Source organism: Streptomyces sp. NPDC006012, from assembly GCF_042871185.1.
Classification (GTDB): Bacteria; Actinomycetota; Actinomycetes; order Streptomycetales; family Streptomycetaceae; genus Streptomyces.
In genome coordinates, this window is sequence record NZ_JBIAIE010000001.1 from 224,924 (window position 1) to 267,436 (window position 42,513).

The following is a 42,513-nucleotide window of genomic DNA, read 5'->3' on the forward strand; positions in this document are numbered from 1 at the left end:
CACCGCCTGGTCCGGTACGTAGCCGGTGCCGAGCGAGTTGAGGGCGACCTGCACGGTGGGGTTCTGCTGGGTCAGGGCGATGATCGGCCACAGGAAGTCGTTCCAGGCGAACACGAAGGTCAGCAGGCCGAGCACGGCCATCGCCGGCCGCGCCGCCGGGAACACCACGTGCCACAGGATCCGCAGACTGCCCGCCCCGTCCACCCGGGCCGCCTCGACCAGTTCGGTCGGCAGCGCCTGCACCAGGTACTGCCGCATGAAGAACGTGCCGAACGCGGTCACCAGGCTCGGCAGGATCACCGTCTGCAACTGGTTCGACCAGCCGAGATCCGACATCCACAGGTACAGCGGTACGACCGCCAGCTGCGGCGGGATCATCATCGTGCCGATCGTCAGCAGCAGCAGGAGACCGGAGAACCGGAACCGCAGCTTGGCGAAGGCGAACCCGGCCATGGTCGCGAACAGCACCGTACTGATCGTGATGGTGCCCGCCACGATCACGGAGTTGACCATGGCGCTGCCCAGCCCGGCCTCGTCCCAGGCGGACTGCAGGTTCTTGAACAGGTTGCCGCCGAACCACAGCGGCGGCGGGGTCTCGGCCAGCCGCCGGTCGGTGCGGGAGGCCGCGATCGCCGTCCACACCAGCGGCGCCAGGGAGACCAGCGCGAAGACGGCCAGCACGACATAGGCGACCGGGCCCGCGTGCAGCTGCTTGCCCGCGCCCATCACCCGGCGTCGTCCGCGTCCGCGCCGCTCGGTGCCCGTCCCGCGCGGGAGGCTGAGTTCACTGGTGGTCATTGGGACTTCCTCAGGCGTCGGACGAACAGCATGTTGATCAGCGCGATGATCACCAGGAGGAGGAACATCGACCAGGCGATCGCCGATGCCTTGCCCAGGTTGCCGATGATCCAGCCCTGGTCGTACATGTACAGACCGAGCGTCTGGTACTGGTGCTCGGCCCCGCCCTTCGAACCGCTGACACCGCCGAACAGCAGCGGCTCACCGAACAGCTGGGTCGCCCCGATGGTGGACACGACCACCGTGAACAGGATCGTCGGCCGCAGCTGGGGGATCGTCACATGCCGGAACTGCTGCCAGCGGCTGGCCCCGTCGATCGCCGCCGACTCGTACAGGTCGGTCGGGATGGCCTGCATCGCCGCCAGGTAGATCAGCGCGTTGTAGCCGGTCCACCGCCAGATCACGATGGACGACACCGCGAACTGCGAACCCCAGTCCGACTCACGCCAGTTGACCGGATCCACGCCGACGAAGTGCAGGATCCAGTTGACCATGCCGCCGTCCCAGGAGTACAGCAGCGTGAACACCAGCGTCGCCGCCGCGACCGACGTGGCGTACGGGGTGAGCATCACCACGCGCCACACGGTCGAGCCGCGCAGCCGGTAGTTGAGCAGATGCGCGAGCCCGAGCGCCGCCAGCAGCTGCGGGACGGTCGAGATCAGCCCGATGGTGAGGGTGTTGCGCAGCGCGTTCCAGAAGAAGTCCGAGGACAGCAGGTTCTGGTAGTTGTGCAGGCCCGCCCAGGTCTGGTGGTCCAGCGACGACAGCTGCACGTCGTGCAGCGAGTACCAGGCCGTGTACAGCAGCGGGACCAGCGAGAAGGCCCCGAAGAGGATGAAGAAGGGGGCTACGAACGCGTACGGCGACGCCTTCATGTCCCAGCGGTACAGCCGGCTGCGCCAGGAGTCGGCGCCCGCCGGCGCACCGCGACCGCGAGCGCCGGGGGCCGCGCCCGGCGGGGAGCCGGGCGCGGCGTCGGCACTCGGCGCGGTCTGCGCCAGGGCCTGCTTCGAGCCGGTCACTGGCCGAGCACGTCCTTGATCTCGTTCTTGGCCGCGTCCCAGCCCTGCGCCGGGGACTTGCCCTTCTGTTCCACCTGGAGGATGCCGATGTCGCTGATCGCGGTGTCGATCGGCTTGTCCTTGGGGCCGAGGGGCTGCGCGGGGATGACCTTCGCCGCGTCGGAGAAGATCTGAGTGAGCGGCGCGTTCGCGAAGTACGCCGTGGTGGCGGCCTGCGGCTTCAGGTCCGGGTACGCCGACGGAACCGACGGGAAGCTGGCCTGCTTGGCGAACACCTTCGCCTGCTGTTCGGGCGCGGTCAGCCACTTCGCCAGCGCGACAGCCTCCTTCTGGTGCTTGGCCGCGGTCGGCACGCCGAGGAAGGAGCCGCCCCAGTTGGAGGCCGCCGGCGCCGCCGCCACGTCCCACTTGCCCTTGCCGGAGTCACCGGTCTTCTGCTCGATGTAGCCGATCATCCAGGCCGGGCAGGCGACGGTGGCGAAGGTGCCGTTGGCGAACCCCTGGTCCCAGGTCGGGTCGAACTGCTTCAGCTTCGCCGACATGTCGCTGGTGGCGACGGTCATCGCCGCGTCCCAGGCCTTCTTCACGCCCGGGGACCTGTCCCAGACGACGTTGCCGTCCTTGTCGTAGTACCGCTCGGTCGCGCCGCCCACCGCCGCGTTGTAGACGGAGGAGGCGGAGTCCACGAACTTGGTGCCGGACGGCGCCTTCTTCATGTACTCCTTGCCGAGGTCGACGTACTTGGCCCAGTCGCCCTTCCACTGCGCGGCGAGCTTGGTCCGGTCGGTCTCAAGACCGGCCCTCTCGAACAGGTCCTTGCGGTAGCAGACCGCCATCGGTCCGATGTCGGTGCCGAGCCCGATCAGCTTGCCGTCCTTGGTGGTCGCCTGGGCGTTCTTCCAGTCCAGCCACTGGGACTTGTCGACGTCCTTGCCGAGGTCGACGAACTTGTCGCCCTGCGTCTGCACGGCCTCGGTGATGTTGCCGACCTCGATGGCCTGGACGTCGTCGGTGCCGGAACCGGCCTGGAGCCTGGTGAGCACCTTGGGCCAGTAGACATCGGTACGGGTGGTGACGTTCTCCTTGATGGTGATGTCAGGGTGGAGCTTCATGTACTCGTCGTACAGACCGGCCTGCTTGTAGCCGAAGACACCGAAGGTTCCGATGGTCAAGGTGGTCTTGCCCGTGCCGTCGCCGTTGCCGCTGTCCGAGTTGGACGAACCGTCGTCGGCGTCGCTGGCGCAGCCGGCCAGTGCCCCCGTGGCGAGCGCGGCGACGGCCGCGAAGACCACCAGTTTGCGGGACCGGCGGGTACTCGTGCGCATGGAGTCCTCCTGTTTCCTGATGTGCCGACCCCCCGGCCGACTGCGCTGTCGGGCCCGTTGGTACGTGCTGCGGCTCGGGCGGGGAACGTGCAGGACGTGTATGTGTGAGGTGGTGTGGGAGCGCTCCCACCATCGATGTGTTGAAGAGTCGTCGGTTCGAGCGGGGGTGTCAAGGGAGCCGACACGGACAACTGCGTTCGGTTATCTGCCTGTTAACTGGGGCGTGGGGGCGGGTCGGACGGGGGCCGTCGGACGGGGGGCGGGTGGCGCGGTGAGGGCGGGGTGGGGGCCGATGGTCGGGGGTCGGCGGCCGTCGGTCGGGGGTGTCCTTCTGCCCTTCTGTTCTTCTGTTCCCCTCCGCCCTGCCGGCGGCAGCGCACGGCGACCCGTGCAGGCCGGGCTGTTAGATTCCAGACCAGCGAGATTGCCGGTGCAGGGAGGCGGGAGCCCATGGCAAGCCACGGAGCGCGGGGGCGCAGTGGCCGTCGGCCGACCCTCGAAGAGGTCGCCGCGCGCGCCGGTGTCGGCCGTGGCACGGTCTCCCGGGTGATCAACGGTTCGCCGCGGGTCAGCGAGACGACGCGGGCCGCGGTGGAGGCGGCGGTCGCCGAGCTGGGGTACGTACCGAACACGGCGGCCCGCGCCCTCGCCGCGAACCGTACGGACTCCATCGCCCTGGTCGTCCCCGAGCCGGAGACCCGGTTCTTCGCGGAGCCGTACTTCTCGGACATGCTGCGCGGTGTGGGGGCCGAACTGTCCGAGACCGAGCTGCAGTTGCTGCTGATCTTCGCGGGCAGCGACCGCGAGCGCCGCCGGCTGGCCCAGTACCTGGCGGCGCACCGGGTGGACGGCGTGCTCCTGGTGTCCGTGCACGCCGACGACCCGCTGCCCGATCTGCTGGCCCAGTCGGGGATCCCGGCGGTGATCAGCGGCCCGCGCTCGGCGGCGGAGACGCTGGCCTCGGTGGACTCCGACAACTACGGCGGTGCCCGCTCGGCCGTCGAGCACCTGCTCGCCCGCGGGCGGCGCACGATCGCCCACATCACCGGACGCGTCGACGTGTACGGTGCTCAGCGGCGCGTCGACGGCTACCGCGACGCCCTGCGGGACGCGGGCCACCCGGTGGACGAACTCCTCCTCGAACCGGGCGACTTCACCGAGGACGGCGGCCGCAGCGCGATGACCAGGCTGCTGGAGCGCAGCCCCGGCCTGGACGCGGTCTTCGCCGGTTCGGACGTCACTGCGGCGGGCGCCCGCCAGGCGCTGCGCGCGGCGGGCCGCCGCATCCCGGACGACGTGGCCCTGATCGGTTACGACGACTCGGCCATCGCCCGCCACATGGACCCGCCGCTGACCAGCGTCCGCCAGCCCATCGAGGAGATGGGCCGCGCGATGCTCGACCTGCTCCTGACGGAGATCGCGTACCGCCGCCCGCCGCTCTCGCTCCCCAGGGAACGCCGGCACGAGGTCCTGCCGACGGAGCTGGTGATTCGTACGTCGTCGTAGCCGCGGGGGCGTGGCTCCTGCCCGCCGTGGGCCCGGGCATCATCCCGGCGGCTCCCCGCCGTCCGGGGACGGCCGCCGGGCCACCCGTGCCACCGGCTCCCGGGCGCCCGCAGCAGTAGGCCCAGTCCGAGGACGCCCGCACCGAGCGCGGCCGTCCGGAGCCACCGCGACCGCACTGCCCAGGACGGTGCCCACCGTCAGCGGCAGCAGCCGGGCCGGACGCAGCACCAGCAGGGCCGGCTCGCGCAGCAGCGCCCACCGCATCAGCACAGCTCCCGCTCGGCGGGATCGGTCCTGGGCACGCGTACGCCCAGCAGTTTGCGCGGCGTGTTCCGTAACCGGTGCCGGTGGCGGTCAGCTCCGTCCCGGAGTCGCGTACGACCTCGCCCACCTCACCGGCCGGTTCGGCGGCAGCTCGCAGTTCCGAGTCGTCCACCGTCTCCTCACCACGGCTGTCCACTGGTCCGGTCACACCTCTTCATCGGGCTGAGGGACGCGAGCGGTTCGTGATCTTTTCGGTGCGGGCTGCCACGAGATCCTCGCCGGGGTCCGACTCGTCCGGACCGGCATAAAGAAACTCTTCGATAACGGTGCAAAGCAACACATTCGGTATCGCAGGGCGCTGGTCGGCCCGCCGCGCCCCCATGCTCCTACCTGGCTCGCGACTTGGGGTGCCGGTCGATCGAATCGTTAACAAAGGAGCAGTGGTAGTTGAAATCTTTGTGGAGTAGATTCCGTCCGGGAGTGTCGAGAGCGCTCCCCGCCGACTTCCGCCCCGTAGGACGAAGTCGGCATATCGTGCCGCAAACGTCGGGGATGGGAGGGGATTGTAACGAGGCTTCGCGGATCCTGAGTGGTTGTTCTGGATGCGCGGACCCACCCGCAGCGCGGCAATTGAAATTCCCATATTTCCGAGGTCGGGGCGAAAGGTGCTCACATGACTGTGTCGGTTCACCGATCGGGAGGAGATGCTGAAGCCGAAGAAACGGCGGGCATCGACTTGAGGAGATTGGAGGCGGGGCTAGCCCTGGAACCAGCCTCCGACGAGGAGGCACAGGGTCATGCGAGCGGACGAAAAAGCATCTTGGACTTGGCTAAAAAAGTTGCCATGACCAACGCTTTTACCTTGGTGGCGGGCGGCTATTCGGTCGGCTACGGAGAGACAAGTAGTTCCCTCAAGGCGGCCGGTTTTGCTAACCTTGCCACCTATAACGGGATAAAAGCAGCAGATGAGTGGCCCGAAGATCGCAAGTTGGCCGCAGCAAACATGGCCACCGCCATCGGTACCGGTGTGTGGACGGCCTCGATAGTCGCCGACAGCCCGCTCGGGCAAGCCGTGGGGGCGGGCATAAACACCGTCGCCAATTTGGCCGATGCGTGGATGCGGTATTCCCAGGGCAAGGAGGGCGTGGGCCAAGCACTGGTCGATGCGGCCGAGATGGCCGCGTTCGTCGGCGCCAACTACACGAGCCATCCTGTGGCTCGCGCATTTGCTTTTGCCGGCACAGCGGCGGGATTCGGCGTGGCTGCCATGCAGGACAAGGACTTCGTAGGGCACGTGCTCGGTGCGGCCGCGTGGTCCGCGGGAGCCGCGTTGAAAAGCAACCCGGTGCAGGCCGCCGGGGCCGGAGTGGTGGGGGGCGCAGAGGCTCTGCGGCTCGGCGCCACCATCCTGAAATCCGCGAAGTCCCGCTGGTGGCCGTCGACGGCCTCCAGCCCCACCCCGTCGGCGCCGCCCAGCTCGACTGCTCAGGCAGCGGCGTCCCTCCAGGCAGTGGCCGCCCCCTTGCTCCCGAAACCGGACTTCACCCCGTTTTCGGCGTCCAGCTTGACTCTGCAGGCAGCGGCGTCGGCCACCCCGCTCCCGGACACGGCCGGCAGCCCGTTCCCGTCGGCGGCGTCCAGCCCGCTGGTGTATGCGCCCCCCGGCCCGATTCCGTCGACGGAGTCCAGCCCGGATGCGTCGCCGTTCGGCATCCTGACTGCGCCGCCAGGGGCGTTCCCGTTCCCGCCGATGGCCCCCGACCCGGCTCCACCAGCGGCGTTCAACCCGCCCCCGCCACCGGTTCCCGGCCCGATTCCGTCCGTGGCGTTCGGCGCGCTCCTGTCGCCGCTTTCCGGCCCGCCTTCGCCAGTGGCGCCCACCGCGACTCCGGCGCCGGTGTACACACCGTCGGTGGCAGCCATGCGGTATACGCCGCCCGGCGTAGCCACTTCCATGGAGCAGCCAGCCGGTGTCAGTAAGGCCGCCTCCACCCGGCCCAGTTCCCTCCCGGCCGCCCGGACGACGCCGGTTCAGGCACCACGACCTGCCAGCAGTCGCAGCAAGTGATCTTCGTGGCGAGGTGACCTGCCGTGCAGGACACGGCAGGCTACCGAGTCGCCGCGCTCAAGGAAGGCCCTCCTGATCGACCTCGGTCCGGCCCTTGAACGGGGCCGCCCCACGATGTTCGCCATGATCCGGACCCAAGGGCCCTGACGGACGGCTGGGCCCCCGTCGTACTCCAGTGAGCTGGGCAAACACCAAGGCCCCTGACCTGGCAAGGTCAGGGGCCTTGATCTTCAAGGGTGAGTGACGGGACTCGAACCCGCGACATCCTGGACCACAACCAGGTGCTCTACCATCTGAGCTACACCCACCACGACCAGCGGTTACTGTGTTGTTTCCGACCGGCCGAGAAAAAGTGTACAGGGTCCGAAGGGGTGCTCGTGCACGGCTTTTCCGGCGCCGCCGACCGGCTGACGGACGGCGGTACGGCGGACGCTGGTACACCGGTACGGCGGACCGTGGATGTCCCGGTCCGGCCGGACGTGCGCTCAGCCGGCCGGCAGGACGTGCTTGGCCGCGATCGTCCTGGCGGTGTCCGAGTCGGGGCCCGGCTGGGGGACGAAGATGGCCTCGCGGTAGTAGCGCAGTTCGGCGATGGACTCGCGGATGTCGGCGAGGGCGCGGTGATTGCCGTTCTTCTCCGGGCTGTTGAAGTAGGCGCGCGGGTACCAGCGGCGGGCGAGTTCCTTGACGCTGGAGACGTCCACGATCCGGTAGTGGAGGTAGTCCTCCAGCGTGGGCATGTCGCGCAGCAGGAAGCCGCGGTCGGTGCCGACGGAGTTGCCGCACAGCGGGGCCTTGCCCGGCTCCTTCACGTGCTCCCGTACGTAGGCCAGGACCTGTTCCTCCGCGTCGGCCAGCGTGGTCCCGCCGGGCAGTTCGTCGAGCAGTCCGGACGCGGTGTGCATCTGGCGCACCACTTCGGGCATCGTCTCCAGCGCCGCGTCCGGCGGGCGGATGACGATGTCCACACCCTCGCCGAGCACGTTCAGCTCGGAGTCGGTGACGAGGGCGGCAACCTCGATGAGCGCGTCGTCCGACAGCGAGAGGCCGGTCATCTCGCAGTCGATCCACACCATGCGATCGTTCATATGTCTAACCTTACGGCCCGTAGCCGGTTACGGAACCGGCCGTGTGCGGGGTCACGCCGCGGCGTACGGCGCCGCCACCGGCCCGGGTACGGAACAGGGGCCCGGTGCACTGTGCCCCGGGCCCCTGTTCCTCATCGCGTCATGCGCCGGACCGCGGCCCCGGCAGGCTCATCGCGGCCGCGCGCCGCGCCTGCATCGGCACCCCGCTCTCCGGGTGCAGCAGGGAGGGCATCGCTCCGACCGGGCCGGTCGGCCCCGCGGCCCCCGGTCCACCGAGCCCGGCCTGGGACATCGCGCTCTCCCCGTCCATCGACCGCTCGTGCTGCGGCCTGCGTGCCCGGTAGGCGGCACGGTAGGCGGCGGGGGAGGAGCCGAGCTGGCGGCGGAAGTGGCCGCGCAGCGCCACCGGCGAGCGGAAGCCGCAGCGGCCGGCGACCTCGTCCACCGAGTAGTCCGATGTCTCCAGGAGCCGCTGCGCCTGCAGCACGCGCTGGGTGATCAGCCACTGCAGCGGCGCGCTCCCGGTGAGCGAGCGGAAGCGGCGGTCGAACGTACGGCGGCTCATGTACGCGCGTGCGGCCAGCGTCTCCACGTCGAACTGCTCGTGGAGGTGCTCCAGCGCCCAGGCGACGACCTCGGCGAGCGGGTCGGCGCCGATCTCCTCCGGTAAAGACCGGTCGAGGTAGCGCTCCTGACCGCCGCTGCGGCGCGGCGGGACCACCAGGCGCCGGGCGAGCGCGCCGGCCGCCTCGTTGCCGTGGTCCGTGCGCACGATGTGCAGACACAGGTCGATCCCGGCGGCCGTGCCCGCGGACGTCAGGACGTCGCCGTCGTCGACGAACAGTTCTCTGGGATCGACGTGCACCGACGGGTAGCGCTTGGCCAGCGTCGGTGCGTACATCCAGTGGGTGGTGGCCGGGCGGCCGTCCAGCAGGCCCGCGGCCGCCAGGACGAACGCGCCGGTGCACAGGCCCACGATGCGGGCGCCCTCCTCGTGCGCGCGGCGCAGCGCGTCGAGTGCGTCATCGGGCGGCGGCGCGGTGATCGACCGCCAGGCCGGCACGACGACCGTACCCGCGCGGGAGATCGCCTCCAGCCCGTGTGGCGCGGTGAGTTCAAGGCCCCCTGTGGTCCGCAGTGGGCTTTCCTCACCGGCGGCCACCAGCAGGCGGTAGCGCGGTACTCCGGCGTCCTGGCGGTCGATGCCGAACACCGACAGCGGTATGGAACTCTCGAAGATGGGGCCGCCGCTGAACAGCAGCACCGCGACGATCTCCTTGCGGCGTCGCCCGGAAAGTTTCCGGGCCGCGGCTTCCGGCGCGGCAGTGGAGTCGTGGCTCATCCTGCTAAGCCCCCCTCGGTGGTCGCGGCTCCTCGGTTGTGTCGCTCCTGCACGTTTCCCCTCGGTCCTGCACGAGTCCCCCGCCATACGACAATCAAGATCAAATCTACTGTGTCCCGATGTGCCGCGGTGACCAGTTCGACATCCGGCACATTGTCGACATGACAACTTGGCGTAAAGCATTCGATCACGAAGCGTTGCACTCGTGTGCCGCGTAGGGAAGTGCGCCTCGTCGCAGTGGCCAAACCACGTAGGGTGCGCACGCCCTCCGAGACCCTTTCCGTGCAGGTGGAACGGGGGTTGAGGGGTGCTTCACCCACGGCCCGGAGGGTGTTCAGAAGTTGGCTGAAAACCAGCGGAGGCGTGCATAAAAACCGGTCAGCCGACCGGTGTACCGCCCCGGGTGTGACGTCCGCCTCTTTGCTGTGCGCAACGTTCGGAGCGGCGCAGCAGGACGCGGCAGGCGGCGGTGACGGCGGCGAGGCCGAAGGCGGTGCCCGCGGTGCCGGCGAGCGAGGCGCCGTACCAGAGGAGGACCACCGGGACCAGGAAGCAGCTGAACACGCCCCAGCGCACGACGTCGGTCGCCGCGTCCGGGGCGGATCCGGCCGGGGCGGGCGGGACTGGCGTGGCTGACAGGGCGGGCGGGGCTGAAGGAGCGGACGGGGCTGAAGGGGATGGTGAGGGCGGGGTCGGGGGCTCGGGCCGGGCGGACCGGCCGGACCCGGTGTCCGGGGCGGACCCGGCGGGCCGGGTGGCGTGGCGGCCCCCGGAACGGGTGGCGGGTCCGGACATGTGTGCTCCCTGTGGCGTGGCTCACGCTGATCAACGCGTGGTCGGCCGGTCGGTCACTCACGGCGGTGACCGCCGGGTGCCCCCCGCGTAACGGAATCCTGTGCAAACCGCCTGTACAGCACAGCAAGCATTGCGTTCCGGGCGCCCCTCGTGCATGCTCCCTGGAACCCCGCGGTGCCTGCGCGGGATCTGGGCTTAAGGAGGCGTGCCGCCGTACCCTTGGGGGTATGGGGTTGGGAACACGCTTCCCGGACACAGCTCCGCCGCACCCTGTCGTCCCACGAGGATCACAACGCCGAGACACCCATGGCCGGTCACGAATTCTTCGAACCCGCGGACCGCAAGCGGCCGGTCGCCGACCCCACGGCGGCCGATCCCCTGGCGGCTGAAGAGTCACGCCCTACCTGCGATCCAGCTTTCAAACACGGAGTCGTCGTCGGTTTCGACGGCTCCACTTCCAGTGAGCGCGCCCTCGCCTACGCGATCGGCATGGCCCACCGCTCCCAGTCCGGTCTGATCATCGTCCACGTCGCCAACCGGCTGCCCACCACGGTGTGGGCGGGCTGCGAGCCACCGGTCTTCGTCGACGTGCCCGACCACCGCACCGAGGTCCTGGGCCTGGAACTCGCCTGTGCGGAGTATCTGGCCGAGGTGCCTTGGATCCTCGTCGAGCGCGGCGGCGACATCTGCCACGAACTCGAAGAGGTCGGGCGGGAGTACGAGGCGGACGCGATCGTCGTCGGCTCCACGCACGGCATCGTGGGCCGGATCTTCGGCTCGGTGGCCGGCCGGCTCGCCAAACGGGCGCAGCGGCCCGTGGTGGTCATCCCCTAGCCGTCCCTGACCGTCGTCCCCTGTCGTCCCTCACTGTCTCCAACGTCCCGGTCGGCCCAGGTCGTTCCGGGCCGTCCCGCGCGCCGTCAACTCCCTTCGGCCACCCGCTGTTCCGCACGTCGCCACCCCGATGTGCGGAGCTGCGCGCAGGGCCTGCGATGCCCGAACCTACCGGCACGTAGAGGTGTTTGTGCCCTTGTGAAGGGCATATACGGGGCACCGCAGACCTGCACCCGCATGAAGGGAGCCCGCCATGGACAAAGACGTCTCAGCGGGAAGCACCACCACGGTCGTCGGCCGACTCGCCCTCGGCGTCACCCTGTTGGCCTTCGGGATCGGCCACACCGGGGTGATCGACGGTGTGGCGGCCTCCGACGCCGTGTCACTGGCCCGCTACGTGGGCGGTGTCACGCTGTTCGTCGCCGGCCTGTTGGCGTTCCGCGACCGCGACTCCGCCACCGGCACGGCCTATTCGGTACTCGGTGCCCTCTGGTTCACCTGGGCCGTCTCGGCGGGCACCCAGGTCTCGCACGACGCCGCCGGACTCTTCCTGCTCCTGTTCGCCCTCGTGACGCTCACGCTGACCCTCGCCGGCCGCGATCCGCTCACGCAGGGCACCTACGGTCTGTTCCTCGTCTCCCTGGTGCTGCTCGCCATCGCGCAGTTTGCGACCAGCGGCTCGCTCGCGAAGGCCGGCGGCTGGTTCGCCGTCGCCGCGGGCGCGGTGGCCTGGTACGCGGCTACGGCGGCCCTCGCCCACTGGCCGACGGTCCTGCCGCGCCGCGCTGCCCCCGGCCGGGGGGTGACGGCCGCCGGCTGACGGGCAGCCTGCGCCGGGGCAGGGTGTCCCCCCGGTGACGCGAGCGGACCCCCGTGGCCGGCAGCACCCACGGGGGTCCGTTCCGTTCGCGGCGGCTACTCCACCGTGACCGACTTCGCGAGGTTGCGCGGCTTGTCGATGTCGCGGCCCAGGGCCTTCGCCGTGTGGTAGGCGAGCAGCTGGAGCGGAATGCCCATCAGGATCGGGTCCAGCTCGTCCTCGTTCTTCGGGACGACGATCGTCTGGTCCGCCTTGTCCTGCTCCTGGTGGGCCACCGCGAGGATCTTGCCGCTGCGGGCCTTGATCTCCTCCAGGGCGGCGCGGTTCTTCTCCAGCAGGTCGTCGTCCGGCACGATCGCGACCGTCGGCAGGGCGGGCTCGATCAGCGCGAGCGGGCCGTGCTTCAGCTCCGAGGCCGGATAGGCCTCCGCGTGGATGTAGGAGACCTCCTTGAGCTTCAGGGATGCCTCACGGGCCACCGGGTAGCCGCGGACGCGGCCGATGAACAGCATCGAGCGGGCCGCCGCGTACTGTTCGGCCAGCTCCTTGATCTGCTCCTCCTGCTTCAGGATCTCGGTGATCTGCTCGGGCAGCCGGCGCAGGCCCTCGATGATCCGCTTGCCGTCGCGGACGGAGAGGTCGCGGGTGCGGCCCAGGTGCAGGGCGAGGAGCGCGAAGGCGACGGTGGTGTTGGTGAAGCACTTGGTGGACACCACGCAGACCTCGGGGCCGGCGTGGACGTACATGCCGCCGTCCGCCTCGCGGGCGATCGCCGAGCCCACGACGTTGACGATGCCCAGCACCCGGGCGCCCTTGCGCTTCAGCTCCTGCACGGCCGCCAGCACGTCGTACGTCTCACCGGACTGGGAGACCGCGACGTACAGCGTGTCGGGGTCGACGACGGCGTTGCGGTAGCGGAACTCCGAGGCGGGCTCGGCGTCGGCGGGGATGCGGGCCAGCTCCTCGATCATCTGGGCGCCGATCATGCCCGCGTGGTACGAGGTGCCGCAGCCGAGGATCTTCACCCGGCGGATCCGCCGGGCCTCGCGGGCGTCCAGGTTGAGCCCGCCGAGGTGCACGGTGGAGAAACGGTCGATGATCCGGCCGCGCAGCACCCGGTCGACCGCCTCGGCCTGCTCGTGGATCTCCTTGTGCATGTAGGTGTCGTGGCCGCCCATGTCGTACGACTCGGCCTCCCACTCCACGGTGGTGGGCTCGGCGGTGGTGCGCGTGCCCTCCGTGGTGTAGGTGCGGAAGTCGTCGGCTTTGAGGGTGGCCATCTCGCCGTCGTCGAGGGTCACTATCTGGCGGGTGTGCGCGACCAGGGCGGCCACGTCGGAGGCGACGAACATCTCCTTCTCGCCGATGCCCAGGACGACCGGGGAGCCGTTGCGGGCCACCACGATGCGGTCGGGGTGGTCGGCGTGCAGGACGGCGATGCCGTAGGTGCCCTCGATCACCCGGAGGGTCTCGCGGACCTTGTCCTCCAGCTTCTCGGCCGGGGAGCGGGCGATCAGATGGGTGAGGACCTCGGTGTCGGTCTCGGAGAGGAACTCCACGCCGTCCGCCGCCAGCTTGCGGCGCAGGTCGGCGGCGTTGTCGATGATGCCGTTGTGCACGACGGCGACCTTGCCGTCGGCCGACAGGTGCGGATGCGCGTTCACGTCGGAGGGGGCGCCGTGGGTGGCCCAGCGGGTGTGGGCGATGCCGGTGGTGCCCCTGAAGCGCGCGGGGATGCGGGCCTCCAGGTCGCGCACCCGGCCCTTGGCCTTGACCGTCTTCAGGGCCGACGCCTTCGGGGCGGTGATGGCGATGCCCGCGGAGTCGTAGCCGCGGTACTCCAGGCGCTGCAGACCCTCCAGGAGCAGCGGTGCGACATCACGCTTCCCGATGTATCCGACAATTCCGCACATATATGGGTATTCCTCTGTCTGTGTTTAAATGTTCGGCTGTTCGATTGTTTGGCTGTTTGGCTCGGCGGCTGGTTCGCCGGGCGGCCGGTTGACCGGTCGGGGCGACCGGCCGGTCACCGGTTCGCGGCCGTACCCGACGTTCAGCCGTACACGATGCGCCGCAGTTGTCTGAGCGTCAGTTCGGGCGGCGCCACCGCCCGGTACTTCAGGTCCGCCTCGATCCGTTCGAAGATCGCCGTGTTCACCAGGCCCTGGGCCTGGAGTTCGCGGTGGCGGCGACGGACGTAGTCCTCGGTCGTCTCGTCGAAGAAGGCGAGGACGTCCTGGACCACCCGCAGCGCCTCGCCCCGGCCGAGCGCCGTGGATCGCGTCAGGTGATCGACCAGTTCATCGTGCACCCGTAGATCCTGGGGTACGGGCGCCGGTTTCGCAAGGAACCTGCCCGATATCGGGCAGGATCGCGGCTTTGGAGCCCTTGAAGGTTTCATGGTGCGCTGTTTGCAAACCGTCCATTCGGCGTCTTGTGTTCGGTCGTCTGTGAAGACAAGTTTCAGACACCATGGACATCCCACGCATGGGCGTACCCGAGAAGTTGGCCGAGCGCATGAGCATGGCCGAGCAGCATGAGTACCTCCGCGCCAGGTTCTCGCGGCGCACGATGATCAGGGGCGGTGCGGTCACGCTCGGCGCCGTCGCCGGTGGCGCGTTCGTGCCGGGGGCCGTCGCCCAGGCCGCCGTCCCGACCCAGCACACCGCTCCGGCCACCGAGACCGTCGACGGCGCCTACGTCGCCCCCTTCGGCCGCCACCTCGCCTACGGCAACGACCCGCGCACCGAGATCACGGTGTCCTGGCAGGTCCCGGTCGCCGTCAAGAAGCCCTTCATCCGGATCGGCGCCCACCCCTGGGACCTCTCCCGCAAGATCGACGCCGAGGTCCGCACCCTGTACACGCCGGCCGGTGTCGGCGCCAGCGGCGACCACACGCAGTACTACGTCCATGCCAAGCTGACCCACCTGCGCCCGGGCAGCACCTACTACTACGGCGTCGGCCACCAGGGCTTCGACCCGGCCCAGCCGCATCTCGCGGGCACCGTGGGCACCTTCACCACCGCCCCCGCCCACAAGGAGCCGTTCACCTTCACCGCCTTCGGCGACGAGGGCGTCAGCTACCACGGCCTCGCGAACAACGCCCTGATCCTGGGCCAGAACCCGGCCTTCCACCTGCACGCCGGTGACATCGCCTACGGCGACCCGGCCGGCCAGGGCAAGCCCACCGACACGGGCTTCGACTCCCGCGTCTGGGACCAGTTCCTCGCCCAGACCGAGTCGGTCGCCAAGTCCGTGCCGTGGATGCCGGCGTACGGAAACCACGACATGGAAGCCTGGTACTCGCCCAACGGCTACGGCGGCGAGGACGCCCGCTGGACCCTGCCGGACAACGGCCCCGACAAGGAGAACCTGCCGGGCGTCTACTCCTTCGTCTACGGCAACACCGCGGTCATCTCGCTCGACGCCAACGACATCTCCTTCGAGATCCCCGCCAACCTCGGCATCTCCGGCGGCACCCAGACCAAGTGGCTGGAGACCCAGCTGAAGAAGTACCGGGCCGCCCGGGACATCGACTTCATCGTCGTCTTCTTCCACCACTGCGCCTACTGCACCTCCACCGCGCACGCCTCCGAGGGCGGGGTGCGGGGCGAGTGGGTGCCGCTGTTCGAGAAGTACACCGTGGACCTGGTCATCAACGGTCACAACCACCAGTACGAGCGCACCGACGTCATCAAGGCGGGCGCCGTCACCAAGAAGCTCCCGATCGGCGGCACCGCCTACCCCGAGACCGAGGGCGTCGTCTACGTGACGGCGGGCGCGGCCGGCAAGAGCCTGTACGCGTTCAGCGCCCCGCTGTCCTACGAGGGCCACGAGCACGAGGTCGACTCGGTGGCCTCCTTCATCAACACCAAGGACGGCAAGCAGAACGAGACGGTCACCTGGTCGCGCGTGCGCTACCTCGACTACTCGTTCCTGCGGGTGGACGTCACCCCGGCGAGCAAGGGCCGCAACGCCACCCTGACGGTGCGCGGCATCGCCGAGACCGGTGACCAGGTCGACCACTTCACCGTGGCGCGCAAGGCCAGGTGACGGCGGGTGCGTCCGCAGTGCGGGACGCACCGACCGGTGTGCGGGCGGTCCTCACATGCGTTTGAGGACCGCCCGCTTCGCCATGCCGAACTCCTCGTCGGTGAGCACTCCGTCCCGGTGCAGCTCGCCGAGTTCGCGCAGCCGCCGCAGCAGCGCGTCGTGGTCGTCCCCGGCGCCGGGCCCGGGCCCGGGTGCGCCCGACGGCGGCGGCCCGGCGTCCGGCGCCGCGGTCTCCTGGGGCGCCGACGGGTGCGGCAGCCGGGCCTGCACGGCGGCGGCGACCAGCGCCATCAGCGGGTCCCGCTTGAAACCCCACAGCTCCACCGCGTTGGGGTCGTACTTGGCGGGCGCCTGGCCGGCCGCGCCCCGCACGGTGAAGCGCAGCTGCCCGTTCTCCAGCCCGGCGGCCGGCTGCCACTCCACGCCGGTGATGTCACCGACGGCGAGGGTCCGGGTCCCGGCGGCGGACTTGGCGTCCTCGGTCTTCCAGTTCCACTCCAGGCGGACCTGCTCACCGTCGAAGACCGCCGTGCCGTCCCCGGCGGAGACCGACAGCGGGACGGGCGGGCCGGGCAGCAGGAACGCGGTCACCGGGTCGGCCGGCACCCGGTTCAGCAGCAGCGCGGCCCGGACCTCGTCCGTGAAGTACTCGGCGACGCCGTAGCGGTCCGACTCCACGACGAGCCGGTACGGGTCGTGCGGCTCGGTGAGCCGGCCGCCGGTGGCGTGCAGCAGCGGGTCCGCGCCGTCGCGCAGCCGCAGCCGCAGCAGGCCCGCCTTTCGGCCCTGCTCGAACGAGATCCCCGCCACCGCTTCCAGCGGGACGAGCAGTTCGCCGAGGGTCCGGCGGAGCAGGCCGACGCCCTTGTCCCGCCCCGGCGTGAGCCGGAGGGCGTCGCCGTCGAACACCCAGGAGCCGTCCTTCTGGAGGATTTCCGCCATGCGGCGATTGTTCCACCAGGCGCCGCGCCGCGCGGGCGCGTCACAGGCCGGCGATGGGGTTGCGCAGGCTGCCGACGAGCTGCAGGCCGCCCGAGGGGTCCGCCAGGTCCAGCATCTGCCGGTTGTCGCGCAGCTGGAGCCGGTTGAGGCAGGACAGGGCGAACTCGGGCGCGAACAGGTCGTACTGCCCGAACCTGTCGGCGAGCGAGGGCACCGAGTCCTGGTACTCCCGGACCACCTCGGCGACCGTCCGCCAGAAGTCCTCCTCCGTCAGGACCCCCTCGGCGGCGAGGCCGGCCGCGACGAAGCGGAAGAAGCAGTCGAAGACGTCCGTGAAGACCGACAGGAGCTTCGTGTCCTCGGGGACGTCGACGCGGATGCGCGCGACCTGCGGGGGGAGCACCGCATCCGGGTCCATGACCACGATCTCCTCGGCGATGTCCTTGAAGACGGCACGCTGGACGACGCCGTCCCTCAGCACCAGGATCACGTTCTCGCCGTGCGGCATGTAGGCCAGGTCGTAGGCGTAGAAGCTGTGCAGCAGCGGGACGAGGTAGGCCCGCAGATAGCGGCGCAGCCACTGGACCGGCACCAGCCCCGACCGCTCGATCAGCGCTCCGGCGAAGGTCGCGCCCGCGTCGTCGACATGGGCGAGGGACGCCATCGTGGCCAGCGTCTCGCCCTCCTTCAGGGCGGGCACCGGGCTCTCCCGCCACAGGGCGGCGAGCATCTTGCGGTACGGCGAGTGGCGGTCCGTCGCCTGTTCGTACTCCAGGTGCCGGTAGCCGACCGCCGCCCGCTCGCGGATGACGGTGAGGCCGGTGGCCTTGAGCACCGGGTCGTCGTCGATCAGCCGGACCAGCCAGTCGTTGATCGCCGGGGTGGCTTCCATGTAGGCGGCGGACAGGCCGCGCATGAAGCCCATGTTGAGCACGGACAGCGCCGTCTTCACATAGTGCTTGTGCGGGTGGCTGGTGTTGAAGAAGGTCCGGATGGACTGCTGGGCGAGGTAGGCGTCGTCGCCCTCGCCCAGGCAGACCAGGTGCTCGCGGGCGACCTCGGCGGCGAAGGTGACGGTGAGTTTGTTCCACCACTGCCACGGGTGGACGGGGATGAGGAGGTAGTCGGCGGGGTCCAGGCCCCGGTCGGTCAGCTGCCGCTCGAACCGGTCGACGGTCCGCTCGCCCAGCTCCTGCCGCAGGAAGGACGCGTACTCGATGCCGGCGCCCGCCGTGAAGACCGCCCGGGAGCGGTGCGCGGCGACCCAGACGAGACGGACGGGGCTCGCGGTCTCGGGGGCGTACGACAGGTACTCGTGCACGCCGAAGCCGAGCCGCCCGTTGTTGGCGACGAAGCAGGGGTGGCCCTCGGTCATGCCGGTCTCGATCTCCTGGAAACCGGCCCGGGCCAGCTGTGCGGAGGTCAGCCGGGGCTTGGCGAGCTTGTAGCAGGTGCCGGCGAGGGTGGCGGAGATCTCCTCCAGGTACACCGGCAGGATCTCGTCGCTCAGACCGAGCGAGTGCCGCAGTTCGATGCAGAAGTCGAGTGCGGCGAGTGGGAGTTCGGCGTCGTCGCGGTGCCGGGTGAGCGAGCCGGCGTCGATCTCCCAGTGGTCGAGGGCGCGGCGGGTCGCGGTGAAGCGGTAGCGGGTCAGCCCGTCGTCGCTGCGGACGACGTATCTGCCGCTTCCGTCGCTGCCGTCCTCTCTGCCGCTTCCGTCGTTTCCGATGCCGTCCTGTTCGGGGGTGATCAGGCGTTCGTGCGCGAACTCGGCGAGTGCCTTGCGGACCAGTTGCCGGTTGGCCTGCTCCCAGCGCTCGGGGGAGAGGTGGGTCACGGCGTCGGCGAGGGTCATGAAGCCACCGCCCGCTCGAACCGCGCGCGGGTGCAGAAGCTCAGCAACGCCGCCTTCTCCGGTGTGCGGATCTCCCGTGCGGGAAGGAACCCGACGGCCTCGTTGAGGGCGTGCACCGCCTTGTTGCGTATGTCCGGTTCGACCACGATCCGGGTGGTCGCCGGGTCGGCGAAGAGGTGCGCGAGAACGGCGGTGATGACGGCCCGGGTGAAGCCGTGCACCGGGGTGTCCGTGGCCGGGACCAGGAAGTGCATGCCGACGTCGCCCGCCTCCGGCTCGTACAGGCCGGCCAGTTCCCGGTGGGCCGGGTCGTAGCGCTCCATCAGGAAGGCGGGCTCGCCGTCCAGCAGGCCCAGGAGGGCGTGGTGGTGCTCGTCGGCCGCGATCTCCATGTAGGCCCGCTCGACGTCCTCCAGTTTCGCGTCCTGCATCATCCAGAACGCGGCCTTGGGGTGGGTGACCCAGGAGTGCAGCAACTCGGCGTCGGCGAGCGGGTCGAGGGGACGGAAGGTGAAGTTCATACGGAAAACTCCTGGAACGCGATCGACTTCTCGACCGGGTAGTACTCGGTGCCGAGCAGCTCCCGGATGATGTAGCTGTTGCGGTACGCGCCCATGCCCAGGTCGGGGCTGGTGATGCTGTGCGCGTGCACGCCCGCGTTCTGCAGGAAGACGCCCCGGCCGGTCACGTCGACGGTGTAGTTGCGGGCCACGTCGAAGTTGCCCCGGGTGTCGTAGCGCAGCCGGTCGCGGACGGGCTTCAGGAAGGCGGGCTCGGTGTACCGGTAGCCGGTGGCGAGGACGAGGCCCTGCGAACGCAGCTCGAAGTCCTTGCCCTGCTCCTCCTGGCGGAAGGCCAGGGTGTACGTGCCGTCCTCGTAACTCGCATGTTTCAACGCCGAGTTGGTGATCAGGCGGGTGGGGGCGGGCCCGCCGAGGTTCTTCTGGTAGAGCAGGTCGAAGATCTCGTCGATCAGCTCCCCGTCGATGCCCTTGAACAGGCCCTTCTGCTGGGCGGTGAGGCGGTAGCGGGCGGCCTCCGGCAGCGCGTGGTAGTAGTCGACGTACTCCGGGGAGGTCATCTCCAGGGTGAGTTTCGTGTACTCCAGTGGGAAGAAGCGCGGGGAGCGGGTGACCCAGTTCAGCCGGTAGCCGTGCACGTCGATCCCGCCGAGCAGGTCGAGGTAGATCTCGGCGGCGGACTGACCGCTGCCGACCAGCGTGATCGACTCCTTGGCCTGGAGCCGCTCCCTGTGCTCCAGATAGCGGGAGTTGTGCAGGAGGTCGCCGCCGAGGCCCCGGCACGCCTCGGGGAGGTACGGCGGGGTGCCGGTGCCGAGGACCAGGTGGCGGGCGCGGAACGTCTCGCCGGACCGGGTGTGCGCCGTGTACAGCCCGTCGTCGTACGTCACCTCGGTGACCGTCGTGCCGAAGCGGACGCTGCTCAGTTTCGAGGCCGCCCAGCGGCAGTAGTCGTCGTACTCGACCCGCAGCGGGTAGAAGTTCTCGCGGATGTAGAAGGAGTAGAGGCGGCCCTTCTCCTTCAGGTAGTTGAGGAAGGAGAACTCCGAGGTCGGGTCGGCCAGGGTGACCAGGTCCGACATGAAGGGGGTCTGCAGGTGGGCGCCGTCGAGGAACATCCCGGCGTGCCAGGAGAAGTCCGGCTTGGCCTCCAGGAAGACGCCGTCGAGTTCGGCGATCGGCTCGGTGAGGCAGGCGAGGCCGAGGTTGAAGGGGCCGAGGCCGATCCCCACGACGTCGTAGATCTTGCTTCGGGTGTCAGGACGCGCGGTCAAGGGATGCTCCCGGGTACTGCTCGGCGTGGCCGGCGATCAGGTCGAGGACGGCGGCGATGTCCGCCGTGGTGGTCTCGGGATTGAGCAGGGTGAACTTCAGGTAGTGGCGGCCGTCGACCCGGGTGGCGGCGACCATCGCGTCGCCGGAGGCGAACAGCGCCTTGCGGGCGTGCAGGTTGGCGCGGTCGATCTCGGCCGGGTCGGTGACGCCCGCCGGGACGCAGCGGAAGACCAGGGTGGAGAGTGCGGGTTCGACCACCACGTCGAAGCGCGGGTCGGCGGCCAGCAGCCGCCAGCCGTCCTGGGCCAGGTCGCAGACCTCGTCGAAGAGTTCGCCTATGCCGTCGGCGCCCATGGTGCGCAGGGTCAGCCACAGCTTGAGGGCGTCGAAGCGGCGGGTGGTCTGCAGGGACTTGTCGACCTGGTTGGGGACGCGTTCGGGTGCCGTGCGACGGGGGTTGAGGTAGTCCGCGTGGTAGGTGGCGTGCCGCAGCGTGGCGGCGTCCCGGACCAGCACGGCGGACGAACTCACCGGCTGGAAGAAGGACTTGTGGAAGTCGACGGTGACCGAGTCGGCGTGTTCGATGCCCGCGATGCGGTCCCGGTACTTGACGGAGGCGAGCAGTCCGCAGCCGTAGGCGGCGTCCACGTGGAGCCACACCCCGTATGCGGCGCACAGCCCGGCGATCTCGGGCAGCGGGTCGATGGATCCGAAGTCGGTGGTGCCGGCGGTGGCGACGACGGCCATCGCGGTGAGGCCGTCCTGCTTGCAGCGCTCCAGTTCGCGGGCGAGGGCGACGGTCTGCATCCGCCGGTCCCGGTCGACGGGGATGGTGATGACCGTGTCCTGGCCGAGTCCCAGCAGTTTCGCCGCCTTCTGCACGCTGAAGTGGCTCGCCTCGGAGGCGAGGATGCGCAGTCTGCCGAGCGAGCCGGTCTTGGCCTCCTCGCGGGCGAGCAGCAGCGCCTGGAGGTTGGACTGGGTGCCGCCGGAGGTGAAGACTCCGTCGGCGGCCGGGCCGAGGCCGACGCGGGCGGCCGTCCAGTCGATGAGCCGGCGCTCGATGAGGGTGCCGCCGGCCGACTGGTCCCAGGTGTCCAGGGAGGAGTTCACGGCGGACAGGACGGCCTCGCCGACGACGGCCGGGATGACCACCGGGCAGTTGAGGTGGGCGAGATAGCGGGGGTGGTGGAAGTAGACCGCGTCGCGGAGGTAGATCTCCTCCAGTTCGTCGAGCACCGCGGCCGTGTCGTGCAGGGGGCGGTCGAGGTCGATCCGCTCGATGCGCGGGGCGAGGGTGTCGGCTGTGACGCCGGTGAACGGTCGCTCCGTGGTGGCGAGTTGGGCCGCCACCCGCTCTACTCCTTCGGTCACGGAGCGGCGGTAGTGCTCCGCGGTGAGGTCATTGAGCAGGTGCGAGCGCATGCGGGGTCCTCCGAGGGGACGGTCCGGGCGGGATGGGGAGAGAGGCGGTCTCCCGCTTAGGTAAGGCTAACCTAAGTTGCAATCGAGGAAACCTGCCCCTCCCGTGACTGCCGTCACTGCAGGGCGCGTTACTCCGCCTCGCGGAACTGTTCCTCGCTCAGACCCCGGCGCCAGTAGCCGACGAAGGTGACGCGCCGGCGGTCGATCCCGCGCTCGCCGACGAAGTGCCGGCGCAACGCCTTCACCTGGCCGGACTCGCCCGCGATCCAGACGTAGGGGTGCTCGGCGGACGGCAGCCGGGCGGCCCGCAGCGCGTCGACGGCGGTGGGGCAGTTCTCGTCGCGGACCAGCCAGGTGATCTCCGCGTCCGCCGCCGTCGGCACGTCCTGCACGTCATCGGCGTGCGGCACCTCGAACCAGGCGCGGACGCGCAGACCGGCCGGCAGCGACTCCAGCACGGACGTGGCGGCCGGTACGGCGGTCTCGTCGCCCCACAGCACGACCAGATCCGTGTCCTCGGGCGGACGGAAGCGGATCGCACGGTTGTCGGCGACCACCGGGCCGAGCACCAGCACCCGGTCCCCGGGCCGCGCATTGGCGGCCCACCGGGAGGCGGGGCCCGCGGGGGACGATGGCCCTCCGCCCGCCTGAGCGCCACCGGGAGCGGCCGAACCGTCCGCTGCGACGCCGTGCAGCGCGAAGTCGATGTCGATCTCGGTGGTACGGCCCAGCGCGTCCCGGCGCAGCGCGCGCAGGGTGTAGGAGCGCATCACCGCCCGGACGTCGTCCGGCAGCGCGCGCCAGGCCGGCCACCAGTCGTCGCCGAGGTCCAGCGGGACGACCGGGTCGCGCCGGCCGGGCCGCGGCAGGAACAGCGACAGGGACTGGTCCCGTCCGTCGGACCTGAAGTCCGCCAGGCCGGGCCCGGCGAAGCCGACCCGGACGAGCGACGGCCCGAGCCGCCTCGTCCGTACGACCTGCAAGGAGAAGAAGCGGTACGGGGCGGCAACGGCCGTTGTCATCAGGGCTCCTGGGGCGTCGTGCGGGAGGGCGGCTGGCCCGTGGGGCGCCGGGCACCGGGCGGCCTGCCGCGCGGTGCCCGGGACCTCGTGCCCCTCCCGGCGGCTTGCGTCAGCTGACCTTCTTCGCCTGTTCGATGGCCTCGGCGAGGTCGTCGAGCAGTGGGACGCACTTGTCGTAGGACAGGATCGGCTCGGGGTTGCGGGCGATGACCTGGCCCGCTTTGACCGCCGGGAGCTGCTTCCAGGTGGCCTCGGTGACGTCGGCGGGCTGGATGGCGGAGGTGCGGTTGTCCATCATGATGATGTCCGCGGCGTACTTGTCGGCGTTCTCCCAGCTGAGCGACTCGTACCAGCCGCCGCCCTGGGCCTTCGCCCGCTCCGGCGGCTCGACGAAGTCCACGCCGAGGGCCTTGAAGTACTCCAGGTCGATCGAGAGGTCGGTGCCGGAGACGTAGAACAGGTCCTGGCTCGCGGAGGCGGCCATCACCTTGATGCCGGGCTTGGCCTTGGCGGCGGCGCGCAGCCGGGCGGCCGCGTCCTCGAACCGCTTCTTGGCCTCGGTGACCTTGCTCGACGAGGTGTCCGCGCCCAGCGACTCGGCGAGCGCGAGCATGCGCTGCAACGGCTCGGTGAGCCGGCGGTCGTAGACCGAGATGCCCACGGTGGGGGCGCCGACGGACTCGATCTTGCCCTTCGACTCCTCCGGGACGTACCAGAGCGTGCCCTTGTCGTCGAACATGGTGGAGATGAGCAGGTCGGGGCCGAGTGAGGCGTACTTCTCGATGTTGAACTGGCCCCATTCGTTGCCGAGGACGGTCACCTTGCCGACGTCCAGGTCGCCGGCCTGGACATCGGCCTTGCCGTCCTTGGTCGTGGTCGGGCCGAAGACCCCCTTGGCCTGCACGCCGTAGTCGTACAGCGCGGCGGCGACTCCGACGAACGCGACGATGTTCGACGGGACCTTGTCGGCCTTGACGGTCCGTCCGCGGTCGTCCTTGACGGTCCAGGGGCTGGTCCCCGCCCCGCCCTCCGACCCGCCGCCTTTCGCGTCGCCGTCGCCGCAGGCCGCGAGCGCGGCACCGAGTCCGAGGGCGCCGCCGGCGGCGAGCAGTCCACGACGGGAGAGACGGGCGGATCTGGCGTTGGACATGGGTGTGCTCTGCTTTCGGGCTAGGGGCCACGGGGCGGGATCGAGATTAGGTTAGCCTAACCTCAGACTCTGCCCAAGGGGCAGGCACGGGAACGGCCGCTCCGTGTTGCCCGCGAGGGGGGGCGGTTGTCCTGCACAGCCCTGGGCCGATTCGGCCGCCATCGGTTCGTGCGTCAGGTGGTGCGGGCGCCTCGCCGGGGTGCTGGTCGGGGTGCCGGACGGGGGCAGTCCCTCACTCGCCTGTTCCGCCGGTAAGCTGCTCGTACAGCTCGGCTTGACCGGCCACCTGCGCGTGCAACTCGGACCACGTGGCCGCGGCGACCGTGCGGCACAGCGGCAGAGCGGTCCTGCCGTACTCCGCCTTGAGGGCATCCACGGGATACGGAGAAGTCGCATACCAATGCGCCGCGTCGTTGCCGTCCGGCTGTGAGGAGAACGAAGTCCATCCCTCCGGCAAGAGCGGGCGCCCGTTCTTGAGCTGCCGCGTCCGGGTCACCGCGCCGCCTCCTTCGGGACACAGCCCGAGTGCCAGTAAGCCGCGATGGGAGAGGTGTCCCGGCGGGCGAGCATGCCCCGGCGGCAGACCTCAAGGCTCCTGATCGGCTTCAGGCACGAGGGGCATGTCTCGCCCTTGGGTGCGTACGTCGTGTACTCCCACTGCCCGGCGTCGGTGTCCGCTCTGGTCATCGGCTGAACCCCGATCGCCTGCGGCGACGGAGGATTCTGGTTGTATGGGTCACGTCATCAACCCCTTACTGGTTGGTGGCCATGCCCCCGGGCCGTCGCCACGGTCGCGGGGGTCTGTCAGTGACCCACCACACTTCCGCCTCTGGCAGCGCGTTCCTACTTCGTTCCATGACCGTTAGGTACGGAGTACGTCTACCGTGAGAAGCGTGCCTGACGTCCCAGGGGGTACTTGTGAACGAAGCGCTGCGCCGTGCCATGCTTCAGGCGCGATTGACAGACCGTCAGTTAGCCGAGAAGTGCGGCGTCGACTTCAAGACGGTCGGCCGATGGATCACAGAGGGCGGGCGGGTTCCCCGTGCCCGCCATCGGTGGGCCATCTGCGAGGCACTCGGGGAGGACGAGGTGACGCTGTGGCCGGCAGCCACGAAGAAGGCGATCAAGGTTGGTCCCGACCGTGAGGTAGTTTCCGTCTATCCGTACCGGTCGAGTTGCCCAGCTTCGCTGTGGCGGTCGTTGATCACCAAAGCGGAGCGAGAGCTGACCTTCGCCGGTTACACCAACTACTTCCTGTGGCTCGAACAGGCCCGGTTCGGCACCGCGTTGCGACGCAAGGCCGCTCTGGGATGTCGAGTTCGTTTCCTGCTCGGTGACCCTGACAGTGATCTCACACTGTCCCGCGAGCAGGACGAAGCTGTTGCGCTTACGCTCTCGACGCGTATCCGCGTGACACTGGCCGAACTGGAGAAGGTCAGGAGCCAACCGGGCATCGACGCGAGGTTCAGCGACGGGCACGCGCACCTGTCCGTGTTCCGCTTCGATGACGACATGATCGTCACGCCGTTGCTGACGCACAGCGTCGGCCACGACGCTCCTACGCTGCATCTGCGCCGCCATCAGGACGACGGGATGTTTGACCGCTTCGCCGCGCACGCCGAGGAACTGTGGAAGCGGGGCACCCCGGTATGGGACGAGGAGGGACATGAGTAGGCGCGACTACGAGGACGACTCGCACGCCCCGGTCGCGAACAGCTTGGTTCCGGCTGCTTCCGCCGTTGTTGTCGACGGCTCCGGGCGCATTCTGCTTCAGCGTCGGCGCGACAACGGCATGTGGGCGCTTCCTGGTGGCGCCATGAACATCGGTGAGTCGTTGCCGGACTGCGCGATGCGGGAGACCCGTGAGGAGACCGGGCTCGACGTGGAGATCACCGGCATTGTCGGGACCTACTCCAATCCCCGTCACGTCTTCGCCTACGACGATGGCGAGGTCCGGCAGGAGTTCTCCGTCTGTTTCCTGGCTCGGCCCGTGGCCGGGCAACTGGCCGTGTCCGAGGAATCCACCGATGTCCGCTGGTTCGAACCCACAGCGGTTGACGCACTCCCCATGGTCGCCGGCATCCGGAAGCGAGTGAACGACTGGCGCGACGGCACTATGCCCGCAGCCCGGTAGCCGGCACTGCCTCGATGTCGGCCCCGGCCGGTCCTGGGCGAGGGAGTTGCTGTCCGGGAGGGCACTGTGGTGGCGCCGCGCGTGGGCACGCCGTCGGCCGTAGCGGCTCTTGGGCGGGAGCCGCCGTGGGGCGAGGCCGCCCGCGCCTACAGTCAGCAGGGCGGACTCGCCGACGGCTACCAGGCCCTGTGCGGCGCCGAGAGTTGCGCGGCACAGGACAATCCCCGCCCCGAGCGCCGGAGTCAGCCCGCCAACCCCAGCTCCCGGGCGATCAGCATCCGCTGGACCTCGCTGGTGCCCTCGCCGATCTCCAGGATCTTGGAGTCGCGCCACATCCGGGCCACCGGGTACTCGTTCATGAAGCCGTAGCCGCCGTGGATCTGCGTGGCGTCCCGGGCGTTGTCCACGGCGATCGTCGACGAGTACAGCTTGGCCAGCGCCGCCTCCTTCTTGAACGGCTCGCCCGACACCAGCCGGGAAGCCGCGTCCCGCCAGGCGAGCCGGGCGGTGTGGGCCTTCATCTCCATGTCGGCGATCTTGAACTGGACGGCCTGGTTGGCGCCGATCGGACGCCCGAACGCCTGCCGTTCCTTGGCGTACTTCACCGACTCGTCCACACAGCCCTGCGCGAGGCCGGTGGCCAGCGCAGCGATGGCGATCCGGCCCTCGTCGAGGATCCGCAGGAACTGCGCGTAGCCGCGGCCCTGCTCGCCGAGCAGGTTGGCCGCCGGGACCCGGACGTCCGCGAAGGACAGCTCACGGGTGTCCGAGGCGTTCCAGCCGACCTTCGAGTACGGCGGCGCGACCGTGAAGCCCGGGGTGCCGGACGGCACGACGATCGCGGAGATCAGCGGCTTCCCGTCCGGCTTGCGGCCGGTCACCGCGGTCACCGTCACCAGACCCGTGATGTCCGTGCCCGAGTTGGTGATGAAGCACTTCGTGCCGTTGATCACCCATTCCCCGGTGTCCGCGTCCAGCCGGGCCGTCGTCCGGGTCGCGCCCGCGTCCGAGCCGCCGTCCGGTTCCGTGAGCCCGAACGCGCCCAGGATCTCGCCCGCGCACAGCCGCGGCAGCCACGTGCGCTTCTGCTCCTCGGTCCCGAACAGGTGGATCGGCATCGCGCCCAGCGAGACCCCGGCCTCCAGCGTGATGGCCACGGACGAGTCCACCCGGGCCAGTTCCTCCAGGGCCAGGCCCAGCGCCAGGTAGTCGCCGCCCATGCCGCCGTACTCCTCCGGGAACGGCAGCCCGAACAGGCCCATGCGGCCCATCTCGCGGACGATCTCGTACGGGAACTCGTGCCGCTCGTAGTAGTCGCCGATCTTCGGCGCCACGACGTCGTGCGCGAACTCCTCCACCGTGCGGCGGAGTTCCTCCAGCTCGGGGGTGAGACGGTGGTCCATGCTGATCACTGCTCCTTGTGGGAGAGGGCGCGAACGGTGCGGGACGGGCTCGGCCGGCCCAGGTGTTCGGCCATCCACACGCTGGTGGCGGTGAGCCGGCCGAGGTCGACCCCGGTCTCGATGCCGAGGCCCTGGAGCATCCACACCAGGTCCTCGGTGGCGAGGTTCCCGGTGGCGGACCGGGCGTACGGGCAGCCGCCGAGGCCGCCCGCGGAGGCGTCGACGGTCGTCACGCCGTGTTCCAGCGCCGCATAGGTGTTGGCGAGCGCCTGGCCGTAGGTGTCGTGGAAGTGCACGCCGAGGGCGTTCGTCGGCACGCCCTCCTCGTTGAGCGCGGCGAGGAGTTCCAGGACGTGGCCCGGGGTCGCGACGCCGATCGTGTCGCCCAGGCTCAGTTCGTCGCAGCCCATGTCCCGCAGTGCCCGGCACACCCGTACGACCTGGTGGAGGGGGACCGCGCCCTCCCACGGGTCGCCGAAGCACATCGAGACGTAGCCGCGCACGTGCACGCCCTCGTCCTTCGCGTGCCGCACCACCGGGTCGAACACCGCGAGCGAGTCGTCCAGCGTGCGGTTGAGGTTGGCCTTCGCGAAGGACTCGGTGGCGCTGGCGAACACCGCGATCCGGCGGGCGCCCAGCGCCAGCGCGCGGTCCAGGCCGCGCCGGTTGGGCACCAGCACCGGGAGCGCGACCTCGGTCAGGTCGCCGAGCATCGGGAACAGCTGCTCCGCGTCGGCCAGTTGGGGCACCCACTCGGGGCGCACGAAACTCGTCGCCTCGATCGTGCTCAGGCCCGCGTCGGCGAGCCGGTGGACGAACTCCGCCTTGACCTCGGTCGGCACGGCCGACTTCTCGTTCTGCAGCCCGTCGCGCGGGCCGACCTCGTGGATCCGCACCCGCTGGGGCAGATCCTGCGCGGGTACCACCATCGGGAGTCCCGGTGCGGTCATTGCTCCGCCTCCTCGTGCGGTGCGACGACGGCCAGCACCTGGTCCATGGCGACCGTGCTGCCGGGCCGTACGTCCAGTTCGGTGACGGTGCCCGGGTGCGGGGCGGAGATGACGTGCTCCATCTTCATCGCCTCCACCACCAGCAGACTCTGGCCCGCGTCCACCTCGTCGCCGACGGCGACCTTCACCACGGTGACCGTGCCGGGCATGGGCGCGGTCAGCGAGTCCACGCCCGCGTGCGCGGCCCGGGTCAGCGACGCGGCCACCGGATCGTGGTCGCGCACCTGCCAGGCGTCGCCGTCCCGGCCCAGCCAGCTGCCGTCCGGCAGCGCGGCGAAGGTGTGCACCACACCGTCGAGCCGCACGGTGAACCGGTCCTCGCCCCGCTCCGCCCGCGGCGGCGGGCCCGCGTCCGCCCGCAGCACGGCCGCCGCCCCCTCGGGCAGCACCTCGCTGCCGCCGTCCAGGGTGCGGCGCACGCGCACGGCGACCGGTTCGTGCCCCGGCACCCGCAGATGGTGCACCGCCCAGGCCCGTTCGCCGCCCAGCCGCCAGCCGTCCGCCGCGGCGAACGGGTCCGCCCAGCCGCCCGGCCCCGTCCCGGCGGCGTTGCCGGGGGCGCCGGAGTCACCCGGGGCCAGCGCCGCCTGGCGCAGCAGCGCCGCCGCCGCGTAGACCTCCGCCGGCACCTCGTCCGGCGCCAGGTCGTCCACCACCCGCTCGACCAGCCCGGTGTCCAGCTCGCCCGCCACGACCGCCGGATGGGCCAGCAGTCGGCGCAGGAACCCGGCGTTGACCGGCACGCCCAGCACGACCGTCTCCGCCAGGGCCGCCCGCAGCCTGCGCAGCGCCGTCGCCCGGTCCGGGCCGTACGCGATCACCTTGGACAGCATCGGGTCGTACCGGCTGCCGACCTCGGTGCCCTCGCTGAGTCCCGAGTCGGTGCGCACACCGGACACTCCGCCGGCCGGCGGCGACAGCGGGGACTCCCACGCGCCCCCCGGTTCCCGCAGCCGCAGCACGGTGCCGCCCGACGGCAGGAATCCGCGTGCCGGGTCCTCCGCGCAGATCCGGGCCTCGATCGCGTGCCCGGTCAGCCGGACCTCCTCCTGCGCGAGCGGCAGCCGCTCGCCCGCCGCGACCCGCAGCTGCCACTCCACCAGGTCGAGGCCGGTGACCAGCTCGGTGACCGGGTGCTCCACCTGGAGCCGGGTGTTCATCTCCATGAAGCAGTACGCCGCGGGGTCGTCGCCCGGCACGATGAACTCCACCGTGCCCGCGCCCCGGTAGCCGCAGGAGCGGGCCGCCTGCACGGCCGCCGCGCCCATCGCGGCCCGGGTCTCCTCGTCGAGGAGCACGCTCGGCGCCTCCTCGACGACCTTCTGGTGCCGGCGTTGCAGCGAGCACTCGCGTTCGCCGAGGTGGACGACGTTGCCGTGCTCGTCGGCCAGGACCTGGATCTCGATGTGCCGGGGCCGCTCGATCCAGCGCTCCACCAGCAGCGTGTCGTCGCCGAAGGAGGCGCGGGCCGCACGGCGGGCGGCGGCGATCTCCTCCGCGAGCGCGTCCGCCTCCCGCACCAGGCGCATGCCCTTGCCGCCGCCGCCCGCCGAGGGTTTCAGCAGCACCGGCAGCCCGATCCGGCGGGCGGCCTCGGCGAGTTCGGCGTCGCCGAGCCCGCTTCCGGTGGAGCCGGGGACGACCGGCACCCCGGCCGCCCGCGCCGTCTCCTTGGCGCGGATCTTGTCCCCCATGAGGGCGATGGCGTCCGCGGGCGGGCCGATGAACACCAGTCCCGCCTCCGTGCAGGCGCGCGCGAAGCCCGCGTTCTCGGCGAGGAAGCCGTAGCCGGGGTGGACGGCCTGCGCGCCGGTGCGGGCGGCGGCGTCGAGGAGCCGCTGCACCGAGAGATAGCTCTCGGCCGCGGGCGCCGGGCCGAGCCGCACCGCCGTGTCGGCCTCGCGCACGTGCCGCGCGTCGGCGTCCGCGTCGGAGTACACCGCCACCGAGCGCACACCCAGCGCGCGCAGCGTGCGGATGACGCGTACGGCGATCTCGCCGCGGTTGGCCACCAGGACCGTGTCGAACATCGTCTGAGCCGTCTGAGGCATCTTCTTGTTCCCTCTCACATCCGGAAGACGCCGAACTGCGGTTCGCCCAGTGGGGCGTTCGCGCAGGCGGTCAGGGCCAGACCCAGCACCTGCCGGGTCTCCAGCGGGTCGATCACCCCGTCGTCCCAGAGCCGGGCGGTGGCGTAGTAGGCGTTGCCCTGCTGCTCGTACTGCTGCCGGATCGGGGCCTTGAAGGCGTCCTCCTCCTCGGCGGGCCAGGACTCGCCCCGGCCCTCCAGCTGGTCCCGTTTGACGGTGGCGAGGACGGAAGCGGCCTGCTCCCCGCCCATGACGGAGATCTTGGCGCCCGGCCACATCCACAGGAAGCGGGGGGAGTAGGCCCGGCCGCACATGGAGTAGTTCCCGGCGCCGTACGAACCGCCGACCACCACGGTCAGCTTGGGCACGCGCGTGCAGGCGACGGCGGTCACCATCTTGGCGCCGTGCTTGGCGATGCCGCCCGCCTCGTAGTCCTTGCCGACCATGAAGCCGGAGATGTTCTGCAGGAACACCAGCGGGATCCCGCGCTGGTCGCACAGCTCGATGAAGTGCGCGCCCTTCTGGGCCGACTCGGAGAACAGGATGCCGTTGTTGGCGACGATCCCGACCGGGTGGCCGTGGATCCGGGCGAAGCCGGTGACCAGGGTCTGCCCGAACTCCGCCTTGAACTCGGCGAACCGCGAGCCGTCGGCCACACGCGCGATGATCTCGCGGACGTCGTAGGGGGTGCGGGGGTCGACCGGCACCGCGCCGTACAGCCCGTACGGGTCCACCTTCGGCTCGACGGCCTGCCGCACGTCCCAGGGCAGCGGCCCGCGCGCGGGGAGCGTGGCGGCGATGGTGCGGACGATCCGCAGGGCGTGCGCGTCGTCCTCGGCGAGATGGTCGGTGACACCGGAGACCCGGGAGTGCACCTCTCCGCCGCCCAGCTCCTCGGCCGTGACGACTTCGCCGGTGGCGGCCTTCACCAGCGGCGGACCGCCGAGGAAGATCGTCCCCTGGCCCCGGACGATCACGGCCTCGTCGCTCATCGCCGGGACGTAGGCGCCGCCCGCGGTGCACGATCCGAGGACGGCGGCGATCTGCGGGATCCGTGCCGCCGACATCCGCGCCTGGTTGTAGAAGATCCGGCCGAAGTGCTCGCGGTCCGGGAACACCTCGTCCTGCATCGGCAGGAAGGCGCCGCCGGAGTCGACGAGGTAGACGCAGGGCAGCCGGTTCTCCAGGGCGACCTCCTGCGCCCGCAGGTGCTTCTTCACCGTCATCGGGTAGTACGTGCCGCCCTTGACGGTGGCGTCGTTCGCGACGATCACGCACTCCCGCCCGCTGACCCGGCCGATCCCGGCGATGACACCGGCGGCCGGGGCCTGCCCGTCGTACATCCCGTCGGCGGCGAGGGGCGCCAGTTCCAGGAAGGGCGAGCCGGGGTCGAGGAGCGTGTCGACCCGGTCCCGCGGCAGCAGCTTGCCGCGCGCGGTGTGCCGGGCGCGGGCCCGCTCGCCGCCGCCGAGCCGGGCCGCGGCCAGCTTGCCGCGCAGCTCCTCGACGAGCGCGCGGTGCGCCTCCTCGTTGGCCCGCCAGGCCGCCGACGCGGGGTCCTCCGCACTCGTCAGCTCCGGTGCCTGATCCATCCTGCGATCCCCTCACCCTGTTAATGAGCGTTAACGCACTTCCTTCAGGTTAACGACCGCTAACCGCCCTGTCTACAATTGCCCGCATGGTCACCAGAACCGGCGCTCCCACCCGCCGTGAGCAGATCCTCAAGGAGGCCGCCAGGCTGTTCGCCGAGCGTGGCTTCCACGGCGTCGGGGTGGACGAGATAGGTGCCGCGGTCGGCATCAGCGGACCGGGGCTGTACCGGCACTTCAGCGGCAAGGACGCGATGCTGGCGGAGCTGCTGGTCGGGATCAGCGGGCAGCTGCTGACCGGCGGGCGGCGGCGGGTGGCCGAGGCGTCCGGGAACGCGGACGCGCTGCTGGACTCACTGATCGAGGGCCACATCGACTTCGCCCTGGACGACCGCCCCCTGATCACCCTCCACGACCGCGAACTCGACCGGCTGCGCGACTCCGACCGCAAGCTCGTCCGCCAGTTCCAGCGGCAGTACGTCGAGCTGTGGGTGGAGGTCGTCCGCGAGGTCTACCCGCGGCTGTCCGAGCCCTCCGCCCGCTCCGCCGTGCACTCGGTCTTCGGCCTCCTGAACTCCACGCCCCATCTCGGCCGCGCGGGCACCCTGCCCGGCCGCGGCACCACGGCGCTGCTGCTGCACCGGATGGCCCGGGGGGCGTTCGCCGCGGCGGGCACGGACTGACGGGCGCCCGGGGCTCGCGGCGCGGGCACGGAGCGCCGGGCGGGGGCCCGCGGCGGCGTGGGGCCGGACCGGCGGGCGGGGCCCCTGGGGCGTGGGGCCGGCCGCCGGGGGTACCGCGTGACGAGGGTTACGGCCATCGCCCTGGACGGCCTCCCTACCGGCCGGTACGGTGGTGAGCAAGCGCTTAGCCGTGTGGGCCGTACGCGGGTCGTACCCGTCGGTCGGGACCCCGGCGGCGAGCAGTCACATCCGCGAGTCCGGCGCCGGTGCAGGCGCGGAGAGGGGCCGACGGTGCGCCGTACGGTGTTCAACGAGGATCACGAGGCGTTCCGGGAGACCCTTCGCGCCTTCATCGAGGCCGAGGTCGTACCGGTGTACGACGAGTGGTTCGCCGCCGGCCTGGCCCCGCGCGAGTTCTACCTCAAGCTCGCCGAGCTGGGCCTGTTCGGCATCAACGTCCCGGAGGAGTTCGGCGGCGCGGGCCTCGACACCCACAAGTTCGAGGCGATCCAGTACGAGGAGACCGCCCGCGCGGGCGTCGCCTTCGGCGGCTCCGGCGTGCACACGCTGCTCGGCCTGCCGTACCTCAAGATGCTCGCCAACGACGAGCAGAAGAAGCGCTACCTGCCGAAGTTCGTCACCGGCGAGGAGATGTGGGCCATCGCGATGACCGAGCCGGGCACCGGCTCCGACCTCGCGGGCATGAAGACCACCGCCAAGCTGTCCGAGGACGGCACGCACTACGTCCTCAACGGTGCCAAGACCTTCATCACCGGCGGCGTCCACGCCGACCGCGTCATCGTCTGCGCCCGCACCGCCGCGGCCACCGCCGACGACCGCCGCTTCGGCATCTCCCTGTTCGCCGTGGACACCAAGGCCGAGGGCTACTCCGTCGGCCGCAAGCTGGACAAGCTCGGCCTGCGCACCTCCGACACCGCCGAGCTGGCCTTCGTCGACGTCAAGGTTCCCGTCGAGGACCTGCTCGGCGAGGAGAACAAGGGCTTCTCCTACCTGGGCGCCAACCTGCCCTCCGAGCGCTGGGGCATCGCCTTCGGCGCGTACGCGCAGGCCAAGGCCGCCGTCCGGTTCGCCAAGCAGTACGTCCAGGAGCGGACCGTCTTCGGCAAGCCGGTCGCCCACTTCCAGAACACCAAGTTCGAGCTGGCCGCCTGCCAGGCCGAGGTGGACGCCGCCGAGGCGGTCGCCGACCGCGCCCTGGAGGCCCTGGACGCGGGCGAGCTGACCCCGGCCGAGGCCGCGAGCGCCAAGCTGTTCTGCACCGAGGTCGCGCACCGCGTCATCGACCGCTGCCTCCAGCTGCACGGCGGCTACGGCTACATGAACGAGTATCCGATCGCCCGCCTGTACGCGGACAACCGGGTCAACCGCATCTACGGCGGCACCAGCGAGATCATGAAGTCGATCATTGCGAAGGACATGGGTCTCTAACGCGAAGGACATGGGTCTCCAGGGCCGGGACCCGTACGGCGGCCGGGGCGCCCGCACCGGCCGCACACGCCGGTGGGCCCGTTGCCGCCACCGTCTCACGGCACCGGCGCCCGCCCGCGGCCTGTTGCCCGAGGTGCCGATCCCGCAAGGCCGGACTAGGCTGGCGCCGAAGCCGTGTACGAGGCATGCCTCGGGCCGTCGATGCTCCCGATCACGAGGAATTCCGGCCGCCGCTCCCGCCCACGTCGCACCGTGTGGCCCGACCCGGCGGCCTGGTCGTCGAGACGTGCTTCGTCATGCGAGCGGCCGAGCCAGAGACCGCGCCGCACTTTCTTCCGCTCTGCGGCGACGGCCCATCCTCACGTGCCCTGCACGGGCGCGCGAGACGATGGAAGGAAAGGCATTCCCATGCGAGCACAACGCGCGAGGCGTCTTCTCGCGGTGTCCGCCGCCGGTGTCCTGATCGCCGGTGGCGCCGCGATCGGCGCAGCGGGCACCGCCTCGGCGGCCCCGGCGCACATCGACTCCGGATACTCGCACCACCACAGCGGGTGGGGCGGATACGACGACTTCCGCGGCGACCACGGTGGCGGCCACGGCGGTCACGGTGGCTACGGTCATGGCGGTTACGGCGGCTATGGCTACGGAGGCTACGGCGGTCACGGTGGCTACGGCGGCGGTGGTCATGGCGGTGGCGGCTACGGCGGTGGCGGCCACGGGGGTGGCGGTGGTCACGGCGGTGGCGGCGGCCACGGTGGTGGCGGACGCTGATCGGGTACGGACAAAGGCGCGATGTGCGGCTCCCCTTGCGGGGCCGCACATCGCGGTATGACGGGCCGTCGGTCCGTCAGTCGTCCTCGCCCAGGCCCGCCGTGGCCAGCAGGTACGCCGTCATCGGGTCGTAGTGGCGCGGGCTGACCACGTGGTCGTCGAGCGGTACCGCCACCTGGAGCGTGCCCTCCGACTCGGCGAGGAACAGGGCCGGGTCGTTGCAGTCCGCGTACCCGACGGAGTCGACGCCGTGCTGTGCCGCGTACCCGGCCCAGCCGTGGTCGGCGACGACCAGGTCGGGCAGCGGGCGCTCCGCGCGCTCAAGCCCCGTCAGTATCGCCCGCATCGGCTCACCGGAGTGGGTGTGCCAGAGCGTGGCCCCGTGCTCAAGGACGGCCACGTCCGCGAACTGCATGACGTACCCCTCGTCCGTCTGCAGCCCGTCCGGCACGACCACGATCTCGCAGCCGGCGGCGCGCAACGCGGCGGCCGTGGCCCGGTGCACGTCGAGCAGGCCGCCCGGATGGCCCGTCGCGAACAGCACCCGCTGCCCGCCGTCGGCCGCCTTGCGCAGCCGCAGGGCCAGCCGGTCCAGGCCGTCGACCGTCAGCTCGGGGTCGATGGTGTCCTGTCCGTACCGGTACTCGGGGTCGTCGTTGACGCCGACCCGCTCCGCCATCACCGCGAGCACGTCCTGCTCGTCCTGCCAGCGGTTGCCGAGCTCAAGGCCGAGCCAGAAGTTGCGGTCGCCGTTCGACAGTTTGCGGTAGTGGGAGAGGTTGTTCTCGCGGGGAGTGGCGACGTCGCCCGCGATGCGGGTGCTCACGAGATGGTCGACTAGCTCGGCACGGCTGGGTGTCCCGGGTATCGGCATGCCCCCCATTGTGGGGCAGCGGGAGGTGCGATTCCCCCTGCGTGCCGCACGCTGGGACGCGGGTCACTCACCGGTGCTCCGGGTGCTTCAGCGCGAACCAGAGTTCCATGCGGACGTCGGGGTCGCCGAGGTCCGCGCCGAGGAGCGAGGCGCACCGGCCGATCCGCTGCCGCACCGTGTTGCGGTGCACGGCCAGCGCGACCGCGGTGCGGTCCCAACTGCCGTGCAGGGACAGCCAGGTGCGCAGGGTCTCGGCGAGCGCGGGCCGTCCGGCGAGCGGCGCCAGCAGCGCGCGGGCGAACCCCTCCGCCGCGTCCGGCGCGACCAGCCCGTCCAGTCCAGGGCGCCCGGCGTGGCGGACCAGCGGGCTGCGGGTGGCGCGGGCGCGGGCCAGGGCGCGCGCCGCCTGGGCGTCGGCGGACGGCCACCCGGCCGGGTCGGCGGGGGCGCTGATCCCGAGGGTCCAGCCGGGTTGCGGGGCGGGTTCGCGGCCGGCCGGCACGAGCACCCGTACGACGTCACCGGCGAGGTCGACCAGTGCCGAGCCCAGTGCCGAGCCCAGCGCGGACGCGGCGACCGCGTCCGGCACCCGGGCCTGCGGACGGGCGGCGTGCACGACCGTCCACCGCCCGTCACCCAGCAGGGGTGCCACGTCGTCCGGCGCGGCGCCCAGCAGCAGCCGGACGAGCGCCGAGGAACGCGCCGCCCCGGCGCCGCTGTGGTGCTCCGCGGTGAGCAGGGAGAGCAGGACGGCGGCGACGGAGGCGATGGTGTGGTCCCCGGCCTCCCGCCGCGGGGCAGCGACCGCGAGCACGAACCCCTGCCCGTTCCCGAGGGCGTAGGCGGCGAGCTGGGTGTCGCCCAGGGTGTCGGCGGCGGTGGCGGGACCGGGACCGGGACGGGGAGGGGGAGGGAGCAGCGGGTGCGGTCCGGGGCCCGTATGCGCTCCGGCGTCTCCGTGTGCTTCGGCCTGCGCACCGGCGTCTGTGGCGGGGGCCGCGGGCGGCCCGGCGGCGGTGGCGAGCGGCCGTACGACCCGGGTCAGCCGGTCCAGGGCCGGGCGCACGCCGTCCTCGGCGGCCCGGCCCGCGGCGGCCACCTCCGTGCCGTCGGGGCCGTACAGGACCGCACGGCCGCCCAGGTGCCGGGCCAGCCGGTGCAGCACCGCGGGGACCGGATCGGGGCGGGAGGCGGCAGACGCGAGGCTCTGCTGGGCCTCCGTGACCCGGCGCAGCTCGGCCAGCCGCGCCCGGGCCATCAGCTGCCAGAGGGCCCGCGCCACGGCCGAGAAGGTCGTCCGCGGCGGGACCTCGACGAGCGGCAGGCCGGCCGTCTCACAGGCCGCGATCAGCGCCCGCGGGACCGTGTCGTGGACCGGGGCGACGCCGAAGCCCAGGGCCGCGCCGCCCGCCGCCACGATCCGGGCGACGTAGTCGTCGAAGTAGCCGGCGAGGCGGTCCGCCGGATCCGGGACCGCCCGGCCGGCGGCGGCGCGGTCCGGGTCCGCCGCCGCGGGGACGTGCACGCCCGCGGTCAGCAGCAGCTCGCCGCCGAGCAGGTACGGGTACGGGTCGGACATCTCCGAGGTGTGCGCCCAGTGCACGACGACCTCGGGACCCGACGGGCCGGCGATCTGCCGCAGGGCCAGGTCGTCCCGGGCCAGCAGCTCCGCCAGTGGTACCGGTGGGGTGGGCGGGACGGGTGGTGCGGCTGGTGCGGGCGTGTCCGGCATGGTGTGCGTTCCTTCCATCCGGCCTCGCTCGAATGGATGAAACGTACACTTCGCAGTCGCTCTCCGGCCACCTAATGTCGGTGCGGACCGGCAGCCGCGGGTACGGGCGGATGTCCCCGCGATCCGCTGCCGGCGTCCCGGCTCTCCCAAGCCCCCGTGTCCGGGAGAGCCCGACCGTCTCTGCACGACACGCCCCGGACCGTGCGCGAAGGAGAGCCCCCACATGGCCGTCGACTACACCGTGATCGTCGTCTATCTCGTCGGCATGCTGGCCGTGGGCTGGTGGGGCATGCGCCGCGCCAGGTCGAAGAGCGAGTTCCTGGTGGCGGGCCGCCGGCTCGGACCCTCGATGTACTCCGGCACCATGGCGGCCATCGTCCTCGGCGGCGCCTCCACCATCGGCGGCGTGGGCCTCGGCTACAAGTACGGCCTGTCCGGCGCCTGGATGGTCTTCACCATCGGTCTCGGCCTGCTCGCGCTGAGCGTGTTCTTCTCCGCCCGCATCGCCCGCCTGAAGGTCTACACCGTCTCCGAGATGCTCGACCTGCGCTACGGCGGCCGGGCCGGCGTCGTCTCGGGCGTGGTCATGTGGGCGTACACGCTGATGCTCGCGGTGACGTCGACCATCGCGTACGCCACCATCTTCGACGTCCTCTTCGACCTGAACCGCACCGTCGCGATCGTCATCGGCGGCGCGATCGTGGTCGCCTACTCCACGCTCGGCGGCATGTGGTCCATCACGCTCACCGACATGGTGCAGTTCGTGGTGAAGACGGTCGGCGTGCTGCTGCTCCTGCTGCCCATCGCGGTCGTGAAGGCGGGCGGCTTCGCCGAGATGAAGGCCGAGTTGCCCACCGCCTACTTCGACCCGCTGGGCATCGGCGGCGAGACGATCTTCACCTATGTCCTGATCTACACCTTCGGCATGCTCATCGGGCAGGACATCTGGCAGCGCGTCTTCACCGCCCGCAGCGACCGGACCGCGCGGTGGGGCGGCACGGTGGCGGGCACCTACTGCCTCGTCTACGCCCTCGCCGGCGCCGTCATCGGCACCGCGGCCAAAGTGCTCTACCCCAGGCTGGGCAACGCGGACGACGCCTTCGCCACCATCGTCAAGGACGAACTCCCCATCGGTGTGCGCGGGCTGGTGCTGGCCGCCGCGCTGGCCGCGGTGATGTCCACCTCGTCCGGCGCGCTGATCGCCTGCGCCACCGTCGCCAACAACGACATCTGGTCCCGGCTGCGGGGTGTGCTGCGCCGCCGCACGGTACGCCCCCACACGGACATGCCCGCCGCGTACGCGCCGGGCAGGGAGACACCGGACGGGAACGCGCCGGACGGTGACGCGCGCGACGAGGTCACCGGCAACCGCGCGTTCATCCTGATCATGGGCGTCGGCGTGATCGCCACGGCCATCGTGCTCAATGACGTCGTCGAGGCCCTGACCGTCGCCTACAACCTGCTCGTCGGCGGGCTGCTCGTGCCCATCCTCGGCGGGCTGCTGTGGAGGCGCGGCACCGTACAGGGCGCCCTCGCCTCGGTGCTCGTCGGCGGCCTCGCGGTCATCGGCCTGATGGCCTCCTTCGGCATCCTCGCCAACGAACCCGTCTACTACGGCCTGCTGTCCTCCCTCGTCGTCTACGTCGCCGTCTCGCTGCTGACGAAGCCGACCGACGCCGCCGTCCTGGCCGCCTGGCGCGAACGCCTCGCCGGCCGGAGCCCCGACCTCCCCGCCGAACCCGCACCGGCCCGCCACCAGGTCCCCAGAGTCCCAGAGTCATCCGGAAGCAGTACCTGCGCGAACAACCACAAGAAAGAAGGCATGTCACCATGAGCGGCACCGAGACGCCCCGCGGCCCCGTCGACTCCTCCCGCGTCCCGCGGTACGCAGGACCGGCGACCTTCGCCCGGCTGCCCCGCCTCGACGAGGTCCCCGCCGCCGACGTCGCCGTCGTGGGCGTGCCGTTCGACTCCGGTGTCTCCTACCGGCCGGGCGCCCGGTTCGGCGGCAACGCCATCCGTGAGGCGTCCCGGCTGCTGCGCCCCTACAACCCGGCGCAGGACGCCTCGCCCTTCGCGCTCGCCCAGGTCGCGGACGCCGGTGACATCGCCGTCAACCCGTTCCACATCGGCGAGGCGGTGGAGACCGTGGAGGCGGCGGCCGACGAACTGCTCGGCACCGGCGCCCGGCTCGTCACCCTCGGCGGCGACCACACCATCGCGCTGCCGCTGCTGCGCGCGGTCGCCCGCCGGCACGGCCCGGTCGCGCTGCTCCACTTCGACGCCCACCTGGACACCTGGGACACCTACTTCGGCGCCGAGTACACCCACGGCACGCCGTTCCGCCGGGCCGTCGAGGAGGGCATCCTCGACACGTCGGCCCTCTCCCACGTCGGCATCCGCGGCCCGCTCTACGGCAAGCAGGACCTCGACGACGACCAGAAGATGGGCTTCGGCATCGTCACCTCCGCGGACGTCTACCGGCGCGGCGCCGACGAGGTCGCCGACCAGCTGCGCCAGCGCATCGGGGACCGGCCGCTGTACGTCTCCATCGACATCGACTGCCTCGACCCGGCCCACGCGCCCGGCACCGGCACCCCCGAGGCGGGCGGCCTGACCTCCCGCGAACTGCTGGAGATCCTGCGCGGCCTGGCGTCCTGCAACCTGGTGTCGGCGGACGTCGTCGAGGTGGCGCCCGCCTACGACCACGCCGAGATCACCGCCGTCGCCGCCGCCCACACGGCGTACGAGCTGACCACCCTGATGACCCGCAGAATCGCGGCGGACCGCACCGCGTGACCCCGGCCCCCGCGTGCCCCGCGCACGCGTACCCCTCCCAGGAGACCGAGCCCCAGTGACGCACGACCACGACCTGGTACTCCGGCCGACCCCCGCGCAGACGGCGGCGGCCCTCGCCCCTCCCCCCGGCCGCAACGGCGGCGACCTGGTCGTGGAGACCCTGGTAGGGCTCGGCGCGACCACCGTGTTCGGCCTGCCCGGCCAGCACGCCCTCGGCGTCTTCGACGCTTTGCGCCGCTCCGACCTGCGCTACATCGGCCTGCGGGTGGAGAACAACGCCGGCTTCGCGGCGGACGCGTACGGCCGGATCACCGGCGAGGCCGCGCCGCTGCTGCTGTCGACGGGACCGGGCGCGCTGACCTCGCTGGCCGCGCTCCAGGAGGCGGCGGCGGCCTCGGCGCCCGTCCTCGCGGTCAGCAGCCAGATCCCGACGGCCGGGCTGGGCGGCGGGCGCCACGGCTATCTGCACGAACTGCCGGACCAGGCGGCCTCGTTCCGCGGCGTGGTGAAGTCGGTCCACACCGTCCGTGCCCAGTCCCAGATCCCGTCCGCGCTCGCCGCCGCCTGGAAGTCGGCGCTGACCGTCCCGCACGGCCCGGTGTGGGTGGAGATCCCCGAGGACGTGCTCCGGGCAAAGACGGCCCTGCCGGTGGTGACGGCGGTGGACGCGGCCCCGGACGAACTGCCCCCGCGCCCCGAACTGACCGCCCTGGCCGCCGACCTGCTCTCGCGCGCGGCCCGTCCGGCGATCATCGCGGGCGGGGGAGTGGTCCGTGCGGACGCGTCCGGCAAGCTGCTGCGGCTGGCCGAACGGCTGGCCGCCCCGGTCGTGACGACCTACGGCGGCAAGGGCGCGTTCCCGTGGGAGCATCCGCTGTCCCTGCAGTCCTGGCTGGAGGACCGGCACACGACGGAGTTCCTGGCGGACGCGGACGTCCTGCTGGTGGTCGGTTCGGGGCTCGGCGAACTGTCGTCCAACTACCACACGTTCGCGCCGCGCGGCCGGGTGATCCAGATCGAGGCCGACCTCGGCAAGCTGGAGTCCAACCACCCCGCGCTGGGCATCCACGCGGACGCCCGGCTCGCTCTCCAGGCGCTGCTGGAGACGGTGGACGAGCGCACGGACGAGACGGCACCGGAGCGGGTGCGCACCCTGCTCGGCAAGGTCGCCGACCGCATCGCCGCTCAGGAACTCACCCTGGAACAGGAGGTGCTGGCGTCGGTCCGGCGGGCCCTGCCGCCCGGTGCACCGTCCTTCTGGGACATGACGATCCTGGCCTACTGGGCCTGGTCGGCCTTCGACGCCCAGGCCCCGAACGCCATGCACTCGGCCCAGGGCTCCGGCGGGCTCGGCTACGGCTTCCCGGCCGCCCTCGGCGCGGCCGCCGCCGACCCGACCCGCCCGGTGCTGGCGGTGTCGGGCGACGGCGGCGCGCTCTACTCGATCGCCGAGCTGGCGACGGCCCGCCAGTACGACCTGAACGTCACCTGGCTGATCGTCGACGACGGCGGCTACGGCATTCTGCGCGAGTACATGACGGACGCGTTCGGCCGGGCCACGGCGACGGAGCTGACCCGGCCCGACTACGTGGCGCTCGCCCGGTCCTTCGGGGTCCCGGCGGTGCGGACCACTCCGGGGACCCTGGCGGCGGACCTGGCGGACGCGCTCGCGTCACCGGGTCCGTCGGTGGTCGTGCTGCCCGCGGTACTGCGGATGTTCGCACCGACCCACCTGGGCTGACGCGCCGACGCGCCTCGGCCGACGAGGGTGGGCCGGTAGCCGGTAGCCGGTAGCCGGTAGCCGGTAGCCGGTAGCCGGTAGCCGGTAGCCGGTAGCCGGTAGCCGGTAGCCGGTAGCCGGTAGCCGGTAGCCG

The 42,513-nt window shown here is 71.2% G+C and carries 37 protein-coding genes and 1 tRNA gene (1 of these 38 running past the window's edge); 13 read left to right on the forward strand and 25 right to left on the reverse strand.

Annotated elements, in window-relative coordinates:
* The 3 genes in view from ACFYPJ_RS01015 to ACFYPJ_RS01025 are tightly spaced (each overlapping or abutting the next) and all read right to left on the reverse strand, a layout consistent with a single transcriptional unit that may run on beyond the window.
* Nucleotides 1-798, reverse strand: partial view of a carbohydrate ABC transporter permease gene (locus ACFYPJ_RS01015; protein WP_389008449.1) — the 5' portion only. Its footprint begins 105 nt before the window's first position; the window shows 798 of its 903 coding nt (coding positions 1-798); its start codon is at nt 796-798; its stop codon lies beyond the left edge, outside the window.
* A complete protein-coding gene (locus tag ACFYPJ_RS01020; protein WP_389008452.1) occupies nt 795-1,820 on the reverse strand; it encodes a carbohydrate ABC transporter permease in 1,026 nt (341 codons plus the stop codon). The genes ACFYPJ_RS01015 and ACFYPJ_RS01020 overlap by 4 nt, the downstream gene beginning before the upstream one ends.
* A complete protein-coding gene (locus ACFYPJ_RS01025; protein WP_389008455.1) occupies nt 1,817-3,145 on the reverse strand; it encodes an ABC transporter substrate-binding protein in 1,329 nt (442 codons plus the stop codon). Before ACFYPJ_RS01025 ends, ACFYPJ_RS01020 begins: the two co-directional genes overlap by 4 nt.
* A gap of 450 nt (nt 3,146-3,595) precedes the next feature.
* Between ACFYPJ_RS01025 and ACFYPJ_RS01030 the strand changes: the two genes are divergently transcribed.
* A complete protein-coding gene (locus ACFYPJ_RS01030) occupies nt 3,596-4,651 on the forward strand; it encodes a LacI family DNA-binding transcriptional regulator (RefSeq protein WP_389008457.1) in 1,056 nt (351 codons plus the stop codon).
* A 39-nt stretch (nt 4,652-4,690) separates the two neighbouring features.
* Here the strand turns inward: ACFYPJ_RS01030 and ACFYPJ_RS01035 are convergent, their stop codons facing one another.
* Nucleotides 4,691-4,915, reverse strand: coding sequence for a hypothetical protein (locus tag ACFYPJ_RS01035; protein WP_389008460.1), 225 nt, complete (start codon nt 4,913-4,915; stop codon nt 4,691-4,693).
* Nucleotides 4,916-5,588: 673 nt separating this feature from the next.
* Here ACFYPJ_RS01035 and ACFYPJ_RS01040 point away from each other — a divergent pair.
* Nucleotides 5,589-6,983 (forward strand): hypothetical protein, encoded by a 1,395-nt coding sequence (locus tag ACFYPJ_RS01040; RefSeq protein ID WP_389008462.1) that lies wholly within the window; start codon nt 5,589-5,591, stop codon nt 6,981-6,983.
* A 235-nt stretch (nt 6,984-7,218) separates the two neighbouring features.
* On the opposite strand, the gene ACFYPJ_RS01045 is transcribed toward ACFYPJ_RS01040, so the two are convergent.
* From ACFYPJ_RS01045 to ACFYPJ_RS01060, 4 genes are all read right to left on the reverse strand, one after another.
* Nucleotides 7,219-7,291, reverse strand: a tRNA-His gene (locus ACFYPJ_RS01045).
* Between the two features lie 177 nt (nt 7,292-7,468).
* Nucleotides 7,469-8,071: an oligoribonuclease gene (gene orn, locus ACFYPJ_RS01050; protein WP_389008465.1), complete on the reverse strand. Its 603-nt coding sequence runs from the start codon at nt 8,069-8,071 to the stop codon at nt 7,469-7,471.
* A 139-nt stretch (nt 8,072-8,210) separates the two neighbouring features.
* A complete protein-coding gene (locus tag ACFYPJ_RS01055; RefSeq protein WP_389008468.1) occupies nt 8,211-9,413 on the reverse strand; it encodes a helix-turn-helix domain-containing protein in 1,203 nt (400 codons plus the stop codon).
* Nucleotides 9,414-9,791: 378 nt separating this feature from the next.
* Nucleotides 9,792-10,208, reverse strand: coding sequence for a hypothetical protein (locus tag ACFYPJ_RS01060; RefSeq protein WP_389008471.1), 417 nt, complete (start codon nt 10,206-10,208; stop codon nt 9,792-9,794).
* 306 nt (nt 10,209-10,514) lie between these two features.
* Here ACFYPJ_RS01060 and ACFYPJ_RS01065 point away from each other — a divergent pair, with 306 nt between their 5' ends.
* Complete coding sequence (locus ACFYPJ_RS01065) at nt 10,515-11,042, forward strand: universal stress protein (protein ID WP_389008474.1); 528 nt, start codon at nt 10,515-10,517, stop codon at nt 11,040-11,042.
* 253 nt (nt 11,043-11,295) lie between these two features.
* On the forward strand, nt 11,296-11,862 hold the full coding sequence (locus ACFYPJ_RS01070) for a GPR1/FUN34/YaaH family transporter (RefSeq protein ID WP_389008477.1): 567 nt from the start codon (nt 11,296-11,298) through the stop codon (nt 11,860-11,862).
* Between the two features lie 95 nt (nt 11,863-11,957).
* Here ACFYPJ_RS01070 and glmS read toward each other — a convergent pair whose 3' ends face one another.
* Together glmS and ACFYPJ_RS01080 are read right to left on the reverse strand one after the other, a co-directional pair.
* On the reverse strand, nt 11,958-13,775 hold the full coding sequence (gene glmS / locus ACFYPJ_RS01075; RefSeq protein WP_389008480.1) for a glutamine--fructose-6-phosphate transaminase (isomerizing): 1,818 nt from the start codon (nt 13,773-13,775) through the stop codon (nt 11,958-11,960).
* 140 nt (nt 13,776-13,915) lie between these two features.
* Nucleotides 13,916-14,173: a hypothetical protein gene (locus ACFYPJ_RS01080; protein WP_389008483.1), complete on the reverse strand. Its 258-nt coding sequence runs from the start codon at nt 14,171-14,173 to the stop codon at nt 13,916-13,918.
* Nucleotides 14,174-14,349: 176 nt separating this feature from the next.
* Here ACFYPJ_RS01080 and ACFYPJ_RS01085 point away from each other — a divergent pair, with 176 nt between their 5' ends.
* Nucleotides 14,350-15,915, forward strand: a complete 1,566-nt coding sequence (locus tag ACFYPJ_RS01085) for a purple acid phosphatase family protein (protein WP_389010062.1) — start codon at nt 14,350-14,352, stop codon at nt 15,913-15,915.
* 51 nt (nt 15,916-15,966) lie between these two features.
* Here the strand turns inward: ACFYPJ_RS01085 and ACFYPJ_RS01090 are convergent, their stop codons facing one another.
* The 9 genes from ACFYPJ_RS01090 to ACFYPJ_RS01130 all read right to left on the reverse strand — a co-directional run bounded on the left by ACFYPJ_RS01090 (nt 15,967) and on the right by ACFYPJ_RS01130 (nt 24,792).
* Complete coding sequence (locus ACFYPJ_RS01090; protein WP_389008485.1) at nt 15,967-16,857, reverse strand: DUF4429 domain-containing protein; 891 nt, start codon at nt 16,855-16,857, stop codon at nt 15,967-15,969.
* 40 nt (nt 16,858-16,897) lie between these two features.
* Nucleotides 16,898-18,712 (reverse strand): IucA/IucC family protein, encoded by a 1,815-nt coding sequence (locus ACFYPJ_RS01095; protein WP_389008488.1) that lies wholly within the window; start codon nt 18,710-18,712, stop codon nt 16,898-16,900.
* On the reverse strand, nt 18,709-19,233 hold the full coding sequence (locus ACFYPJ_RS01100; protein ID WP_389008491.1) for a GNAT family N-acetyltransferase: 525 nt from the start codon (nt 19,231-19,233) through the stop codon (nt 18,709-18,711). The genes ACFYPJ_RS01095 and ACFYPJ_RS01100 overlap by 4 nt, the downstream gene beginning before the upstream one ends.
* Nucleotides 19,230-20,507 carry a lysine N(6)-hydroxylase/L-ornithine N(5)-oxygenase family protein gene (locus ACFYPJ_RS01105; RefSeq protein ID WP_389008494.1) on the reverse strand — a complete coding sequence of 426 codons (1,278 nt, stop codon included), beginning with the start codon at nt 20,505-20,507 and terminating at the stop codon, nt 19,230-19,232. The genes ACFYPJ_RS01100 and ACFYPJ_RS01105 overlap by 4 nt, the downstream gene beginning before the upstream one ends.
* Nucleotides 20,491-21,933 carry a pyridoxal phosphate-dependent decarboxylase family protein gene (locus tag ACFYPJ_RS01110; protein WP_389008497.1) on the reverse strand — a complete coding sequence of 481 codons (1,443 nt, stop codon included), beginning with the start codon at nt 21,931-21,933 and terminating at the stop codon, nt 20,491-20,493. The genes ACFYPJ_RS01105 and ACFYPJ_RS01110 overlap by 17 nt, the downstream gene beginning before the upstream one ends.
* 128 nt (nt 21,934-22,061) lie before the next feature.
* Entirely contained in the window at nt 22,062-22,955 is an 894-nt protein-coding gene (locus ACFYPJ_RS01115) for a siderophore-interacting protein (RefSeq protein ID WP_389008500.1), read from the reverse strand.
* A gap of 109 nt (nt 22,956-23,064) precedes the next feature.
* On the reverse strand, nt 23,065-24,105 hold the full coding sequence (locus ACFYPJ_RS01120) for an ABC transporter substrate-binding protein (RefSeq protein ID WP_389008503.1): 1,041 nt from the start codon (nt 24,103-24,105) through the stop codon (nt 23,065-23,067).
* Between the two features lie 232 nt (nt 24,106-24,337).
* Nucleotides 24,338-24,601, reverse strand: a complete 264-nt coding sequence (locus tag ACFYPJ_RS01125) for a hypothetical protein (RefSeq protein WP_389008506.1) — start codon at nt 24,599-24,601, stop codon at nt 24,338-24,340.
* Complete coding sequence (locus ACFYPJ_RS01130) at nt 24,598-24,792, reverse strand: hypothetical protein (protein ID WP_389008509.1); 195 nt, start codon at nt 24,790-24,792, stop codon at nt 24,598-24,600. Before ACFYPJ_RS01130 ends, ACFYPJ_RS01125 begins: the two co-directional genes overlap by 4 nt.
* Nucleotides 24,793-25,023: 231 nt before the next feature.
* Between ACFYPJ_RS01130 and ACFYPJ_RS01135 the strand changes: the two genes are divergently transcribed.
* Complete coding sequence (locus ACFYPJ_RS01135; RefSeq protein WP_389008511.1) at nt 25,024-25,779, forward strand: DUF5919 domain-containing protein; 756 nt, start codon at nt 25,024-25,026, stop codon at nt 25,777-25,779.
* Complete coding sequence (locus ACFYPJ_RS01140; protein WP_389008514.1) at nt 25,772-26,239, forward strand: NUDIX domain-containing protein; 468 nt, start codon at nt 25,772-25,774, stop codon at nt 26,237-26,239. The genes ACFYPJ_RS01135 and ACFYPJ_RS01140 overlap by 8 nt, the downstream gene beginning before the upstream one ends.
* A gap of 242 nt (nt 26,240-26,481) precedes the next feature.
* On the opposite strand, the gene ACFYPJ_RS01145 is transcribed toward ACFYPJ_RS01140, so the two are convergent.
* Genes ACFYPJ_RS01145 through ACFYPJ_RS01160 form a run of 4 tightly spaced genes read right to left on the reverse strand, consistent with a single transcriptional unit; the run spans nt 26,482 to nt 32,334 of the window.
* On the reverse strand, nt 26,482-27,642 hold the full coding sequence (locus tag ACFYPJ_RS01145) for an acyl-CoA dehydrogenase family protein (protein WP_389008517.1): 1,161 nt from the start codon (nt 27,640-27,642) through the stop codon (nt 26,482-26,484).
* Between the two features lie 5 nt (nt 27,643-27,647).
* Nucleotides 27,648-28,592, reverse strand: a complete 945-nt coding sequence (locus tag ACFYPJ_RS01150) for a hydroxymethylglutaryl-CoA lyase (protein WP_389008520.1) — start codon at nt 28,590-28,592, stop codon at nt 27,648-27,650.
* Nucleotides 28,589-30,682, reverse strand: a complete 2,094-nt coding sequence (locus ACFYPJ_RS01155) for a biotin carboxylase N-terminal domain-containing protein (RefSeq protein ID WP_389010065.1) — start codon at nt 30,680-30,682, stop codon at nt 28,589-28,591. Before ACFYPJ_RS01155 ends, ACFYPJ_RS01150 begins: the two co-directional genes overlap by 4 nt.
* A gap of 35 nt (nt 30,683-30,717) precedes the next feature.
* Nucleotides 30,718-32,334: a carboxyl transferase domain-containing protein gene (locus tag ACFYPJ_RS01160; RefSeq protein WP_389008523.1), complete on the reverse strand. Its 1,617-nt coding sequence runs from the start codon at nt 32,332-32,334 to the stop codon at nt 30,718-30,720.
* Nucleotides 32,335-32,420: 86 nt separating this feature from the next.
* Here ACFYPJ_RS01160 and ACFYPJ_RS01165 point away from each other — a divergent pair, with 86 nt between their 5' ends.
* The 3 genes from ACFYPJ_RS01165 (at nt 32,421) to ACFYPJ_RS01175 (ending at nt 35,234) form a co-directional block, all read left to right on the forward strand.
* Nucleotides 32,421-33,014 (forward strand): TetR/AcrR family transcriptional regulator, encoded by a 594-nt coding sequence (locus tag ACFYPJ_RS01165; protein WP_389008526.1) that lies wholly within the window; start codon nt 32,421-32,423, stop codon nt 33,012-33,014.
* 291 nt (nt 33,015-33,305) lie between these two features.
* Nucleotides 33,306-34,463 carry an acyl-CoA dehydrogenase family protein gene (locus ACFYPJ_RS01170; protein WP_389008529.1) on the forward strand — a complete coding sequence of 386 codons (1,158 nt, stop codon included), beginning with the start codon at nt 33,306-33,308 and terminating at the stop codon, nt 34,461-34,463.
* Between the two features lie 408 nt (nt 34,464-34,871).
* Nucleotides 34,872-35,234, forward strand: coding sequence for a hypothetical protein (locus ACFYPJ_RS01175; RefSeq protein ID WP_389008532.1), 363 nt, complete (start codon nt 34,872-34,874; stop codon nt 35,232-35,234).
* A gap of 76 nt (nt 35,235-35,310) precedes the next feature.
* Here ACFYPJ_RS01175 and ACFYPJ_RS01180 read toward each other — a convergent pair whose 3' ends face one another.
* Nucleotides 35,311-36,108 carry a phosphatase gene (locus ACFYPJ_RS01180; RefSeq protein ID WP_389008535.1) on the reverse strand — a complete coding sequence of 266 codons (798 nt, stop codon included), beginning with the start codon at nt 36,106-36,108 and terminating at the stop codon, nt 35,311-35,313.
* A gap of 67 nt (nt 36,109-36,175) precedes the next feature.
* The gene (locus ACFYPJ_RS01185; protein ID WP_389008538.1) at nt 36,176-37,840 is read right to left on the reverse strand and encodes a helix-turn-helix domain-containing protein; all 1,665 of its coding nucleotides are present in this window, start codon (nt 37,838-37,840) and stop codon (nt 36,176-36,178) included.
* A gap of 223 nt (nt 37,841-38,063) precedes the next feature.
* Between ACFYPJ_RS01185 and ACFYPJ_RS01190 the strand changes: the two genes are divergently transcribed.
* From ACFYPJ_RS01190 to ACFYPJ_RS01200, 3 genes are read left to right on the forward strand one after another with little or no spacing between them, the layout of a single operon-like run.
* On the forward strand, nt 38,064-39,674 hold the full coding sequence (locus ACFYPJ_RS01190) for a sodium:solute symporter (RefSeq protein WP_389008541.1): 1,611 nt from the start codon (nt 38,064-38,066) through the stop codon (nt 39,672-39,674).
* Nucleotides 39,671-40,639 carry an agmatinase gene (speB, locus tag ACFYPJ_RS01195; RefSeq protein WP_389008544.1) on the forward strand — a complete coding sequence of 323 codons (969 nt, stop codon included), beginning with the start codon at nt 39,671-39,673 and terminating at the stop codon, nt 40,637-40,639. The genes ACFYPJ_RS01190 and speB overlap by 4 nt, the downstream gene beginning before the upstream one ends.
* A 55-nt stretch (nt 40,640-40,694) precedes the next feature.
* The gene (locus tag ACFYPJ_RS01200; RefSeq protein WP_389008547.1) at nt 40,695-42,380 is read left to right on the forward strand and encodes a thiamine pyrophosphate-binding protein; all 1,686 of its coding nucleotides are present in this window, start codon (nt 40,695-40,697) and stop codon (nt 42,378-42,380) included.
* The last annotated feature ends 133 nt before the right edge of the window (nt 42,381-42,513 follow it).

Coding starts and splice junctions, on each gene's coding strand:
- ACFYPJ_RS01040 (WP_389008462.1), top strand. CDS start 5,589: ATGACTGTGTCGGTTCACCGATCGGGAGGAGATGCTGAAGCCGAAGAA.
- ACFYPJ_RS01025 (WP_389008455.1), bottom strand. CDS start 3,145: ATGCGCACGAGTACCCGCCGGTCCCGCAAACTGGTGGTCTTCGCGGCC.
- ACFYPJ_RS01190 (WP_389008541.1), top strand. CDS start 38,064: ATGGCCGTCGACTACACCGTGATCGTCGTCTATCTCGTCGGCATGCTG.
- ACFYPJ_RS01185 (WP_389008538.1), bottom strand. CDS start 37,840: ATGCCGGACACGCCCGCACCAGCCGCACCACCCGTCCCGCCCACCCCA.
- ACFYPJ_RS01150 (WP_389008520.1), bottom strand. CDS start 28,592: ATGACCGCACCGGGACTCCCGATGGTGGTACCCGCGCAGGATCTGCCC.
- ACFYPJ_RS01100 (WP_389008491.1), bottom strand. CDS start 19,233: ATGAACTTCACCTTCCGTCCCCTCGACCCGCTCGCCGACGCCGAGTTG.
- ACFYPJ_RS01035 (WP_389008460.1), bottom strand. CDS start 4,915: ATGCGGTGGGCGCTGCTGCGCGAGCCGGCCCTGCTGGTGCTGCGTCCG.
- ACFYPJ_RS01085 (WP_389010062.1), top strand. CDS start 14,350: ATGGGCGTACCCGAGAAGTTGGCCGAGCGCATGAGCATGGCCGAGCAG.
- ACFYPJ_RS01175 (WP_389008532.1), top strand. CDS start 34,872: ATGCGAGCACAACGCGCGAGGCGTCTTCTCGCGGTGTCCGCCGCCGGT.
- ACFYPJ_RS01145 (WP_389008517.1), bottom strand. CDS start 27,642: ATGGACCACCGTCTCACCCCCGAGCTGGAGGAACTCCGCCGCACGGTG.
- ACFYPJ_RS01110 (WP_389008497.1), bottom strand. CDS start 21,933: ATGCGCTCGCACCTGCTCAATGACCTCACCGCGGAGCACTACCGCCGC.
- ACFYPJ_RS01070 (WP_389008477.1), top strand. CDS start 11,296: ATGGACAAAGACGTCTCAGCGGGAAGCACCACCACGGTCGTCGGCCGA.
- ACFYPJ_RS01180 (WP_389008535.1), bottom strand. CDS start 36,108: ATGCCGATACCCGGGACACCCAGCCGTGCCGAGCTAGTCGACCATCTC.
- ACFYPJ_RS01160 (WP_389008523.1), bottom strand. CDS start 32,334: ATGGATCAGGCACCGGAGCTGACGAGTGCGGAGGACCCCGCGTCGGCG.
- speB (WP_389008544.1), top strand. CDS start 39,671: ATGAGCGGCACCGAGACGCCCCGCGGCCCCGTCGACTCCTCCCGCGTC.
- orn (WP_389008465.1), bottom strand. CDS start 8,071: ATGAACGATCGCATGGTGTGGATCGACTGCGAGATGACCGGCCTCTCG.
- ACFYPJ_RS01055 (WP_389008468.1), bottom strand. CDS start 9,413: ATGAGCCACGACTCCACTGCCGCGCCGGAAGCCGCGGCCCGGAAACTT.
- ACFYPJ_RS01065 (WP_389008474.1), top strand. CDS start 10,515: ATGGCCGGTCACGAATTCTTCGAACCCGCGGACCGCAAGCGGCCGGTC.
- ACFYPJ_RS01155 (WP_389010065.1), bottom strand. CDS start 30,682: ATGTTCGACACGGTCCTGGTGGCCAACCGCGGCGAGATCGCCGTACGC.
- ACFYPJ_RS01060 (WP_389008471.1), bottom strand. CDS start 10,208: ATGTCCGGACCCGCCACCCGTTCCGGGGGCCGCCACGCCACCCGGCCC.
- glmS (WP_389008480.1), bottom strand. CDS start 13,775: ATGTGCGGAATTGTCGGATACATCGGGAAGCGTGATGTCGCACCGCTG.
- ACFYPJ_RS01165 (WP_389008526.1), top strand. CDS start 32,421: ATGGTCACCAGAACCGGCGCTCCCACCCGCCGTGAGCAGATCCTCAAG.
- ACFYPJ_RS01140 (WP_389008514.1), top strand. CDS start 25,772: ATGAGTAGGCGCGACTACGAGGACGACTCGCACGCCCCGGTCGCGAAC.
- ACFYPJ_RS01095 (WP_389008488.1), bottom strand. CDS start 18,712: ATGACCCTCGCCGACGCCGTGACCCACCTCTCCCCCGAGCGCTGGGAG.
- ACFYPJ_RS01030 (WP_389008457.1), top strand. CDS start 3,596: ATGGCAAGCCACGGAGCGCGGGGGCGCAGTGGCCGTCGGCCGACCCTC.
- ACFYPJ_RS01130 (WP_389008509.1), bottom strand. CDS start 24,792: ATGACCAGAGCGGACACCGACGCCGGGCAGTGGGAGTACACGACGTAC.
- ACFYPJ_RS01120 (WP_389008503.1), bottom strand. CDS start 24,105: ATGTCCAACGCCAGATCCGCCCGTCTCTCCCGTCGTGGACTGCTCGCC.
- ACFYPJ_RS01115 (WP_389008500.1), bottom strand. CDS start 22,955: ATGACAACGGCCGTTGCCGCCCCGTACCGCTTCTTCTCCTTGCAGGTC.
- ACFYPJ_RS01090 (WP_389008485.1), bottom strand. CDS start 16,857: ATGGCGGAAATCCTCCAGAAGGACGGCTCCTGGGTGTTCGACGGCGAC.